Source organism: Streptomyces sp. JJ38 (assembly GCF_019303475.1).
Lineage (GTDB): Bacteria > Actinomycetota > Actinomycetes > Streptomycetales > Streptomycetaceae > Streptomyces.
Genome location: NZ_JABLSI010000033.1, coordinates 18208 through 74759, shown reverse-complemented (window position 1 = coordinate 74759; position 56552 = coordinate 18208). Strand labels below are relative to the sequence as shown.

Sequence of the window (56552 nt, the reverse complement as noted above, 5' to 3'; positions counted from 1 at the left end):
CTCGACCCCCATGTCCTCGGCGACCTCCAGCGCCTCCTTGACCGTGCCGACCAGCCGCTCCACGCCCTGCGGGGTGATGGCCCCGTCCTCGTCGAGCAGTTCGGCGAGCTTCAGCTCCGCCTTGTGCGAGTAGGCGGGCAGCGGACGGGCACCCCCGTGCGCGTCCACCACCAGGAGGTGAACGGTATTCGAACCCACATCGAGGACACCGAGTCTCATGAGGAAGAACGCTAACGCGCCGGACCCGGTGGTCGCGCGCGGTGCCCGTACGCTGGAGTCGTGAGCAAGACGAACGCGAAGAAGTCGGGCAAAAGCCGGAAGGCCGGCGGGAACATCGGCGGCGAGCAGCGTCGGGCCATGGGCGAGGAGGTCGACCTCGACCACGCGCGGGCCTGGGTGGAGTTCCCCGACCCGGCCGACGAGGAACAGGTCTTCCGCTGCGACCTGACCTGGCTCACCTCCCGCTGGAGCTGCATCTTCGGCAACGGCTGCCAGGGCATCCGGGCGGGGCGGGCCAGCGACGGCTGCTGCACGCTCGGCGCACACTTCTCCGACGAGGACGACGAGCGCCGCGTCACCGAGCACGTCGAGCGGCTGACGCCGGAGGTGTGGCAGTTCCACGACGAGGGCACACGCTCGGGCTGGATCGAGGTCGACGAGGACGGCGAGCGCAAGACCCGCCGCTACGGAGGGGCCTGCATCTTCAACAACCGCCCCGAGTTCCCCGGCGGGGGAGGCTGCGCCCTGCACCTGCTCGCGCTGCGCGAGGGGCGGGAGCCACTGGAGACCAAGCCGGACGTCTGCTGGCAGCTCCCGATCCGCCGGGGCTTCCAGTGGGTGGAGCTGCCGGACGGCGAGCAGAAGCTCCAGATCTCGATCGGCGAGTACGACCGGCGCGGCTGGGGGGCGGGCGGCCACGACCTGCACTGGTGGTGCACCGGAGCGCCGGCGGCCCACCAGGGCGCGGACCCCGTCTACATCTCCTACCGGGCCGAGCTGACCGAGCTGATGGGCAAGGACGCGTACGACCGGCTGGTGGAGCTGTGCGAGACCCGGCTCGCCGCCCAGCTCCCCCTCGCCCCCCACCCCGCGGACCCGCCCCGCCCCTGACCGCCGCCGGACCTCGCGCCACCCCGCTGCGGCGCTGCGCGAGCCCGCCCCCCGGGCCGCCGCCCGGGCACCGGCGAAGCACCGAGCGGCAGGGGGAGGCGGCGACAGGCGCCACACCCGGGGGGGCGCGCCGCGCGAAGCCGCCCGGCCGGAGCGGGCTCGCCGAACCGGCGAGCCCCCGCCGCCCTTCACGCTCCACCCCGACAGGCCATTCACCCCAAAAACCCTTAATGCCCGAATTAAGGTCGCCGCCCCGCAGAGGTGGACACGTGAATTCAAATGTCGGATTTGCCAGACTATGTGAATCGGCATGGCGAGCGTCACACAGAAAGTCGACCACCAGACGCAACCACGTGGCGACCGTCATACCCCCTTGGCAACTCCGCCGAAAAACAGCCCCCTTACGCATCGACTCCCACTTCCCCTCTCACGCACGGAAAAGGCACAGACGCGTTCTGTTGCGGAATTCCTCATGATCGTCGGTTGGGTGCCAAATGTCGGTATCCCTGCTGCTTGTCCCCGGCGAAATCCCTGTGTTTATGTGTGTCCGCTCCCGACCCACCTGGGGGGAGTCCCGACCCGGACGCCGAATCCTGCCGCCCGGGCCATGGGGTAAAGCACCACGTCACCGCGGCAGGAGCGGGGGAACCAGGTAAGCCGCCGGACACGGGTTCCGTGACCGGCTTGGGGTGAAGCCATGCCCCTCGAAGCGCCGTGCCGCATACGGCGCCAGCGGGCCCCGAGGGGCTTTCGAGGGAAATGGCCGGGCAACTCTCGCCCGAATCCGACAGCTCACCTCGCAGGCGTAGGAGAGGACACCCCTATGTCTCGTGGCCGTCACCGCCGCGCCCGTATCGCTCTCAACACCCGCAGCATTTCCCGGCTTTCCCTCGCCCTGACGATCGGCACCGCGGGCTTCGCCATGCCGCTGGTCGCCGCCGGCAGCGCACAGGCCGCCCCCACCTCCGTGGTGGAGAAGCCCGCCGCCGCGCCGCAGGCCAAGGCCGAGGCCGAGAGCCACACCGTCGTGTCCGGCGACACCCTGCACGGCATCGCCACCGACCACGAGGTCGAGGGCGGCTGGGAGGCCCTGTACGAGGAGAACGAGGAGACGGTCGGCACCGACCCGAACCTGATCCTCCCCGGCCAGGAGCTGACCATCCCGCAGGCCGACGCGCGCGGCACCGAGGACCGGGCCGACCGCTCCGCCGAGCGCGCCGTCGCCGCCAAGACCTACACGAACAACCTGGACGGCTGGATCCGCGAGGCCCTGGACATCATGGCCGAGCGCGGCATCCCGGGTACCTACGAGGGCATCCACCGCAACATCATGCGGGAGTCCAGCGGCAACCCGAACGCCATCAACAACTGGGACATCAACGCCCAGCGCGGCACGCCGTCCATCGGGCTGCTCCAGGTCATCAAGCCGACCTTCGACGCCTACCACGTCGCGGGCACCCCGCACGACCAGTACGACCCGGTCGCGAACATCGTCGCCGCCTGCAACTACGCGGCCGACCGCTACGGTTCGATCGACAACGTCAACGGCCCGTACTGAGCCGACCGACGCGCACGCACGCTGCCGGCCACCGCACCCGCGGTGGCCGGCAGCGGCCGTTTCCGGCCCCGTTGCCCGGCCACGGCACCGGGCGTAGCGTCCAGACATGGTGGACGCCGTGCGCGAGACGGAACGCAAGTACGAGGCCGCCGACGACATCGAGCCGCCCGACGTACGGGTGCGCGGGGTGGACTCCGTCGTCGACGCGGGGCGGCAGCGGCTCGACGCCGTGTACTACGACACCGCCGACGGACGACTGGCCGCCTCCGGGGTCACCCTGCGCCGCCGGACGGGCGGGTCGCACGACGGCTGGCACCTCAAGTTGCCGGTGGGGCCCGACGTCCGCGAGGAGATCCGGGCGCCGCTGGCCGCGGAGGTGCCTCGGGAGCTGATCGCGCTCGTGCGGTCCCGGGTGCGGGAAGCGCCGCTCGTGCCGGTGATGGAGCTGGTCTCCGAGCGCCGGGCCCGCGGCCTGCGCGACGCCGAGGGCAGGCCGCTCGCCGAGGTGTCGGTGGACCGCGTCCGGGCACGACGCCCAGCCGGGGCCGCCGGTCGCCCCGCGCGGTGGACCGAGGTCGAGGCGGAGCTGGCGGCGGACGGGCGGCCGAAGTTGCTGGACCGGATCGAGAAGCGGCTGCTGGCCGCCGGGCTGCGGCGGGCCCGGGCGACCTCCAAGCTGGAGCGGGCCCTCGCGGAGACGGCCCCGGAGGAAGGACCCCCCGGGAGCGCCCCCGAGCCTGCGGGACCGGCGCCGGGGACGGCCGGGGCGTGCGTGCTCGACTACGTCCGGGAGCAGGTCGAGGCCCTGATCGCGCTGGACCCGGCGGTGCGCCGCGACGTGCCCGACTCGGTACACCGGATGCGGGTGGCCACCCGGCGCCTGCGGAGCTGCTTCCGCTCGGCCTCCGCCGTCCTCGACCGCGCCGTCACCGACCCGCTGGGCGAGGAGCTGCGCCGGCTCGCCGCCGGGCTCGCCCAGGACCGTGACCGGGAGGTGCTGGCGGCGCGGCTCTCCGAGCGGCTCGCCGAGCTGCCGCCCGCGCTGCGGCTCGGCCCGGTCGCCGACCGCCTGCGGGCGGAGGACCGGGCACGACAGGGCGGCTCGCGGTCCCGGGTGATCGACGTCCTCGACGACCCGCGCCACCTCATCCTGCTGCGCGAGCTCGAGGAGCTGCTGGCCGACCCGCCGTTGCGGCCAGCCGCGGAGCGCCCCGCGCCGGAGGTCCTCGCCCGCGTCCTGCGCCGGGACGTCGGGCGGCTGGACGCCCGCGTCGGCCGGGCCCTGCGGTTCCCGCCGGGCGACGAGCGCGACCGGACGCTGCACGAGGCCCGCAAGGCCGCCAAACGGGCCCGCTACGCGGCCGAGGCGGCCCGTCCCGCGCTGGGCAAACGGGCCAAGCGCGCCACCCGGGCCCTGACGTCCGTGCAGACGCTGCTCGGCGAGCACCAGGACAGCGTCGTGGCCCGGCGGGCCCTGCGCGAGCTGGCCCTGCGGGCGCACGCGGCCGGTGAACCCTCCTTCACCTACGGCCTCCTCCACGCACGGGAGGCCGCCCTCGCCGAGGGGTACGAGCGGGAGCTGCCGCGGCTGTGGCGCTCGGTGCACGGGCGGCTGCCGGGCTGATCCCGGTCCCGCACCGCCCCGGGCTCAGCTCGGGGGCGAGGAGGGTTCCGTCGAGGGTTCGCCGCTCGGGTCGCCGGAGGGCGGGGGGTCGCTCGGCTCGGGGTCCCGCGGCGGCTCGGAGGGCCCCGGGTCGGGGGCCGCGCCCTCCCCCTCGACGGTGACGACGGCATCGACGGGGGCGATGTGGATGCGGGCCGACCAGGTGCCGGCAGGCTCGGCGTCCCGGTCGACGGTCACCCTCACCGTGGCCGACTCACCCGGTCGCAAGGTCCCCGAGGTGTGGCTGAGCCGCAGCCAGGCGGCGTCGGTGGAGGCGGACCAGGAGACGGGGGAGCCGCCCGAGTTCCGCAGCGTGATCACCGTGGCCCCGTCCGCGGTGCCGGCCTCCACGGTGAGGCGGGAGGGCGCCGGGGCCGTCGTCGCACCGCCGTCCGGCCCCTGGGACGGGGACGGCTCGGAGGACGGGCCGCTCGGGTCGCCGGGGCGGTCGGCGGCGTCCTCTCCGGGGTGGTCGCCCCGCTCGTCGGACGTCACGGTGACGGCGGGACGCCCGTCGCCGGAGCGGCCACCCGGGCCGACGTCGCCGTGGGAGTGCTCCCCGTCCGGCGGGTAGCCGCGCGCGCCGTCCTCGTCCTCGGCCTCGACCGCCGTCACGGTGGCCTCCTCGCGGGCCTCGCCGGTCAGCGGGGCACCGCGGTAGGCGGCCCACACCGCGAGCACGGGCGCGGCGATGACGGTCGCGACGACGGTGGTCGTGACGGCCCGGCTGCGCAGCTTCTCGCGGCGTGCGGTGCGGTCGCGGTCGGCGAGTGGGAAGCCGCGGCGGTCGAAGCGGGGCGCGTGCAGCAGGCGGGCCCGCTGGGCGAGCAGCAGCGCGGCGTGGACGGCGGGACGCGGGGCCACCAGCAGTGGCAGGCTGCCGGTGCCGGTGGGTGCGGTGCCGGGCCAGGGCCCGCCGGCGGCGAGGCGTTCGGCGCTGTGGCGGCAGCCGGGGCACTCGTCGACGTGCCGGACGAGCTCCCGGCACAGGGCGGTGCTCAGGCGCAGCTCGCCCTGGCGGCTGTCGGCCGCGATCGCGGCGACGGTCGGGCAGCCGCCGGTGGCGACGACGGCGAGCGCGGCCCGGGTGCGTTCGACCTCGCAGGCCCCGCTGGACAGCAGTTCCCGGGTGACGGCGGTGGGGCGGGCGAGCACGGCGGCCACCTCGTGGACCGGCAGCCGGTGCCGGACCGCCAGCTCCAGCGCCTCACGCTGCTCGGGTGCCGTGCCGGCGGCCTCCGGCCAGGCGAGCGCTCCCAGTTCGCGACGCCGGCGCTCGGCGGCCCGGGGTGAGAGCGGCTCGGCGGGCACGGCGTGGGCGTGGGCGTTGAGCCGACGCAGACAGGACCAGCGGGCGAGGGCGTAGAGCCAGGGCCGGTGCTGGGCGGGATCGGTGGGCGCGCGGTCGCGCAGCCGCTGGCGTTCGGCGACGGCGAGGGCCTCGCCGAGGGCGGCGGTGGCGGTGTCGTGCTCGCACATCACGGACAGGCAGTAGGTGAACAGCCCGTCCAGGTAGGCGTCGAAGTGCGCGGGCGGCCTGGGCCCCCGGCGCTCCCCGGATGCCCCGGGCTCCCCGCGTTTCCCGGACTTCCCGCGGTCCCTGGACGTGCCCCGCTCGCCGGGCCTTTCGGCCCCCTCGGCGGACGGGTCGGCAAAACGTTCGGCCGTACGCATCGGCATGGGCTCTCCCGTGCCCTCCCCGGCGCGTTTCCGCGCGGCCCGCTGCTCCCGCTGGGGGACGACGCGGTGGGCGCCCGTGCCGGGCCGCCCGGCGTGCCGGCCGGACGACGCGGCACGCCGGGCGCGCGGCGCGCTGCCGGTGTCGGGGTGCTGCTCGCGCCTGCTCGTCATCATCCGGCGACGGTAGGCGGCGCGCGGGGGCGCATTCCGCCCGCGCACCCGGGATTCGCCCGGACGAGTGACGATCTCACTCGAACGAGAACGGCCTCACCCACCAGGGCCCCTCGCGTGTGGGACGCCTGGCCGGTCGGGCTGTCGGAACGCGCCGCTACGGTGAGCGCATGGCTGCCCGCAAGTCCTCCGCGAAGGACCGCCCCACCTACCGCTGCTCCGACTGCGGCTGGACGACGCCCAAGTGGCTCGGCCGCTGCCACGAGTGCCACGCGTGGAACACGATCGAGGAGACGGGCGCGGGCAGCGGCGGCGTCCGGACGACGGCGCCGGGGCGGGTGACGTCGCCGGCGCTGCCCATCGGCCGGGTGGACGCCCGACAGGCGGCGGCCCGCTCCACCGGCGTGCCCGAGCTGGACCGGGTGCTGGGCGGCGGCCTGGTGCCGGGTGCGGTGGTGTTGCTCGCGGGCGAGCCCGGCGTCGGCAAGTCCACGTTGCTGCTGGACGTGGCGGCGAAGGCGGCCTCGGAGGGCCGGCCCACGCTCTACGTCACCGGCGAGGAGTCCGCGGGCCAGGTGCGCATGCGGGCGGACCGCATCGGCGCGCTCGACGACCACCTCTACCTGGCCGCCGAGACGGACCTCTCCGCCGTGCTCGGCCACCTCGACGACGTGGGGCCCGGTCTGCTCGTCCTGGACTCGGTGCAGACGGTGGCCTCGCCGGAGATCGACGGCGCGCCCGGCGGCGTCGCCCAGGTGCGGGAGGTGGCCGGGGCGCTGATCCGGGCGTCGAAGGAGCGCGGCATGGCCACGCTGCTCGTCGGCCACGTGACGAAGGACGGCGCGATCGCCGGGCCCCGGCTGCTGGAGCACCTGGTCGACGTCGTCCTGCACTTCGAGGGGGACCGGCACGCCCGGCTGCGGCTCGTGCGCGGGGTGAAGAACCGGTACGGGGCGACGGACGAGGTGGGCTGCTTCGAGCTGCACGACGAGGGGATCACCGGGCTGGCGGACCCGTCCGGCCTCTTCCTCACCCGACGCGACGAGCCCGTTCCCGGCACCTGCCTCACCGTGACGCTGGAGGGCCGCCGTCCGCTCGTCGCGGAGGTGCAGGCCCTCACCGTCGACTCGCAGATCCCCTCCCCGCGCCGTACGACGTCCGGCCTGGAGAACTCCCGGGTGTCGATGATGCTGGCCGTACTGGAGCAGCGGGGCCGCATCAACGCGCTGGGCAAGCGCGACATCTACAGCGCCACGGTCGGCGGAGTGCGGCTGTCCGAGCCCGCGGCCGACCTGGCGGTGGCCCTCGCGCTGGCCAGTGCCGCGATCGACACGCCGCTGCCGAAGAACCTGGTGGCCGTCGGGGAGGTCGGGCTCGCCGGGGAGGTGCGGCGCGTCACGGGCGTGCAGCGGCGGCTGTCCGAGGCCGCGCGGCTCGGCTTCACGCACGCCCTCGTTCCCTCGGACCCGGGCAAGGTGCCCTCCGGCATGCGGGTTCTGGAGGTCGCGGACATAGGAGAGGCACTGCGGGCACTGCCCCCACGACGCTCGGGAGCCTGACGAGCGGGGCCGCCGGTAGACTTTCCCCTGGTCTCGACCGCACGTACGCACGACCCGACGAAGGAACCGCCGGAACCAGGCACGACCGAAGGAGCGCCGTGGCACCCATCGACCGGGCCGGAGCGGCCGACAAGCTGTTGCGCGCCTCGCTGAGCGCGGTCGCGCCCGGCACCGCCCTGCGCGACGGCCTGGAGCGCGTCCTGCGCGGGAACACCGGCGGGCTCATCGTCCTCGGCATGGACAAGAAGGTCGAACCCCTGTGCAGCGGCGGCTTCGTGCTCGACGTCGAGTTCAGCGCGACCCGGCTGCGTGAGCTGTGCAAGCTCGACGGCGCGCTCGTGCTGGACAAGGACATCACCAAGATCGTGCGGGCCGGGGTGCAGCTCGTGCCGGACGCCTCGATCCCGACGGAGGAGACGGGCACCCGGCACCGCACCGCCCAGCGCGTGTCCATCCAGACGGGCTTCCCCGTGGTCTCCGTCAGCCAGTCCATGCGGCTGATCGCGCTCTATGTGGGCGGTCAGCGCCGCGTCCTGGAGGACTCCGCGGCCATCCTGTCCCGGGCCAACCAGGCGCTGGCCACCCTGGAGCGGTACAAGCTGCGGCTCGACGAGGTGGCGGGCACGCTCTCCGCTCTGGAGATCGAGGACCTGGTGACGGTCCGCGACGTCTCCGCCGTCGCCCAGCGGCTGGAGATGGTGCGCCGGATCGCCACGGAGATCGCCGAGTACGTCGTGGAGCTCGGCACGGACGGGCGGCTGTTGTCCCTCCAGCTCGACGAGCTGATCGCGGGCGTCGAGCCCGAGCGGGAGCTCGTCGCGCGGGACTACGTGCCCGAGCCCTCCGGCAAGCGCGCCCGCACCGTGGAGGGGGCGCTGACCGAACTGGACCGGCTCACCCACTCCGAGCTGCTGGAGCTGCCCACCGTGGCCCGCGCTCTGGGCTACAGCGGCGCCCCGGAGACGCTCGACTCCGCCGTCTCCCCGCGCGGCTTCCGCCTCCTGGCCAAGGTCCCGCGGCTGCCGGGCGCCGTCATCGAGCGGCTCGTCGAGCACTTCGGCGGGCTGCAGAAGCTGCTGGCCGCGAGCGTGGACGACCTCCAGACGGTCGAAGGCGTCGGCGAGGCCCGGGCCCGCTCCGTCCGCGAGGGCCTCTCGCGCCTGGCCGAGTCCTCCATCCTCGAGCGGTACGTCTGAGCGGTGGCCGAGCCGAACACCGCCGGCCCCGCCTTCCTGCTCCTGCACGGCTGGCAGCACCACCGGCCCGAGGGCCACTGGCTGCGCCGACTGGCGGACGAGCTGGCGACCCTGGGCCACGACGTCGCCTTCCCGCAGCTCCCCGACCCGGACACGCCCGACCCGGGCACGTGGCTCGCCGAGCTCGACCGGCAGCTCGCCGCGGGGAAGGGCCGCGAGCGGATCGTCGTCTGCCACAGCCTCGGCTGCCTGCTGTGGCTGCACGCCGCCGCCCGACGCCCCGGGACGGCCCTGGCCGACCGGGTCCTCCTCGTCGCCCCGCCCGCCTCCGAGGTGGCCCTCGGCCACCCGGAGATCGCGGCCTTCGCCCACCCGCCGGTGACGGCGGACGCCGTGGCCGCCGCGGCCCCGCTGGGCACCCGCCTCGTGGGCTCCGACGACGACCCGTACTGCCCCGGCGGCGCCGCCGCCGTCTTCGGCGAGCCGCTCGGCATCGACACCGACACGCTGCCCGGCCAGGCCCACCTGGACCTCGACGCCGGCTACGGCCCGTGGCCCGACGCCCTGCGGTGGTGCCTGGACCCCACGGTCCGCGTCGGGCCCCGTCCCGCCTCCTGACCGTCAGCGACGGGACGACCAGACCGACCGGACCGGACGGACCGGACGGACCGGACGGCACCAGCCGCGTCCCGCACCCGACCGGGCCGGGCACAGGATGTCGGGTCCGACACCCCGCGCCCCTTCTAGCGTGGTCGGCGCAAGGGAAGGAGATCGACGTGCTGGAGCGGCTGAACGAGGCGCTGGAATACATCGAGTCGCGCCTCGGTGAGCGGGTCGACGCGGCGGAGGCCGCCCGGATCGCGCTGACGTCGGAGTACCACTTCCGGCGGCTGTTCTCGGCGCTCGCGGGGATGCCGCTGTCGGAGTACGTGCGCCGCAGGCGGCTCACCGTCGCGGGCGCCGAGGTGCTCGCCGGCGAGCGGACGCTGCTGGAGATCGCGGTGCGCTACGGCTACGGCTCGGGCGAGGCGTTCGCGCGGGCGTTCCGGGCCGTGCACGGCGTGGGCCCCGGTGAGGCCCGGCGGACCGGGGCGGCGCTGGCCGCCCAGCCACGCATGTCCTTCCGTCTCGTCGTCGAAGGGAGTGGCAGTATGCGCTATCGGATCGTGGAGAAGGACGCGTTCCGGGTCGTGGGCAGGAGGGCGCGGGTCCCCCTCGTGCACGCGGGGCCGAATCCGGCCATCGGTGCCTTCATCCGCAGCATCGGTCCGGAGACGCTGCGCGGGCTCGCCGCACTGTCCGACCAGGAGCCGGCCGGGATCGTGGGCGTCAGCGACGGCCTGGACCCGACGCGCGCTGAGGGAACCGAACTCGACTACTACCACGGCGTGGTGACGGGGGCTTCGGCCCCCGAGGACTGCGAGACGCTCGCCGTCCCGGCCGGTGCGTGGGCCGTCTTCGAGAGCTCCGGGCCGTTCCCGCAGGCGCTGCAACACCTGTGGCGGGACGTGTTCACCCAGTGGTTCCCGTCCAACCCGTACCAGAGCCGCCCGGGGCCGGAGATCCTGCGCACGCAGCTGTCCCCGGACGCGGCACGGGCGGACGCCGAGCTGTGGATCCCCGTCGAACGGGCGGCGGAGTGAGACCGCGGGCTCAGTCCTTGGCGAGGACGAAGGAGGTCTGGGCGGTGCCCAGGCCGGGTGCCTTCACCTCGGCGAGGTAGGTGCCGGGGGCGGCGGCGTCGCGGGAGCTCTTCGGGCAGTCGGGGGCGCTCCCGCGGCGGTCCCACTCGATGGTGTGGCCGGCCTTGTCACGGGCCGGGACGCGCAGTTGGGCGGTGTCGCCGTCCTCGGCGCAGTGGTCCGAGGACCAGACCGTCTCGTCCTCGTCGCCCGCGAGCGTGATCGTGACCACGGCCTGCCCGGGGCCGACGGCGACGCGGCAGTCGGAGCCGCCGGAGTTGTCCACGGTGAGGCGCAGCCGGGGGCGCTCGCCGGGGGCGTAGGTGTTCTCGACGGCGACGAGGCTGAGCCGCACCTGGCCCGAGGTACAGGCCGGGAGACCGGCGGTGCCGCCGTTCCCGCCGCCCGAGGCGCCGCCGCCCGGCTCGTCGTCGCCGTTCTTGGCGCCGTCACCGCCGGCGTCCCCCTCGTCGGACCCCCCGCCCGAGCCGCCGCCCGCATCGCCGTCGGAGCCCGAACTCCCCTCACCGGAGCCGCCGTCGGCCTCGTCCCGGCCGCCGGGGCGGGTGTCGTCCCGGGACTCCGTACTGCTCGGGCCCGGCGTGATGGAGCTGGCGGCGCGCTCGTCGTCCCGCCCGGTGTTCGCCTGGCCCCGGGTCTCGCCGTCGCCGTCACCCAGGTTGAACATCCACACGAGCAGCAGGAGAAGGAGCGCGACCACGGACGCCGCGACGGCCCTCCGTCGCCAGTAGATGGAGGAGGGGAGCGGCCCGACCGGATTGCGCAGTGATCCCACGCCGGAAACCTTACGAGACATCAGCCGTCCGCCGGGCCGCACCCGCCGCCCAGCACGTCAACTTTTCGTATCAAAGGTGGCCGGGCGCCCGTGTGCGCGCTCCCCCGCATGCCGCAACACGTTGCGCGGGTGGCGGCAACGCCGCGCGGCGTTTCCGGCACCGGGCCCGGCATGCCAGGATCGTGGGTGCCATGACTGCTACCACCGACCACTCCGCGACCGTGTTGCACGGTCCCGTCATCGACTGGTTCGACGCCCACGCCCGGGATCTGCCCTGGCGGCGTCCGGAGGCGGGGGCCTGGGGGGTGATGGTCAGCGAGTTCATGCTCCAGCAGACCCCCGTCAACCGCGTGCTGCCCGTCTACGAGCAGTGGGTGGAGCGCTGGCCCCGCCCGGCCGACCTGGCGAGGGAGTCGCCGGGCGAGGCGGTGCGGGCCTGGGGGCGCCTGGGCTACCCGCGCCGGGCGCTGCGGCTGCACGGGGCCGCGTCGGCCATAGCGGAACGGCACGGCGGCGACGTCCCGTCCGAGCACGCGCAGCTCCTCGCGCTGCCCGGGGTGGGCGAGTACACGGCCGCCGCCGTGGCCTCCTTCGCGTACGGACGGCGGCACGCGGTGCTCGACACCAACGTGCGCCGCGTCTTCGCCCGCGCCATCAACGGCTCCCAGTACCCGCCGGGCGCGACGACGGCCGCCGAGCGGAAGCTGGCCCGGGAGGTGCTGCCGGAGCGCGAGGACGTGGCCGCGCGCTGGGCGGCGGCGACGATGGAGCTGGGCGCGCTCGTGTGCACCGCGCGCTCCCCGCGCTGCGAGCGGTGCCCGATCGCCGGGAACTGCGCGTGGCGGCTGGCCGGTTCCCCGCCCCACGAGGGGCCGCCGCGCCGCGGGCAGAGCTACGCGGGGACGGACCGCCAGGTGCGCGGCAAGCTGCTCGCCGTCCTGCGGGAGGCGCCGGGCGCGGTGCCGCAGGCGGCGCTGGACGCCGTGTGGGACGACGCCGTGCAGCGGGCCAGGGCCCTGGACGGGCTGGTGGCCGACGGCCTGGTCGAGCCCCTGCCCGGCCCGGCCTACCGGCTGCCGCGCGGGTGACCGACGGGGCCGCCGACGGGTGACCGAGGGGCGGCGCCGGGGCCCGCTCCGGCGCTGTTACACAACCGATGGGTGCCCGTGTGGCGGCCGTGCGGTCGTCAGCGGGGTGCCGCAACACCGTCTCCCTACCTTCGTGGCAGATCGGGGAATCCGATCGGCGAGTCGGCCACGAGGAGGCGACCCAGTGACGCTGCCCCCCGAGGAGACCTGCGAGTCCCCCGAGATCTCCGAGGCCCCCGAGGTCCCCGAGTCCTTCGAGGCCTACGTGCGGTCCCGGCAGGAAGCGCTGCTGCGCAGCGCCCGCCGGCTGGTGCCCGATCCGGTGGACGCCCAGGACCTCCTGCAGACGGCCCTGGTGCGGACTCTGGGAAAATGGGACGGGATCGAGGACAAGTCGCTCGCCGACGCCTATCTCCGCCGTGTGATGATCAACACCCGGACGGAGTGGTGGCGGGCCCGACGCCTGCAGGAGGTGCCCACGGACGCGCTGCCCGAGGTGGCCAGTGACGAGGACCGGTTCGGACAGCATGCCGACCGCGCGCTGCTGATGGACATCCTGTCGGTGCTGGCGCCCAAGCAGCGCAGCGTCGTGGTCCTGCGGCACTGGGAGCAGATGAGCACGGAGGAGACGGCCGAGGCGCTCGGGATGTCCACGGGGACGGTGAAGAGCACGCTGCACCGGGCACTGGCCCGGCTGCGGGCGGAGCTGGAGAGCAGGGAGCAGGAGTGGCAGCGGGTTCGGGAGCCGCGCCCCGCGGTCTGCGCGGCCTGAGGGCGCCGGCCGCGTGGGTCGTCGTCACCCTGTTGCCGCTCGCCTTCGTCCTGAGCGGCTGCGCGGCCGGTGACGGGGTGCGGATCGAGGAGTCGGCCACGGCGCGGGAGGGCACGGAGGCGAAGGCCAGCCCGCTGCCCGCGGTGACGCCCAGGCCGGACGAGGCCGAGCCCGACGAGCCCTCACCGTCCGCGCCGGACGCCACGCGGGACGGGGAGACGCCGACCGCCGGGGCACCCGTATCCCCGCCCGGGGCGCGGGGCGAGGTGGAGATCGTCTCGCTGCTGCGGGCGGACCCGAAGGTGAGCTACGACGTCAAGGCGGGGCTGGCTCCCTGCGTGGAGGACGCCTGGCCCATCCAGGTCACGTCCGCGGACCTGACCGACGGGGAGGCCGAGGACCTCGTCGTGAACGTCTCGGCCTGCGCCGACGGCAAGGGCGTGGGGGCGTACGTCTACCGGCAGGGGCGGGCAGGCGAGTGGGTCAACGTGTTCGCCGACGAGGAGCCGACCGTCTTCGCGGAGCCGGCGAAGAGGGCACTGCTCGTCCACACCCAGGTCTATCTGGACGTCGATCCGATGTGCTGCCCCTCCGGGGAGGACATCGCCACCTACGAGTGGCGCAAGGACGGCTTCGCCGAGCGGGACCGCACCTACAAGGAGTACCCGAGGGCCACCGAGAGCGGCGGCGACACGGGCGGAGAGGGCTGAGCGAGACGGTGGCCGAGACACACGTGCTGTTCGTCGAGGACGACGACGTCATCCGCGAGGCGCTGCAACTGACGCTGGAGCGGGACGGCTTCGCGGTGACGGCGGTGCCCGACGGGCTGGCCGGGCTGGAGGCGTTCCGCACCAGGCGGCCGGACATCGCCCTGCTCGACGTCATGGTGCCGGGGCTGGACGGGGTGAGCCTGTGCCGCCGCATCCGCGACGAGTCCACCGTGCCGGTGATCATGCTGTCGGCCCGGGCCGACTCCATCGACGTCGTGCTCGGTCTGGAGGCGGGCGCCGACGACTACGTCACCAAGCCGTTCGACGGCGCCGTGCTGGTCGCCCGCATCCGCGCGGTGCTGCGCCGCTTCCAGCACTCCCGGGCCGGCGTCGGCGCCGCCGAGCCGCCCGCCGAGCCCGCGGACGCGGCCGGGCCGGCGGACGGGATACTGCGCTTCGGCGACCTGGAGGTCGACACCGACGGCATGGAGGTCCGCCGGGACGGCGCGCCCGTGCCGCTGACCCCCACCGAGATGCGGCTGCTGCTGGAGTTCTCCACCGCGCCGGGCACCGTGCTGTCCCGGGACCGGCTGCTGGAGCGGGTGTGGGACTACGGCTGGGGCGGTGACACCCGCGTCGTCGACGTCCACGTGCAGCGACTGCGGGCGAAGATCGGCCAGGCCCGCATCGAGACCGTGCGCGGCTTCGGCTACAAGCTGAGGAGCTGACGGGCGGCCGTGCGTGCGTTCCGGGCCGGACTGCGATGGAAGCTGAGCGGCGCCATCGCCGCCGTCAGCGCGCTCGTGGCCCTGCTGCTCAGCCTCATCGTCCACAACGCCGCCCGGGTCACGATGATCAGCAACAGCCGGGACGTGCAGGACGAACGGCTGCGCTCGGCGGAACGGATCTACGAGCTCAACGAGCGGCTGGCGCTCGGCGCCCAGCTCAACGACCCGGAACTGCCCGAACCGCTGCGGCTCGCCGTCGAGGAGGGCGAGCGGGCCACGTACGTGAGCGACAACGGCGACGACGCCCCCGACGTGTGGGCGGCCACCGAGCTGCCCGGCGGCGGCGTCCTCTCGCTGCACTCCCGCTTCACCGACCGCTACTCGGTCCTGGCCGACCTCGACCGCACGCTGGTCGTGGGCGCCGGGACCGTCGTCGTCGGCAGCACGGCGCTGGGCGTGCTCGTCGGGGGTCAGCTCTCACGGCGGCTGCGGAAGGCGGCCACCGCGGCGGGACGGGTCGCGGCCGGAGACGCGGAGGTGCGGGTGCGGGACGCCATCGGCGGCCGGGGCCAGGACGAGGCCGACGACCTGGCCCGGGCCATCGACGCCATGGCCGACGCCCTCCAGGCCCGGCTCGACGCCGAACGCCGCGTCACCGCCGACATCGCCCACGAGCTCCGCACCCCCGTGACCGGCCTGGTCACCGCGGCCGAGCTGCTGCCGCCCGGACGGCCCTCCGAGCTGGTGCGCGACCGGGCCCAGGTCCTGCGCACGCTGGTGGAGGACATCCTGGAGGTGGCCCGGCTGGACGGCGCGGCGGAACGCGCCGAGCTCCAGGAGATCGCGCTCGGGGAGTTCGTCGGCCGCCGGGTGCGGGCGCTCGACCCCCAGGCCGTGGTCGAGGTCCTCGGGGACGCGGTCGTCACCACGGACCCGCGACGGCTCGAACGCATCCTGGGCAACCTGCTGGCCAACGCCGGGCGCCACGGCGCGCCGCCCATCGAGGTCACCGTCGACGGGCGCCGGGTGCGGGTCCGCGACCACGGCCCCGGCTTCCCCGCCGAGCTGCTGGTGGAGGGGCCGAGCCGGTTCCGCACCGGCTCCACCGACCGGGCCGGGCAGGGGCACGGCCTCGGGCTCACCATCGCCGTCGGCCAGGCCCGGGTGCTGGGCGCCCGGTTGACGTTCCGCAACGCCGAACCCGGCGCCGCCGCCACCCTGCACCTGCCCGCCAACGCCCCCGTGGGCGGCGGCTGATGCGGCTACCCTGAGTTGGACTGGCCTAAGGCTCAAGGGGGTTGGGTGGAACCGACGACACTCGGCATGCGGGTCGCCGCCGGTGCCGTCACACCGCTCGTGCGGAAGCTGCTGGTGCGGCGCGGCCCGGGCGCGGGGCTCGTGGACAAGCCCGTCCGCGTCGGCGGCTGGCTCTCCTTCCGCGGCGAGAAGCGCACCCTCGAACCCGGGGACCTGGCCCGGCTGGCCGAGGAGGTCGTCGCCCGGTACGCGAAGGCCGCGGGCCCGCACGACGCGCCCCCGGCCGAAGTGCGGCGAGAGGTCGCCGACGCCCTCGCCCGCGCCCTGGGCCGCCTCGGCGAGCTGGACATGGACGACGTCCAGGCCGTCCGGCTCGGTCCCGGGGCGCTGGCCACCCGCGTCGGCCGCCCGGAGGACCTCTCCGCCGAGGCCGACGCCCTGTTCGCGCCGCTCCTGCACACCGTGTGCCTGCACGTGCTGAACTTCTTCACCCAGAACTCCACCTTCGTCGCCCGCACCGCCGTCGAGCAGTCCGCCCAGCTCGAACGGATCGCCTCGACGCTGGAGCTGCTCGCCGAACGCGTCCCCGACCGCACCGCCGGCGACGCGCGCTTCGAGGAGGAGTACGCCGCCCACGTCGCCCGCCGGCACAGCGAGCTGACGATCTACGGCCTCGACCTCCACCACACCCGTGAATGGCCCCTGGACACCGCCTACATCTCCCTGGAGGCCGAGGCGGGCGGCGCCCCGCTCCCGGCCGAGCGCGCCCTGCACGGCACGGACCGGGTGCTGCTGCGCGGCGCCGCCGGGTCGGGCAAGACCACGCTCCTGCAGTGGCTCGCCGTCACCACGGCCCGGCAGGACGGCGAACGGCTCGCCCGCCTCCCCCACCTCGTCGGCCGGGTGCCCTTCGTCCTGCCCCTGCGCCGCGTCCTGCGGGACGGCCAGCCGCCCACCCCGGACCGCTTCCTGCACGCGGCCGGCAGCGGCCTCGCCGGGGAACAGCCCGACGGCTGGGCGATCCGGGTGCTGCGGGCAGGCCGGGGCCTGCTCCTCGTCGACGGCATCGACGAGATCCCCGAGACCGAGCGCGGCGCCACCCGGCGCTGGCTGCGCGAGCTGATGGCCGACTTCCCGGGCAACCTGTGGCTCGTCACCTCCCGCCCGTCGGCCGTGGAGAGCGACTGGCTGGCCCGCGAGGGCTTCGCCGAGCTGGCCCTCTCCCCCATGGGCCGCGCCGATGTCGCGGCCTTCGTCCAGCGCTGGCACGAGGCCGTCGAGGCTCCGCCCGAGCTGGCCGACGCCCTGCTGGGCCTCGTCCGCACCACCTCCGACCTCGCCCGGCTCGCCTCCAATCCGCTGATGTGCGGCCTGCTGTGCGCCCTGCACCGGGAGCGCCACGGCTTCCTGCCGCACAGCCGCAAGGACCTCTACGAAGCCGCGCTGTCCATGCTGCTGGAGCGACGCGACGTCGAACGAGCCATCCGGGACGACGCGCTCAGGCTGTCCAAGGACTCCTCCGTCGTCCTGCTCCAGAAGCTGGCCCACTGGATGCTGCGCAACGGCCGCGCCGAGATGGACCGCGCCGACGTCGTCGCCCAGCTGGAGCGCACCCTCCCGCAGATGGCTCACATCACGGCCGCCCCTGAGCAGGTCTACCGCCACCTGCGGGACCGCTCCGGGCTGCTGCGCGAGCCCGCCGCCGACCGCGTCGACTTCGTCCACCGCACCTTCCAGGACTACCTGGCGGCCAAGGCGGCCGTGGAGGAGGGCGACTTCCCGCTGCTGCTCGACAACGCGGACAAGACGCAGTGGGAGGACGTCCTGCGCATGGCTGTCGCCCACGCCCGCCCCGCCGAACGCGCCCGGCTGCTGCGGGGGCTGCTCAGCGGGCGCCTGCGGACCGCGCCAGAGGTTTCCCTGTACCGGGTTATGGTCGCGGCCACCTGCCTCCAGGAGGCGACCGAGCTGGACCCGACCGTGCGTCAGAAGGTGGAGCGACACCTGCGGGGGCTCGTCCCCCCGTCCAACCGCAGCATCGCCACGGGGATGGCCCACATCGGCGGCAGGCTCCTGCTCGGCCTGCTACCGGGGCCGGAGGGCCTGGACGACGAGACCGCGCTCAACGTCGTCGTCACGGCGTCGAGCATCCACGAGGACGCGGCGCTCCCCGTGCTCGCCCGCTACCGCCATCACCCTTCCCTTGGCGTGCGGCGGCAGCTCGCCTGGGCGTGGCACCGGTACGCCACCGAGCAATACGCCGAGGAGATCATCAGACACCTCGCCGAGGAGGACCTCTACTTCACCGCGCCGAGCGCCGAACATCTACGGGCCCTGCGGGATTTGGGCGGACGTTCACGCATCCACATCCCCGGGGGCTGCGAGCCCGACGAGCTGGCCGCCCTCGTCCCTCCCGAGCGCCTGACGCACCTGTGGCTGGCCGGGGGCCTGCCCTCGGGGCCACTCACCTGGTTGGAGGGCTTCCCGCGGGTACGCACGCTCGTCCTGCCGGAGCGGCCGCCCGAGGCGGTCCAGCGAGCCCTTCCATCCGGCCTCAAGGTCAAGGTCGCGTACGACGGGACGACGCCGTAGGAGTGTTCCCCGGCGCCGCCCCGCTCACCCGGCGCCGGGGGCTGCGCTTGCCAGCCCTGCGCCTTCGCGCAGACCTCCCAAGCGCGGGCCGCCCCGAAGGGGCGCGGGGAACTGTGCGACCGGCCACGACGCCGGGGACAGCCTGGGACGCACCGACGCCGGGGTCCGGGGCGCAGCCCCGGGAACGCCGCGGCCCCGGCACGGGGAACCGTGCCGGGGCCGGGCTGAGGAGCGTTGAGGCGGAGCCTCAGGTGTCCTTGGAGAGGTTGGGGCCGGCCTCGACCGGAGGCGCGTCCGGCAGCGGGGCCTTCTCCTCACCGCGGAAGGTGAACGTGGCGGTCTCGCCCTCGCCCTCCGTCTCCACGACCACGATGTGACCGGGGCGCAGCTCGCCGAAGAGGATCTTCTCCGAGAGCGCGTCCTCGATCTCCCGCTGGATCGTGCGACGCAGCGGACGGGCGCCCATGACCGGGTCGTAGCCGCGCTTGGCCAGCAGCTGCTTGGCCTCGCCGCTCAGCTCGATGCCCATGTCGCGGTCCTTCAGCCGCTCGTCCACCTGGGCGATCATCAGGTCGACGATCTCGATGATGTTCTCCTGCGTGAGCTGGTGGAACACCACGGTGTCGTCGACACGGTTGAGGAACTCGGGCCGGAAGTGCTGCTTGAGCTCCTCGTTGACCTTGGCCTTCATCCGCTCGTAGCCGGTCTTGACGTCGCCCCCGGCGGCGAAGCCGAGGTTGAAGCCCTTGGAGATGTCCCGGGTGCCGAGGTTCGTCGTCATGATGATGACGGTGTTCTTGAAGTCCACGACCCGGCCCTGGGAGTCGGTCAGGCGACCGTCCTCCAGGATCTGCAGGAGCGAGTTGAAGATGTCCGGGTGGGCCTTCTCCACCTCGTCGAACAGGACGACCGAGAACGGCTTGCGGCGCACCTTCTCGGTGAGCTGGCCGCCCTCCTCGTAGCCGACGTAGCCGGGAGGCGAGCCGAACAGCCGCGAGACGGTGTGCTTCTCGCTGAACTCCGACATGTCGAGGGAGATCAGCGCGTCCTCGTCGCCGAAGAGGAACTCGGCGAGCGTCTTGGACAGCTCCGTCTTACCGACGCCGGAGGGGCCGGCGAAGATGAACGAGCCGCCCGGACGCTTCGGGTCCTTCAGGCCCGCACGCGTGCGCCGGATGGCCTGCGAGAGCGCCTTGATGGCGTCCTCCTGGCCGATGACGCGCTTGTGCAGCTCGTCTTCCATGCGCAGCAGCCGCGAGGACTCCTCCTCGGTCAGCTTGAAGACCGGGATGCCGGTGGACGCGGCGAGGACCTCGGCGATCAGCTCCTCGTCGACCTCGGCGACGACGTCCATGTCGCCGGCCTTCCACTCCTTCTCCCGCTTGGCCTTCTGGGCCAGCAGCTGCTTCTCGCTGTCCCGCAGGTTGGCGGCCTTCTCGAAGTCCTGCGAGTCGATCGCGGACTCCTTCTCCCGGCGGACGTTCGCGATCTTCTCGTCGAACTCGCGCAGGTCCGGCGGGGCGGTCATGCGGCGGATGCGCATGCGGGAACCGGCCTCGTCGATGAGGTCGATGGCCTTGTCCGGCAGGAAGCGGTCGGAGATGTAGCGGTCGGCCAGGGTGGCCGCGCCGACCAGGGCGGCGTCGGTGATGGAGACGCGGTGGTGCGCCTCGTAGCGGTCCCGCAGGCCCTTGAGGATCTCGATCGTGTGCGAGAGCGAGGGCTCGGCGACCTGGATCGGCTGGAAGCGGCGCTCCAGCGCGGCGTCCTTCTCCAGGTGCTTGCGGTATTCGTCCAGGGTGGTCGCGCCGATCGTCTGCAGCTCGCCACGGGCCAGCATCGGCTTCAGGATGCTGGCGGCGTCGATGGCGCCCTCGGCGGCGCCCGCGCCGACCAGGGTGTGCAGCTCGTCGATGAACAGGATGATGTCGCCGCGCGTGCGGATCTCCTTGAGCACCTTCTTCAGGCGCTCCTCGAAGTCACCGCGGTAGCGGGAGCCGGCGACCAGTGCGCCGAGGTCCAGGGTGTAGAGGTGCTTGTCCTTGAGGGTCTCGGGCACCTCGCCCTTGACGATGGCCTGGGCCAGGCCCTCGACGACGGCGGTCTTGCCGACACCGGGCTCGCCGATGAGCACCGGGTTGTTCTTCGTCCGGCGGGACAGCACCTGCATGACCCGCTCGATCTCCTTCTCGCGCCCGATGACCGGGTCGAGCTTGGATTCGCGGGCGGCCTGGGTCAGGTTGCGGCCGAACTGGTCGAGAACGAGCGAGGTCGAGGGGGTGCCCTCGGCCGGACCGCCCGCCGTGGCCGTCTCCTTGCCACCCGAGTAGCCGGAGAGCAGCTGGATGACCTGCTGCCGCACCCGGTTCAGGTCGGCGCCGAGCTTCACCAGGACCTGGGCGGCGACGCCCTCGCCCTCGCGAATCAGGCCGAGCAGGATGTGCTCCGTGCCGATGTAGTTGTGGCCGAGCTGGAGGGCCTCGCGCAGCGAGAGCTCCAGCACCTTCTTGGCCCGGGGGGTGAAGGGGATGTGGCCGGACGGGGCCTGCTGGCCCTGGCCGATGATCTCCTCCACCTGCTGGCGGACCGCCTCGAGCGAAATCCCGAGGCTCTCCAGTGCCTTAGCGGCGACACCCTCACCCTCATGGATCAGGCCCAGGAGAATGTGCTCGGTGCCGATGTAGTTGTGGTTGAGCATCCGGGCTTCTTCCTGAGCCAGGACGACAACCCGCCGCGCGCGGTCGGTGAACCTCTCGAACATCGTTAATCGCTCCTCAGAGCGGTCAGTCAGTTAGGGGTAGGTCCCCTCCCTGTCCTTCCGCAGCTTAGTCCCGCAACGGGGGACCGCTCATTCCAACTGCCGACACCCGCTCGCCGTCCCGTGCCACGGTGCGGGCGACACCAGTTCCAACCCGATGGTGCGAGACGATGTTCCCGCAGGCCAAGCCGATGCACCTGCATTCGCTACGCCGATGGCGAACGCCTCGTCCACGACACGTCCGGCCCCCCGGCGCCATCGCCCTTGCCACACCCCCGTCACCACTGGTGATGTCCTACCCCCTGCCGCCACTGATCCATACCCCCGGGAGGGGGGTCATCCGCTACGGGCGAACACGGTTGCACCCCAGGTGGCCGACAGGGCGGTCACCCATTGTCGTACGTTCATCACTTTGCGTACCCGCATGCGCCGAGGGCAGTTGCCCACGGCAGGCGCGGGCGCGCCCCCGAGTACCCACCGGGCGATCGGGGGCACGGGCCCCGGACGAGGGACACCCCGTACGACGGACGCCGCCCCCACCGTCGCGACACGCACGGAAGAGGCGGCTCGTGTGGGGGTTGGCGCCGTCCGGGCCGAAGGCCGGGGACAGGGTCGAGGGGCTGCCCCCGCGGCCCTCGGGGGAAGCACCCGGCGCGGAGCCGGGACGAACGGCGGCCCGGTACGGCGCCGGCGGGTACCTCGCCCCGCCGTGCCGGCCCGGACCCGGCCGTCCTCAGCCGTTGGCCTTCTCGTACGCCTCACGGATCTCGGCCGGCACGCGGCCGCGGTCGTTGACGTTGTAACCGTTCTCCTTGGCCCACGCGCGGATCTTGGCGGTGTCCTGCGAGCCACCGGACGAGCCCGCGCGGGCCTTTCCGCGACCGCCGGACCGGCCGCCGGTGCGGCGTCCCGCCTTGACGAATTCCGCCAGGGATTCCCGAAGCTTCTGCGCGTTGGCCTCGGTGAGGTCGATCTCGTAGGACTTGCCGTCCAGCGCGAACGTCACCGTCTCGTCGGCCTCGCCACCCTCGAGGTCGTCAACAAGAAGGACCTGAACCTTCTGTGCCACCGGCTACTCCCATTCGTACTGCCTCCCCGTTCCCGAACAGGGGGCGATAAGCGAATACTGATATCGACAACCACAGCAAACCGCTTTTCTCCGGAAAACACAAACCCCGATCGAGGTTTGCGCACGAACACACGAGACGGGGTCAGGATCTTTCGGACAAAGCAGCCCATGGTTGTGATGTCACCGTGACAACGGTCAGAGATGCAAGAGCATGCGGCTGTTGCCCAGGGTGTTCGGCTTCACCCGCTCAAGGCCGAGGAACTCGGCGACGCCTTCGTCATACGAGCGCAGCAGCTCGCTGTACACATCACCGTCGACGGGGGCATCCCCGATCTCCGTGAATCCGTGCTTGCCGAAGAACTCCACCTCGAACGTGAGGCAGAAAATGCGGCGAACCCCCAGTCGACGTGCGGTTTCCAGCAGCTTCTCCAGCAGCAGGTGCCCGACACCCGTACCGCGGGCCACCGGGTCCACGGCCAGCGTGCGCACCTCGGCGAGGTCCTCCCACATCACGTGCAGGGCCCCGCAGCCGACGACCCGCCCGTCCGGGACGCGCTCGGCCACCCAGAACTCCTGGATGTCCTCGTAAAGCGTCACCGTCGCCTTGTCGAGCAGGATACGGTCACGCGAGTAGGTGTCGATGAGGCGTCGCACGGTACGCACGTCCGACGTCCTCGCCCGACGGACCGTCACGGCGTTCCCGCTTATCTCTTCTGCCATGCCCGCACGCTATCGCTCGTCCGGGGCGGTCAGCCGCACCCCATTGAGTTGCACCACCCGCAGGGCGTCCCGCAGCGCCTCGACCTGTTCCTGCGACATCATCCCGAAGAACGCGACGAGCGCGGCCGCGGCGTTGTCGCTGGCCGACCACGCTTCGTTCATCAGTGCGGCGGAGTACGCGGCCCGGGTGGAGACGGCCTCATATCGATAGGCCCGGCCCTCCTGCGTGCGGCGGAGCCAGCCCTTCTGATGCAGGTTGTCCATTACGGTCATGACCGTCGTGTAGGCGATCCGCCGTTCTTCCCTGAGGTCCTCGAGAACTTCCCGCACGGTGACCGGGCGGTTCCACCGCCATACCCGCGTCATCACCGCGTCTTCGAGCTCTCCCAAAGGTCGTGGCACAGGAAGAATGATAGGTCGCCGCGCCCCGGCCGCGCGGGCACCGGGAGCCGGGCCCGGCGGGAGCCCGGGCGGCCCGGGAACGGCAAAGGGTCTGCGGGAGAACCCGGTGGTTCTCCCGCAGACCCTGGTGGTGCGCGTTTGCCGACCCGTCAGACGCGGGCCTCGCCTTCCGCGGTCGCCGCCTCGGCCTGGGCGTACGCCGCGTCGACGGCGGCGTCCTCCTTGGCCTTGTTGGCGCCGCCCTGACTCCGGACGATCGTCACGATGAGCGCGGTGAAGGCAACGGCCATCACCGCAGAAGGGGTGAGTGCGGCAATGTAGTCCATGGGCACGAGAGTAGGGCAGGCCCCCGGCCCGGCGCGGACCGACCCGGGCATGGCCTTCGCCACACTCGCCCGGCCGGGGAGCCGCGCCCGGCGGCCCCCGGCACGGGGTCAGGCCGTGAGCAGCTCGGCCTCCGGCGGGCGGCTCTTGCGGCGCGGCGGGAAGACCTCACCGGGCGTGGGGATGGGCCGGGAGGGCCGCTTCGGCTCCCCGGGACGCTCACGCTCCGGCTCGGGCTGCTGGGCGGGCTTCGGCTTCTCCTTGCCGGGCTGCTCCTCGCCGGGCTTGCCCGGCTCCCGCTTGCCCGGCTCCTGCTTGCCCGGCTCCTGCTTCGCGGGTTGCTCCTTCGGCGCCCGGCGCTCCTCCTCGCCCTCGGCGGCGCGTCCCCCCGGGAGGGCCAGCAGGCGGGTGCGGGCGAGGGGCAGGGCGGCCCGGACGAGCAGCTCCGTGCGGCGGGCGGCCTCCCGGGGACTGGCGGGCGCGGAGCAGAGCCGGCGGAGCGCGACGACGTCCTCGTCCGTCGCGGTGTAGCCCGCGTCGAGCGCGTCGCGCAGGCGGCCGAGGTAGCCGGTGGCCGAGCCGGGGAGGGCGGCCCGGTAGCGGTCCACCTCGGCGAAGAGGAACCGCCGGAGCCGTGCGGCTTCACGCGTCGCGTCATCCACGGCCAGTGCGAGGTGGAGGCACTCCCTGATCTCCTGGGCCGGGAGCGCGGCGGACTGGAGGGCGGTGGCGAGGGCACGACGGAGCACGCTCAGCTCCTCCGTGCTGAAGGCCATACCGCCTCGGGAACCATGTGGCGTGGGCATAGTGTGACTTTAAGTGCTAAACGGACGAAATGCCCTCGTGACGCGCCCGCCGCCGCCCACCGGTCCCGGGCGTCACATCCGGGCGACGTTGCGCTCGTAGACCAGACGCAGGCCGATCAGGGTGAGCCATGGCTCGTGCTCGTCGATCACCGAGGACTCCCCCAGCACCATCGGCGCCAGCCCGCCCGTGGCGATGACGGTGACGTCGTCCGGATCGCCGTCCGGGCCCGCCAGCTCCCGGGCCATCCGGTCCACCACGCCGTCCACCTGGCCGGCGAAGCCGTAGAGGATGCCCGACTGCATGGCCTCGACCGTGTTCTTGCCGATCACCGAGCGGGGCCGGGCCAGCTCGATCTTGCGGAGCTGGGCCCCGCGCACGCCGAGCGCCTCGACGCTGATCTCGATGCCGGGCGCGATCACGCCGCCGACGTACTCCCCCCGCGCGGAGATGGCGTCGAACGTGGTCGCCGTCCCGAAGTCGACGACGACGCAGGGGCCGCCGTACAGCTCGACCGCGCCGACCGCGTTGATGATCCGGTCGGCGCCGACCTCCTTCGGGTGGTCCATGAGGACGGGCACGCCCGTCTTCACTCCCGGCTCCACCAGCACGGCGGGGATGTCGCCGTAGTAGCGGCGGGTGACCTCGCGCAGTTCGTGCAGCACCGAGGGCACCGTCGAGCAGATCGCGATGCCGTCGATGCCCTCGCCCAGCTCCACGCCGAGCAGCGGGTGCATGCCCATCAGGCCCTGCAGCAGCACGGCCAGCTCGTCGGCGGTACGGCGGGCGTCGGTGGAGATCCGCCAGTGCTCGACGATCTCCTCGCCGTCGAAGAGGCCGAGGACGGTGTGGGTGTTTCCGACGTCGATGGTCAGCAGCATGGCTCAGGCCTCGTCCCTCAGGTCCAGGCCGATGTCCAGGATCGGTGCGGAGTGGGTGAGCGCGCCGACGGCCAGGTAGTCGACGCCCGTCGCCGCGTACTCGGCCGCGTTCGCCAGGGTGAGCCGCCCGGAGGACTCCAGGGCCGCCCGCCCGGCGACGAGGGCGACCGCCTCGGCCGTCTCGGCCGGGGTGAAGTTGTCCAGCAGCAGCAGGTCGGCGCCCTCGGCCAGGACGGGCTCGATCTGGTCCACGTCGTCCACCTCGACCTCGATCGGCAGCTCCGGGAACTCGTCCCGCACGGCCTTGAAGGCCGCGGCCACGCCGCCCGCCGCGATCACGTGGTTGTCCTTGATCAGCGCGGCGTCGGAGAGGGAGAAGCGGTGGTTGACGCCCCCGCCACAGCGCACCGCGTACTTCTCCAGCGCCCGCAGGCCCGGTGTCGTCTTGCGGGTGTCGCGGACCCGGGCCCTCGTGCCCGCCAGCGCGTCCGCCCAGGCGGCGGTCGCCGTGGCGATCCCGGACAGGTGGCACAGCAGGTTGAGGGCGCTGCGCTCGCCGGTCAGCAGATCGCGGGTGCGGGTGCGCACGCTCAGCAGGACGGTGCCGGGCGTCACCCGGTCGCCGTCCTCGACGTGCCGCTCGACCTCGAACTCGTCCGTGCACACCACCGAGAGGACCGCCTCGGCCACGCGCAGGCCCGCGATCGTCCCCGCCTCGCGGGCGGTGAAGTCGGCGGTGGCCACCGCGTCCTCCGAAACGGTGGCCACGGTCGTGACGTCCACGCCGTGGTCCAGGTCCTCCTCGATGGCCAGGTGGGCGATGTCCTCCACCTGGACGGGGTCGAGCCCGGCCTCGGCGAGGAGCTGGGCCAGCTCGGGGTCGAGACCGCACTCCAGCGGGTCGAGGTCCAGCTCCTCGTCCAGCTCGCCGCAGCCGCACGCGTCCCCGCAGCCGCCGGAGGCGGCGGTCGCGCCGGGGCCGCCGATCTGGAGCAACGGCAGGTCCACCGGCTCGGTTCGGGTGCGGTCGTCAGGGGTCGTCACGGCTTCTCCTCGGATGCGGCGGGGATGACCGGCGGGAAGCCGGTGGTGTCGGTCGTGCGCAGGGTGAGCCGCGCCGCGGCGGCCGGTTCGTCGCGGCGCGGCTGGCCCGGGCGCGGCTCATCGGACGCCGGGGAGGCGCCCAGGGTCACGACGAGGTGGCGGGCCCACCGGGCGTCGTCCCGGTCCGGGTGGTCCTCCCGCCAGTGGCAGCCGCGGGTCTCCGCCCGCCGCGCCGCGGCGGCGACGAGGACGGAGGCCACCAGGTGGAGGTTGGTGACCTCCCAGCTCTCGGTGCCCGGCTCGGCGGGCTTGCCCGCCGAGCCCGCGGGCTCCTCGGCGGACCCGGCGTGGCGCAGGGCCGCCAGGGCGGCGGCCGTCGCCGCCAGGCCCTCGGCCGAGCGGAGCACCCCGGCGCCGCGCGTCATGATCCGCTGGATCTCGATCCTGGCCTCCGGCGGCAGCAGGGGCAGCTCGGGCGGCGGCTCGGCCGGGACCCGGGCCGGCCGGGCCGCGGCGGCGACGTCGGCGGCGATGCGCTCGGCGAAGACCAGCCCCTCCAGCAGGGAGTTCGAGGCGAGGCGGTTGGCGCCGTGGACACCCGTGCAGGCCGTCTCGCCGCAGGCGTAGAGCCCGGGCACGGTGGTGCGGCCGTGCAGGTCGGTGCGCACACCGCCGGAGGCGTAGTGGGCGGCCGGGGCCACCGGGATCGGCTCCCGCACGGGGTCGATGCCGTGCGAGCGGCAGGCGGCCAGGATCGTCGGGAAGCGCTCGGCCCACATCCGGGCGCCGAAGTGCCGGGTGTCCAGATACATGTGGTCGGTGCCCCGCTCCCGGCAGCGCCGCATGATGCCCTTGGCCACGATGTCGCGCGGGGCCAGCTCGGCCAGCTCGTGGGCACCGACCATGAACCGCACTCCGTCGGCGTCCACGAGGTGGGCGCCCTCGCCGCGCACCGCCTCGGAGATCAGCGGCTGCTGCCCCTCCGCCCCCGGGCCCAGGTAGAGCACCGTCGGGTGGAACTGGACGAACTCCAGGTCGCTGACCTCCGCCCCGGCGCGCAGCGCGAGGGCGACGCCGTCCCCGGTGGACACGGCCGGGTTCGTCGTCGCGGAGAAGACCTGGCCCATGCCGCCGGTGGCGAGCACGACCGCGGGCGCGTGGACGGCGCCGACGCCGTCGTGCTGGCCCTCGCCCATGACGTGCAGGGAGACGCCGGCGGTGTGCCCCTCGGCATCGCGCAGGAGGTCCAGCACGAGCGCGTGCTCGATGGTGCGGATGCCCGCGCCGCGCACGGCCTCCACCAGGGCGCGGGAGATCTCCGCGCCGGTCGCGTCACCGCCCGCGTGGGCGATGCGGCGCCGGTGGTGGCCGCCCTCGCGGGTCAGCTCGATCTCGCCGGTCGCCGCGGCCGTGTCGAAGACGGCGCCGGTGGCGATCAGCCGCCGGACGGCGTCGGGCCCCTCGGTGACGAGCGTGCGCACGGCGGCCGCGTCGCACAGCCCGGCGCCCGCGACCAGGGTGTCGGCGAGGTGCTGGTCCGGGGTGTCGCCCTCGCCGAGCGCGGCGGCGATGCCGCCCTGCGCCCAGCGGGTCGAGCCGTCGTTGAGGTCGGCCTTGGTGACGATGACGGTGGCCAGGCCCGCCGCGACGCAGCGCAGGGCGGCCGTCAGCCCGGCCACGCCGGAGCCGACGACGACCACGTCGGCCTCGATGGCCCAGCTCGGGGCGGGCGCGGCGAGGCGTATGCCGGTGGGCGCGGCGCCCCGGGCGCTCCCCGGGGTGGAGCCGGTCGCGGTACTCATGCTGCGGCTCCGAACGGCAGGCGGATGTTGTCGATGAGGCGGGTGCCGCCGACGCGGGCGGCCACGGCCAGGACGGCCTCCCCCTCGAAGTCGTCGTCGACGTCGGTGAAGTCGGCCGGGTCGACGAGGGCGAGGTAGTCGACGTCCAGGCCGCGCGCCTCGTCCAGCACCAGCTGGGCGGCCGCCAGCGCGGCCGACGGGCCGCGGGTGGCGTGGGCCAGCGCGTGCGCGTCGGCCGAGGCGCGGGACTCGCCCACCTTGGCGAGCGCCGCCGCCCGCCCCTCGCGGGCGGGGGCGGCGGCGGCCCGGGCGCGCAGCGCGGCCTCGGCCGTGAGCCGGTCCCGGGCGGCGAACAGCGCGCGGGAGAGGGCCAGCGCGACCTTCCGCTCGTGCCGCGAGAGATAGCGGTTACGGCTGGAGAGGGCGAGGCCGTCCGGCTCCCGGACCGTGGGCACGCCGACGATCTCCACCGGGAAGTTCAGATCCCGCACCATGCGGGTGATCAGGGCGAGCTGCTGGGCGTCCTTCTCCCCGTAGAAGGCCACGTCGGGGGCCGTGAGGTGCAGCAGCTTCGCGACGACGGTGAGCATGCCGTCGAAGTGTCCGGGCCGGTGCTCGCCCTCCAGCCGCTCCCCCATGGGCCCGGCCGAGACGCGCACCTCGGGCTCCCCGCCCGGGTAGACCTCCTCGGTGCCCGGCGCGAACACGACGTCCGCTCCCGCCTCGGCGGCCACCACGCGGTCGGCGTCCAGGGTGCGCGGATAGCGGTCGAGGTCCTCCTCCGCGCCGAACTGGAGCGGGTTGACGAAGACCGTGACCACGACCTGCCCGCCCGGGCCCACCGCGGCCCGCGCCGTGCGGATCAGCTCCGCGTGCCCGTCGTGCAGGGCGCCCATGGTCATCACCACGCCCCGACGCCCCTCGGCCGTGCGCAGCCGCCGCAGCTCGGCGGCCGTGTGCAGGAGGGTCATGGGCGTGCTCCGTCCGAGAGGACCTCCAGCAGGTCCTCCGCCAGCTCGGGCTTGAGGAGACCGGCGGCCAGCGCCCGGTCGGCCGTGGTGCGGGCCATGGCCACGTAGCCGGACACCGCGCCCGGCGCGTGCCGCCGCAGCTCGGCGAGGTGCGCGGAGACGGTACCGGCGTCGCCCCGCGCCACCGGGCCGGTCAGCGCCGCGTCGCCCGAGCGCAGGGCGTTGTCCAGGGCCGCCCCGAGCAGCGGGCCCAGCATCCGGTCCGGCGCGGCCACCCCCGCCGAGCGCAGCAGGTCCTGCGCCTGCGCGACGAGGGTGACGAGGTAGTTGGCGCCCAGGGCCAGGGCCGCGTGGTAGAGCGGGCGGGCCTCCTCGGCGATCCACTCGGGCTCGCCGCCCATCTCGATCACCAGGGCCTCGGCCGCCAGCCGCAGCTCCTCGGGCGCGGTGACGCCGAAGGCGCAGCCCGCGAGCCGATGGACGTCGACCGGGGTGCCGGTGAACGTCATCACCGGGTGCAGGGCGAGCGGCAGCGCGCCCGCCCGGAGCGCGGGCTCCAGCACGGCCGTGCCGTACCGGCCGGAGGTGTGGACGAGGAGCTGGCCGGGGCGGACGGCACCCGTCTCGACCAGGCCCCCCACCAGGTCCGGCAGCGCGTCGTCCGGCACGGTGAGCAGCACCAGCTCGGAGCGGGCCAGGACCTCGCGGGGCTCGACCAGCGGCACGCCGGGCAGCAGCTCGGCCGCGCGGCGGCGGGAGGCGTCGGAGACCCCGGAGGCGGCCACCGTGCGGTGACCGGCGAGCCCGAGGGCCGCGGCGAGCACGGGGCCCACGCGCCCGGCACCGACCACGCCGACGCCCAGCCGGGCGGGCCGCTCGTGGGCGTGCCGGGCCGGCTGCGCGGGCTGCGGGGAGGAGACCGGCCGAGGGGGCCGGGCGGGATCGTGTTCGTTCACGGGTTCGTTCACGCGGTTCGGGCCTTCCGTTCCAGTCCGCTGTATCCCGGTACCGGACGTCGGACCCATGCTACGCGCCGGGGCGCGGCACCGGGTTAATCGGTCGCGTCACACCCGGTGAGCGGTCGAGGATGCGCACATGGCAGACGACGAGCACCGGTCCGCGGAGCCGCCCGCGCAGGAGGCCACACCGCGGGGCGGCCTGGGAAGCGGCCGGGACGAGGCACCCGGCCGCGGGCCGGACGACAGCCCCGACGACGGCCCGGACGACGAGCCGGACGACGGGTCCGGGGGTGTCGGCCGGTGGCGGCGCCTGGTGGCCGCCGAGCGGGCCCGGCGGAAGCTGTCGACGGGGCCGGTGCGGCCGCTCGCCGAGCGCCTCGCCGAGGTCGGCGAGGCCGTGGCCCGGTCCGGGGCCGAGTGGCCGGACTTCTACGGCGACGGCGTCGTCACCGAGCTGGAGGAACGCACCGCCGAACTGCTCGGCACGGCCGCCGCCGTCTGGTTCCCCACCGGCACGATGGCCCAGCAGGCGGCCCTGCGCTGCTGGGCGGCCCGCACCGGGAACCCCCGCGTCGCGCTGCACCCCGGGGCGCACCCGGTGCAGCACGAGCGGGACGCGCTGGAGCGGCTGAGCGGGCTCCAGCCGGTGCGGATCGGCAGCGCGCGCGCCCCGGTCACGGCGGAGGACGTGCACGGCCTCGACGAGCCCGTCGGGACGGTGATGCTGGAGCTGCCGCTGGTCGCGGCCGGGTACGCGCTGCCCACCTGGGACGAGCTGAACCGGACCGTGGAGGCGGCCCGCGAGCGGGAGGCCGTCGTCCACTTCGACGGGGCGCGGCTGTGGGAGTCCACCACCTGGTTCGGCCGTTCGCTGGCCGAGATCGCCACCCTCGCGGACTCCGTCTACGTCTCGTTCTACAAGTCGCTGCGCGGACTGTCCGGCGCCGCGCTCGCCGGTCCCGCGGACGTCGTCGGGGAAGCGCGGGCCTGGCGGCACCGTTACGGGGGCAACCTCGTCCAGCAGTGGCCGGCCGTGCTGACGGCCCTCGCCGGGCTCGACCGCGAGCTGCCCCGGCTGCCCTCCTACGTCGCGCGGGCCCGGCTCGTCGCGGCGGAGCTGCGGGCCGCGTTCGACGCCGCGGAGCTGCCCTTCGCGGCGGTCCACCCGGAGGAGCCGCACACGCACCAGTTCGAGGTCTGGCTCGCGGGCGATCCGGACGCGCTGACGCTGGCCGCCGTGCGGCAGGCCGAGGAGACCGGCACCGCGCTGTTCGGGCTCTGGTGGGCGGCGGGGCCGCCGGGCCTCGCGGCGACCGACGTCACCGTCGAGGCGCCCGGGCTCGACTGGACGGCCGAGGACGTGCGCGAGGCGGCCCGGACGTTCCTCGCCTACGCGGACCGGGCTCGGGCGTAGGGCCGGGCGTCAGCCGTGGCCCCCGGCGCGGACCAGGCCGTTCTCGTAGGCGTAGACGACGGCCTGGACGCGGTCGCGCAGCTCCAGCTTGGTGAGGATGCGGCCCACGTGCGTCTTCACGGTGGCCTCCGAGAGCACCAGGTGCGCGGCGATCTCCCCGTTGGACATGCCCTGGGCCACGAGCAGCAGCACCTCGCGCTCCCGCTCCGTCAGCCGGCCCGCCTCCGGTGGCTCCTGCCCGCCCGCGGCCACTGCGGGCAGCAGCGGCGAGAAGCGGTCGATGAGCCGCTTGGTCGTGGACGGCGCCACCACCGCGTCCCCGCTGTGCACCGCCCGGATCGCGCTCAGCAGCTCGGCCGGCGGGACGTCCTTGAGCAGGAAGCCGCCCGCCCCGGCCTTGAGGGCGGCGAAGGCGTACTCGTCCAGGTCGAAGGTGGTGAGGATGAGCACCTTCGGGTCGCCCGGCCCGCCCTGGCCCTCCTGGCAGATGCGCCGGGTGGCCTCGACGCCGTCCATCACCGGCATGCGGATGTCCATGAGGACCACGTCCACGGTGGTGGTGCGCAGGGCCTCCAGCGCCTCGGCGCCGTTCGCCGCCTCGGCGACGATCTCCATGTCCGGCTGGGCGGCCAGCACCATGCGGAAGCCGGTGCGCAGGAGCACCTGGTCGTCGACGAGCATCACGCGGACGGTCATGGGGGGGTTCCTCTTCTCGGTCTTCCGGGGTGGGGGCGGGGTCGGGACGTGGCGGTCGCTGCCGGCCCGCCGGGGCCGGGTTCGCCGCGGTCGGTTCAGTGCTGGCCGGCCAGGGGGAGGCTGGCGCGGATGCGGAAGCCGCCGCCGGGGCGGGGGCCCGTCTCCAGCAGTCCTCCCACCATGCCCACGCGCTCGCGCATGCCGATCAGGCCGTGGCCCAGACCGTCGGCCCCGCCCTCCTCGTACAGCTCCGCCTGGGCACCGCGGCCGTCGTCCTCGGCGAGCAGGCTCAGCTCGTCGTTGCCGTAGGTGATCCGCACCGTCGCGCCCGCGTCGGGGCCACCGTGCTTGCGGGTGTTGGTGAGGGCCTCCTGCACGATCCGGTACGCCGTCAGCTCCACCCCGCTCGGCAGCGGCCGGGGGGTGCCGTCGACCCGGAAGTCGACCGTCAGCCCGGTGCCGCGGACCTGCTCGACCAGCTCCGTGAGCTGCTCCACGCCTGGTTGCGGCACGTACTCGCCCGCCTCGCCGCGCTCGTCGTCCCGCAGGACGCCCAGCAGGCGGCGCATCTCGGCCAGCGCCTGCCGCCCGGTGCCGGAGATCGTCTCCAGCGCCTGCCGCGTCTGCTCGGGCGCGCTGTCCAGGACGTACGCGGCGCCGTCCGCCTGGACGACCATGACGGACACGTTGTGCGCGACGACGTCGTGCAGCTCGCGGGCGATCCGCGCGCGCTCGGCCGCCACGGCGACCTTGGCCTGCGCCTCCCGCTCGCGCTCCAGCCGGGCCGCCCGCTCCTCCAGCTCGATGTAGTACGCCCGCCGGGTGCGCAGGGAGTCCCCCATGACCCAGGCGAGCAGGAAGCAGACGAGGAAGAAGACGAGCGCGGCGATGTCGCCGAACGTGCCGCCGTCCTCCTCGGCGAACCGCAGGACGGCCAGCGGCGGCCCGACGAAGGCTCCCACCAGCGCGAGCCGGGACGCCCAGCGCACCTCCCGGGAGGCGACGGTGAAGACGATCACCAGCATCGCGAAGTCCGGCGGGACCGCGAAGACGTCCGTGGCGAGCTGGGCCAGGCCCGCGGCGACGGCGAGGAGCAGCATGGCCTCGGGCCAGCGGCGGCGCAGCCACACCACGACGGACAGCGCGAACGAGATGGGGACGGCGGCGAGGAGCTGCCAGTCCGAGAGCCGGCGGAACTCACCGGCCTCGGCCTCGGCCACCAGCCACACCGCAGAGATCAGCAGCAGACAGACGGCCCAGAAGCCGTCCACCCACATGGGATGTCTGCGGAGGAACTCGTAGAGCCGATGCACGTAACCCAGCGTAAACACCGTGACAGCGGAACGAGTCAGCCGGAGGGCCGATCCCTGGGGCGCCCGACTACTCCCCAGGGTGGACACGCCCTGCGACCGCCACGCCAGGGCGCGGTGCCGCCGCCTGCCCGGGCGCCCTAGCGTGGTGGCGTGACCGAGCATCCCGAGCCCGAGCAGGCCGAGCCGACCGAGGACCACACCGGCTGGCTGGCCGCCGCCGAGCACGCGCTCTACGGACCCGGGGGCTTCTTCCTCCGCGAGGCGCCCAGCGCCCACTTCCGCACCTCGGTGCACGCCTCCCCGCTGTACGCCGGGGCCGTGGCGGAGCTGCTGGGCCGGGTGGACGAGGAGCTGGGCCGCCCGGCCGAGCTGGCGCTCGTCGACGTCGGGGCCGGGCGGGGTGAGCTGCTCACCGGGGTGCTGGACGCGCTGCCCGGTGAGCGCGCGCGGCGGCTGCGCCCGGTGGCGGTGGAGCGGGCCGCCCGCCCCGAGGGTCTCGACCCGCGCGTCGAGTGGCGGCCCGAGCTGCCGGAGAGCGGGCTGACGGGGCTGGTCTTCGCCAACGAGTGGCTGGACAACGTGCCGTGCGAGGTCGCCGAGACCGACGCGGCGGGGCGGTGGCGTCGGGTCCTGGTCCGGCCGGACGGGGCGGAGCGCCTCGGCCCGCCGGTGACGGGGGCGGACGCGGAGTGGCTGGCCCGCTGGTGGCCGTGCCCGTCGGGGCCGGACGGGCGCCCGGAGCCGGGCGGCCGCGCGGAGGTGGGCCGCCCCCGGGACGTCGCGTGGCGGGCCGCGGTGGGCATGCTGGACCGCGGGCTGGCCGTCGCCGTCGACTACGGGCACGAGCGGGCCGCCCGGCCCCCGTTCGGCACGCTGACCGGCTACCGGGACGGGCGTGCGGTGCCGCCGGTGCCGGACGGGTCCTGCGATCTGACGGCCCACGTGGCCCTGGACGCCTGCGCTGGCCCGGGTGCCGTGCTGCTGCCGCAGCGGGAGGCGCTGACCCGGCTCGGGGTGCGCGCCGACCGGCCGCCCCTGGACCTGGCGTCCACCGACCCGGCGGGCTATGTGCGGGCGCTCGTCCGGGCCGGGGAGGCCGCCGAGCTGCTCGGTCCGGCGGGACTGGGCGGGCACCTGTGGCTGGTGGAACCGGTGGGGGTGGGCTGGGGCACCCCCCTTGGGGGCACCCCCCATGGGGGCACCCCCCATGGGGGCACCCCCCTTGGAGGCACCTCCCATGGGGGCACCTCCCAGCGGTAGCTGGGGGAGGTAGCTGGGGGAGGTAGCTGGGGGAGGTAGCTGGGGGAGTGCTGGGCTGACCGCGGGATCAGGTGAGCCAGCGCTCGGGGCGGGCGATGCGCCGTCCGGTGCGGGATCGTTCCGCCTGCGCGGCGAGGATGTCGGTCGCCTCGCCGGCGTCCCGCAGCCTCGCCACGACGGCGGCGTTCGCGCCGTGGTCCACGTGGACGTCCGCGAGCCCGAGTCGGCGCATCCACGGCCCCTGCGTCCGGCGCACGCTCTGCACCTTCGCGTGCGGCACCAGCTCCAGCACGCGCCGCAGCCGCCCGTGCCGGGTGACGAACACGGCGTCGGTGACCCCGTGTCCGTAGCCGCGCCACCACACCGGCACCGCGAACCGGGACCGGGGCGGCGCGGGGCGGGCCGCGGCGACCGCCTCCGCCACGTCCACGCCGGGCAGCACCGTGGCCAGCACCCCGGCGGCCACCGCGCGCTCCGCCACGGGCAGCAGCACCGTGGGCGCCTCGCCCGCGCCGCCGCCCGCGACGGCCAGCTCGACCCGCACCCAGCCGCGACGCCGCCACAGCAGCGGCTCGAGGACGCGCACGGCCTGGACGCGGCCGGGCGGCACGGTCGCGTGCTCGCGGTTGAGCAGCCCGTGGTCCAGCCGGAGGCCGTCCGGGGACTCGGCGACCTTCCAGTCGTACTCGGTCAGATACCGGCCGACGGTGGACACCCAGGCGCCGCCCAGCATCGGCAGCCCCGCCGCGATCGCCGCGGTGACACTGCCGCTGAGCCACCACAGCGTCCCGGGGACGACGACGAGCGCGGCCAGCAGCCCCCAGCCGGTGCCCATGAGCAGCAGCGCGACGGTGAGCATGCCCGGCGGCACCCGCACCAGCTCGCGCTCCGGCGCCTCCCCGGCCTCCGGCGCCGCCTCCGGGACGATCCCGGCGGCCCGGGCGAGCAGTTCGGCACGCAGGGCGACGGCCTCGGACTCGCCGAGGTAGGCCAGCTCGTCCTTCTCGTTCGTGCCGACGACGTCCAGCTTCAGCTTGGCCACTCCGGCGACACGGGCCAGCAGCGGCCGGGAGACGTCGACGGCCTGGATGCGGTCGAGCCGGATGTGCGCGACCCGGCGGAAGACGAGCCCGGTGCGGATGCGCAGCTCCGTGTCCGTCACCGTGTAGTGGGTGGCCCACCAGGACAGGAAGCCGTAGACAGCGGCCATCGGCACGACGACGGCGAAGGCCAGCACCAACCAGCCCACCGTCAGCTCCTCGGTCCACGCCCGGGTGCGCTCGTAGTCCTGGACGGCGAAGACGACGAGCGCCGCGATCGGCGCCCACGCCCGCCGCCAGGGCGTGACGGGGTGCAGCCGCCGCCCCTTCCCGTCCGGCGCCGCGTCCGGTGCCGCCCCGTCCCCGTCCGGAGCCTCCGCGCCCGGCGCCGTCTCGCCCCCGCCCGCCGCGTCCGGCGCGGCGTCCGCCGCGTCCTCGCCCGGGTGCCGCCCGCCCGTCACAGCCCCGCCGATCGGGCCTCGCCCAGCTCGGTGAGCCGGTCGCGCAGCCGCTCCGCCTCGGCCGGGGCCAGCCCGGGGATCGCGGCGTCGGTGGTGGCGGCGGCCGTGTGGAGCTGCACGCGGGCGAGCCCGTAGCGGCGCTCCAGCGGCCCGGAGGTGACCTCGACGAGCTGCATCCGGCCGTAGGGCACCACCGTCGTCTCACGCCACAGCACGCCCCGGCTGATGAGCAGGTCGTCGGCGCGTTCCCGGTAGCGCCAGGACCGCCAGTTGCGGCCGAGCGCGTACCAGCCCCACAGGGCGAGCGCGGGCCACAGCAGCGCGGGCAGCGCCCACAGCGGGCCCAGCAGGAGGAGGGGCAGGGCCGTGGCGGGGGTCAGCACGGCGGCGGCCGTCAGCAGCACCGCGCGGCGCATGCGCAGCAGCCCCCGTTCCACGCCACGCCATCGCTCCGGACGGTCCCCCGACGCGTCCCGTTGCCCCTGTTGCGCCCGCTGCTGCATGGCTCAAGCCTAGGCTCCGGCGCACGCGGCGCGCCGGAGCTGTCAGACTTGGCCGCATGACGGAGACGACGGTCGGAATCGGAGGCGCGGCCGAGAGCACGGACATGGTGCTCAACATCGGCCCCCAGCACCCGTCCACCCACGGCGTGCTGCGGCTGCGCCTGGTGCTGGACGGCGAGCGCATCAGCGCGGCCGAGCCCGTCGTCGGCTACATGCACCGCGGGGCCGAGAAGCTGTTCGAGGCGCGCGACTACCGGCAGATCATCGTGCTGGCCAACCGGCACGACTGGCTGTCGGCGTTCTCCAACGAGCTGGGCGTCGTGCTCGCCGTCGAGCGCATGCTCGGCATGGAGGTCCCCGAGCGGGCCGTGTGGCTGCGCACGCTGCTGGCCGAGCTGAACCGGGTGCTGAACCACCTGATGTTCCTCGGCTCCTACCCGCTGGAGCTGGGCGGCATCACGCCGATCTTCTACGCCTTCCGGGAGCGGGAGGACCTCCAGCACGTGATGGAGGAGCTGTCCGGCGGGCGGATGCACTACATGTTCAACCGCGTCGGCGGCCTCAAGGAGGACCTGCCGGCCGGCTGGCTGGACCGCGCCCGGGCCGCCGTGGCGAGCCTGCGCTCGCGGATGGACGTCTACGACGACCTGGTGGTGGGTAACGAGATCTTCCGCGTCCGCACGAAGGGCGTCGGGGTGCTGCGCCCCGAGACGGTCCACGCGTACGGCGTCAGCGGGCCGATCGCCCGGGCCTCCGGGGTCGACTTCGACCTGCGCCGTGACGAGCCCTACCTCGCCTACGGCGAGCTCCAGGACACCCTGCGCGTCGTGACCCGCGACGGCGGTGACTGCCTGTCCCGCTTCGAGGTGCTGCTGGACCAGACGCACAACGCGCTGGAGCTGGCCGAGGCCTGCCTGGACCGGCTGGCCGAGCTGCCGCCGGGCCCCGTCAACCAGCGTCTGCCGAAGGTGCTGAAGGCGCCCGAGGGCGCGACGTACGCGTGGACGGAGAACCCGCTCGGCCTCAACGGCTACTACCTCGTCTCCAAGGGCGAGAAGACGCCGTACCGGCTGAAGCTGCGCTCGGCGTCCTACAACAACATCCAGGCGCTCACCGAGCTCCTGCCCGGCACGCTCGTCGCCGACATGGTGGCGATCCTGGGCTCGTTCTTCTTCGTCGTCGGCGACATCGACAAGTGAGCAACAACCGGACGGCCGCCTGACGTCGCGTCAGCGCCCGCTGGTTACGATCTTCCCTCCGCGATGTCGAACGGGAGGGGACGCCGCGATGCGGGTTCGGAAGGGACTGGCCTGCACGGCCGTGGCAGTGGCCATGGCCGTGCTCGGGGGGTGCGGCTCCGGCGGAGACGCCGAGAAGGAGCCGACGCGCGGGGACAGCGCGCCCAAGGGTGAGGACGAGAGCAAGGCCGAGGACGTCCCCGAGGCGTTCGACGCGCCGCTGAAGTTCGAGCCGGCCCCGGAGGTCACGGTGCCGAAGGCGGCGACGTCCGGGAACGTCGCCATGAGCGGCCGCACCGACGCGAACGGACTGCCCGTCACCATCGAGAAGGGCGTCCTCTACATCGGCCGGACCGACGGGCTGGAGATCGCCAGTGGCTATCGGCCCAGCGACGCGGTGCTGATCACCACGGCCGAGTCGCAGCCCGTGGATCCGGAGAAGGACGGGCCCTTCGTCGGCGACTCGACGGACGCCCCGCACCTGACCACCGTGGACGGCAAGCGGCTGGCCGTCATGGCCGTCGTCGGCGAGCTACCGGGCTCGGGCACGACGCCGAAGAAGACCGTCGTCGAACTCCTGGCGGCCGACGCCCGCGAGGCCACGCTCGCGTGGTCGGCGACCGTGGAGTTCGAGGGCCTCCAGGACTACAGCAAACACAGCGACGGCCCGCCCCAGATCCTCGGCCAGGTGGGCGACACCCTGGTCCTGGAGGTCGGCGACCACACCCTCGGCGTGGACCTCACCACCCGCGAGAGGGTGTGGTCCACCGAGGCCGACGGCGTCCTGGCCGGGGACACCCTCGTCGTGGAGCGGGCGGAGTCGGCGCGCGAGGACCGGCTCGTCGGGCTGGACGCGGCCACCGGCGAAGAGAAGTGGTCCGTGGACGCCGAAGGGTACGGCGACTTCGTCGGAGCGACGTCGAACCTGGTCGCGCTGGAGTCGTACTCCGGTGGCGAGGGGCGGCTCACGTTCGTGGAGACCGCCGAGGGCAAGGAGGTCGTCACCCATCGCGATCGCGACCAGTCCGCCTGCTCCTACGACGGCGCGTCCGTGCTGGTGTGCGGAGACGGCAAACGGCTCGACGCCTACGCGGCCGACTCGGGCAAGCCGCTGTGGTCGCTCCCCGACGAGTCCGCGAACCGGGTGGCCCCGAGGATGACGCTCCTCCGGGAGGGGCTGCTCTACGGAACGACGGAGAACGGCCCCGTCGTCCTGGACGCCCTCACGGGGGCGGACAAGGAGACCGAGCCGGGAGCGGCCCCGTTCGTGACAGACGGCATCGCGGCCCTCGCCTTCGCGCCGGAGTCGAAGCGGGCCATCGCCTTCCGCGTCACCGGCTGACGCGCACAGCCGCCGCACAGCCGCCGGGCCGCACCACGCCGGGCCGCGGAGCCGCCGGACGCACGCTACGAGATGCGCCGGCGGCGCAGGCCCGACTCGACGGGCCGGGGCTCCTCGGCCCCGCGGTCGGCCAGGTCGATGACGTTGGCCGCGGAGCGCGACGGAGCCGGCTCGCGGCGGCCCGCGGCGAAGTAGTCGAAGCCGCCCTCGGCGTCCGGGAGCCGGGCGCCCAGGGCGGCCCGGGCCTCCATCCGTTCCAGCACGGCGAAGGCCCGCTGGAAGGCCGCAGGGTCGAGCCGGGCGGCCGAGCGGCCCGGGGGCAGGGCCTTCGCCGGCTCGGCCGCGGTGATGGCCAGTTGACGGCGGCCCTCCAGCGCCGTGGCGCGGTCCGACTCGGCGTGGGCGTACCGGCGCAGGAGCGCGGCGTGCTCGGTGCGGAGCCGTTCGAACTCCGCCCGCTTGGCCCGCAGTTCCCGCGCCGACTCGGCGCGTAGCCGACGGGACTCCTCCAGATCCTCTTCGAGTTCGGCGCAGCGCTCCTCGACCTGCCACTCCATGCTGCGCCGCGCCGCCTGGGCCTCGGCAAGGCGGCGACCCGCCGTGCGGTCCCAGCGGCGCAGCAGCCCGACGCCGACGAGGGCGGTGGCGGCCGCCCCCGTGGCGAGGGCGCGCGGCAGCAGCCCGTCACCGGCGACCCAGGCACCGCCCGCGCAGGTCAGCGCGGTAGCGGCGAGGGCGGCCGGGGCGAGCATCCGGTGCAGGGGTGGGGCGTGCCGGTGACGTCCTCGTGGCATGGCCCGGAATTTACCCTGAGTGGCCTTCGTCCGGGAGGGCGCGTGGCGAATCGTTCCCAGGGGGTTATCCGACCGCGCACGCCCCCTTTGTCGCTTTGGCGCGGCCGGAACCGGGGTTCCGGCCGCGCCCGCCTCGCGCTCCTTACAGCAGGCCCTTGGACTCGAGATAGTCGCGGGCGACGTCGGCGGGCTTGCGGCGCTCGGCGTCGACCTGGCGGTTGAGCTCCGTGAGGTCCTCGGTGGTGAGCACCGCGGTCAGGGTGTTGAGGACGTCGGCGATGTCCTGGGCACCGGCGTCCTCCGCGTTGACGACGGGCACGATGTTGTCGGCGTTCTGCAACCCCTTGTCGTCCTCCAGCAGGACGAGGCCGAACTGCTCCAGCGTGGCGTCGGTGGTCGTGGTGAGCACCATGTCGTTGGTGCCGTCGGCGACGGACTGTTTGGCCTGCACCGTCCCGACGCCCTTGGGGTCGAGCGCGGCGATGTCGATGCCGTACGTCTTCTCCAGCCCCGGCTGGCAGAAGGGGCGTTCGGGGCACTCGTCGCCGGCGGCGAGCTTGACCGCGAGGCCCTTCTCGCCGAGGTCGGTGAGCGTCGTCAGACCGTGTGCGTCGGCGAGGTCCGCGCTCACCGCGAAGGCGTTCTGGTCGACCGCGTCGCCGGCTTCGAGGACGGCGAGACCGCGCTCCTCGGCGAGCTTCTCCAGCGCCGCCATGGTGGCGTCGACGTCGTTGCTCGCGACGGGCTTCGCGGTGGCCTTCTCGGCGCCGTTGACCTTGGCGTTCAGGAACTCCGCCAGGGTGGCCGCGTACTCGGGGACGACGTCGATCTCCCCCTTCTCCAGGGAGGGTTCGTACAGCTCGCGGTTGGCGACCCGCTGGACCCGGGTGTCGTAGCCGGCCTCCGCGAGGAGCTGGGCGTACATCCGGGCCATGATCTCGGACTCGGTGAAGCCCGCGGAGCCGACGACCAGGCTGCCCTTGTCCTGCTCGCCTGCCGTTCCGCCCTCCTCCTCCAGGCTCTCGCCGCCACAGGCCGTCAGCCCGGCGGCGAGCACGGCCGCCACGAGGACGGCGGTGCCGCGCGCGGCTCCTCGTCCGGTGCGGGTGAATCTCACGGTACTGCTCCTTCGGTCGGTTCGGTGGCTGACTGCGTCGGAGGCGCCGCGGGGGCCGCCCGGAGGGCCCGGCGACGGCGGCGCATCGGGTCGAGGAGCCGGTCGGCGAGAACGAGCACGCCCTCGACGGCCAGCGCGAGGGCCGCGACGAGGAGCGCCCCGGCGACGACCTGCGGGGTGTCGTAGGTGCGGAAGCCCGCGGTGATGACGCGGCCGAGACCGCCGCCACCGGGCAGGGCGGCCAGCGTCACCGTCGCCACGACCTGGACGGCGGCCGAGCGGACGCCCGTCATGATGAGCGGGTAGGCGAGCGGGAGTTCGGTGCGCCACAGGAGCTGCGGCCCCGACATGCCCATGCCCCGGGCGGCCTCGACCACGCCCCGGTCGGCTTCCCGCATGCCGACGTAGGCGTTCGTGAGGAGCGGCGGGACGGCGAACAGCACCAGGGCGATGACGGTGGGCCAGTCCCCGTGCCGCCCCAGCGGGGTGAGGCCGAGCAGGACCAGCACCGCGAAGGTGGGCACGGCCCGGCCGATGTTGGAGAGGTTGACGGCCAGGGCGCCGCCGCGCCCGATGTGGCCGAGCCACAGCGCGAGCGGCAGCGCGATGGCGCAGGCGAGCGCGAGACAGGCCACGGTGAGGAAGACGTGCTCGCCGAGCCGCTCCCACACCCCGCCGGGGCCGCTCCAGTTGGCGCCGTCGGCCAGCCACTCCCAGGTGTCGGTCACGATGTTCCCCGCGGCCATCTCACACCACCCGCTCGGCTCGCCGGGCCCAGCGGACCGGCCGACGGCTCGGTCGCTCGCGGCCCGCTCGCTGCCAGGGCGTCAGCAGCCGCTGGACGCCGAGGAGGAGGATGTCGAGGAGGACGGCCAGGGCCACGCACAGCACGGAGGCCGTCGCGACCTCCGCTTTGAAGAACCCCTGCATGCCGCTGTAGACGAGGTTGCCCAGGCCGCCGTAGCCGACGATCGCGCCGACCGTCGTCAGGGACACGGTGGAGACGGTGGCGATCCGCACTCCGGCGAGCACCCCGGGCAGGGCCAGGGGCAGTTCGACGGAGAAGAGCAGCCGGACCGGCCCGTATCCCATGCCGCGCGCCGCCTCGCGGGTCTCCTCGGGCACGGAGGCCAGCCCGGTGAGGATGTTCCGGACGAGGAGGGTGAGCGCGTACAGCACCAGACCGGTGACGACGACGGCGGCGGAGAGTCCGAGCAACGGGAGCAGCAGGGCGAACATGGCCAGGGAGGGGATGGTGTAGAGGACCGTCGTCAGGCCGAGGACGGGCCCGGCGGCGGCGCGCCAGCGACGCGCGACGAGCGCGAGCGGGAACGCGACGAGCAGCGCGATGCCGACGGCGGCGAGGGTGATCCAGACGTGCTGCACCGTCGCGTCGGTCAGCTCCTGGCTCCGGGTGCGTACATACTCCGCACAGATCCAGTCGTTGGCGGCCAGGCAGCTCTCCGTCCCCGTCGTCATCACCCCGAGACCCTAACCCGCACGAGTGACAGAAGGGTCGGAAGCGGTGACAGTAACGGGTGGCACAATGGCCGCCCGACGGAAGGGTGGCCATGATCCGATTCGAACGGGTGACCAAGCGGTATCCGGGCGGCACGGTCGCCGTGGACGAGCTGTCGTTCGAGGTGGCCGAGGGGGAACTGGTCACCCTCGTCGGCCCGTCGGGGTGCGGCAAGACGACGACGATGAAGATGGTCAACCGCCTCATCGAGCCCACCGACGGCCGCATCCTGCTCGACGGCGAGGACGTCGCCGCGACCGACCCCGTGAAGCTGCGGCGGCGCATCGGCTACGTCATCCAGCAGGTCGGCCTCTTCCCGCACAAGACCGTGCTGGACAACACCGCGACCGTGCCCGTGCTTCTCGGAGCCTCCCGGTCTGCCGCCCGGCGCCGCGCGGCGGAGCTGCTCGACCTCGTGGGGCTCGACCCGGCCGTCCACGGCGGCCGATACCCCGAGCAGCTCTCCGGGGGCCAGCGGCAGCGCGTCGGCGTCGCCCGCGCCCTGGCCGCCGACCCGCCGGTGCTGCTGATGGACGAGCCCTTCGGCGCCGTGGACCCGGTGGTCCGCGAGCACCTCCAGACCGAGTTCCTGCGCCTCCAGTCCGAGGTGCGCAAGACGGTCCTCTTCGTCACCCACGACATCGAGGAGGCCGTCCGCCTGGGCGACCGCATCGCCGTCTACGGGCACGGCCGGATCGAGCAGCTCGACAGCCCCGCCCGCCTGCTGGGCGCCCCCGCGACGCCGTACGTGGCCGAGTTCGTCGGGGCGGACCGCGGGCTGAAGCGGCTCTCGGTGACCCCCATCGAGCCCGGTGACCTGGAGCAGCCGCCCGTCGTCCGCCTCGGCGACCGGCTCGACCGGGCCACCGCGCGGCTGCGGGCCGAGGGCGCCCGCTGGGCCGTCGTCCTGGACGACGCCGGCGCCCTGCACGGCTGGGTCGCGGCCGGGGCACTCGCCGAACCCGGCGCGACGGCGGACGACGGGGCGGTACGGTCCCGGGCGCGCCGCATGGACGCCTGGCTGCCGCTGGGGGCCTCGCTCAAGCAGGCCTTCGCCACGATGCTGCAGTACGACGCGGGCTGGGTCGCCGTCCTGGACGGGGACCGGTTCGCCGGGGTGCTCACCCCGGCCCGACTGCACGAGGCGCTGCGGCGGTCCGTCGCCGCGGACTCCCCCGAGAACGCCGACGTGCCCCGCGACGCCGTCACACTGGACGGCGTCCACCGCTGAGGCCGACCGCCCACGACGGCGTCCGAAATCCGCCGGTCCGGGGCCGCCGGCCGACGCAGACTGGTGGTGTGAACACCTACGCGAACCGCACCCACACCGTCCTGGACTCTCCCCTCGGGCCCCTCACCCTCGTGGCCGAGGACGGCGTGCTGCGCGGCCTCTACATGACGGACCAGCGCCACCGGCCGCCCGAGGCGAGCTTCGGCGTGCCGGACCCGGAGGGCTTCGCGGACGTCACCGCCCAGCTCGGCGAGTACTTCGCGGGCGAGCGGACGGCCTTCTCCCTGCCGCTGGCCCTGGAGGGCACCCCGTTCCAGCGCACGGTGTGGGCGGCGCTGTGCGAGATCCCGTACGGCGAGACCGTCTCCTACGGCGAGCTGGCCGAACACATCGGCCGCCCCACCGCCTCCCGGGCCGTGGGCATGGCCAACGGCCGCAACCCCGTCGGCATCATCGTGCCCTGCCACCGCGTCGTCGGCGCGTCGGGCAGTCTCACCGGCTACGGCGGCGGCCTGGACCGCAAGCGCCAACTACTCGACTTCGAACGCCGCACCGCCAACGCCTGACCGCCGACCCCACCCGACCGGGGCCCGGGGTTCAGGTCGTGGGGGCGGGGGAGGCCGGGTCCTCGTCCTCGGGGAGGCGGCACACGTGTTGCAGCCACAGGGCGACGGCGACGATCGCGGCGGCCGCCACAACGGAGAGCCCCGCGTAGAGGGCCTGTTCGCGGCGGGCGCCGACCTGGAACAGGTCCGAGGTCAGCAGGTGGACGCCCATCCCGCCGTAGACCCCCGCGACGAAGGCGCCGACGAGCGCGCTCGCCTGACCGAACAGCACGGCGCGGGCGGCCATCATCGGCTCCACCGCCCTGACGTCGGCCCGGCGCTCCCGCTGGCCCTTCAGCCGGCCGCGCAGCGACAGCGTCGTGGCCAGGAGGATCGCCGCGATACCGGCCAGCACGATGGGGGCCGGGGCCGGGACGGCGGGCAGGGTGCCGAGGTTGTCCCACAGGCCCGAACCGGCCCAGGAGAGGACGCCGGTCAGGACGAAGACCCCGACCAGGGTGCGCAGGCGGAGCTGTTTGACCATGACTACTCGGGCAGGGCCAGCGTGAGGTCGGAGCGCAGCGTGACGCCCTCCCGCGGGACTCCGCGCAGCAGGTCCGCCACGGTGCCCACGCCGGGGACCTCCGCCTCCGGGTCCACGTCGTGCCACGGCACGAGGACGAAGGCCCGCTCGTGCGCGCGCGGATGCGGCAGCGTCAGCCCCGGGTCGCCGGAGACGACGTCCTGATAGGACACGATGTCCACGTCGATCGTGCGCGGGCCCCAACGCTCGGAGCGTTCCCGCTGGAACGCCTCCTCGATCGCCTGGCCGCGCTCCAGCAGGGAGGACGGCGGCAGCGTCGTCTTCACCAGGACGACGGCGTTGAAGTACGGCGGCTGGGACTGCGGGTCCACGCCCCAGGGCTGGGTCTCGTAGACCGGGGAGACGGCCTTGACCCGCAGGCCCGGGGTCTCCTCCAGCGCGTCGACGGCACCCTGCAGGGTCTCGAGCCGGTTGCCGAGGTTGCTCCCGAGGGCGAGGACGGCGCGTTTCGGGTTGTGCAGCGTGGAGTCGGCGGCGTCCACCTGGCGCACCACGGAAGCCGGTACCGGCTGCACGGTCGGGTCACTGTTCGGCGTCATGATCGGCTCCGCTTGATGGTGATGGTCACGTCGTCAAAGGGCACGGTGATCGGGGCCTCCGGCTTGTGGACGACCACCTCCACCTCGTGCACCGCCTCGTGAGTGAGGCATTGATCGGCGATCCGCTGGGCCAGTGTCTCGATGAGGTCCACCGGCTCCCCCGTGACGATGGCGTGAACCTGCTCGGCGACCACGCCGTAGTGCACCGTCTTTCCCAGCTCGTCCCCCGCGGCGGCGGCCCGGGTGTCCACCCCCATGTCCACGTCGACGACGAAGAGCTGGCCCTCGGTACGTTCGTGCTCGAAGACCCCGTGATACCCCCGTGCTCTCAGCCCGCGTACGGCTACTCGATCCACGAGTGCATCACCCCATTCGTCATCCGTGTCACGCCACCGTTCTGTGTCGCTTCATCCGGTTCTGTCCTTGTGGCACAGCCGTCTCGGCCGTACCGGCGCCGCATCGAATCTACCCGCGCACACCGACAGCGGGTGCGCGCGGGGCCCGACCGCGCCGCGCGGGGTGACGGATGACACGGACGGCGGCGGAGCGGCCCGAGGCGCGCCTACCCACAAGGCGCGGACCCGACGCCGGTATTCCCCCCGGTGACACTCCTGTGGGTGACGGGCGGACGCACCCCCCGCGGCCCTCAGCCCTCCGGGCCCGTCGAATCCCCGCCGGCCTCGTCGTCCGGGGCCTCGTCCGCCGCGTCGTCCGACTCGTCGGAATCCTCGGCGATGACGGGCGAGCCGTGGTGGGACCAGAGCCGCCAGACGCCGTCGACGTCGCGACGGAAGACGTTGGTGGCCACCACCAGCCCGCCGATCAGCTCCCCCGCCGAGCCGTCGGCCTCGGCCGGGCCTCCGCTGAGGATGTTCTCCGTACACGTCACCAGCGCCGCGTCCCCGACGACCGAGACCTCCACGTCGGTCAGGAAGAACTGGATGTACTCCGTGTTGGCCATGATCAGCGCATACGACCGCAGCACCTCGCCGCGACCGCGCAGAACCGGCCAGCCCGGATGGACGACGCTCACGTCGCCGTCCAGCCAGAGCACGGCCAGGGCCTCGTAGTCCCCCTGCTCCAGCGCGTCGTACAGCGCCCGGTTCGCCGCCTCGACCGCCGCGGCGGCGGCCTCGGTGTCGTGGCCGGAGTCGCGCGAGGTCATCGAGCGGCCTCCGCGACAGCCCGGGCGACCCGGACGGCGTCGGCGCTGGCCCGCACCTCGTGCACCCGCACGGCCCAGGCGCCGTCCCGCGCCGCCAGCGCGGAGACGGCCGCCGTGGCCGCGTCCCGCTCCCGGGCGGGCGGCGGGGCCGAGCCGGGCTCGCCCGCCAGCACGCGGCCCAGGAAACGCTTGCGGGAGGCCGCCACCAGCAGCGGGCGCCCCAGCGCGGCGTCGAGCTCTCGCAGCGCGGCGACCAGCGCGAGGTCGTGCTCGGCGTTCTTCGCGAAGCCCAGCCCCGGGTCGACCACGACGCGCTCGATCGCGATACCGCCCGCGACCGCCTGGTCCAGCGCGGACCGCAGCTCGTCGGTCACCTCGCGGACGACGTCCCCGTAGACGGCGCGGTCGTTCATGTCGACGGACTGCCCCCGCCAGTGCATGACGACAAACGGAACCCCGGCCTCCGCGACCACCGGCACCATGTCCGGGTCCGCCCGCCCGCCGCTGACGTCGTTCACGAGCCGCGCCCCGGCGGCGACGGCCCGCTCGGCCACGGACGCGCGCATGGTGTCGACGCTGACGAGGACGCCCTCGCCGACCAGCCCGCGCACGACCGGGAGGACGCGCCGCAGCTCCTCCTCCTCGTCCACCCGCAGGGCGCCGGGGCGCGTCGACTCACCGCCGACGTCCACCAGGTCGGCGCCCTCGGCCACCAGATCGAGGCCGTGCTTGACCGCCGCGGTGGTGTCGAACCAGCGGCCCCCGTCCGAGAAGGAGTCGGGCGTGACGTTGATCACGCCCATCACCCCGCACCGCCCCCACTCCGGAAGGCCGTGGGCGGTTCGCAGAGGACGGTGCATGGCGCTCATGCGTCCAGAGTAGGCCCCACCCCGGCCTCACCCCTCCCGGCCCGCTCGGGCACGCCCGCCTCCGGCCCGGGTACGCCCGCCTCCGGCTCTGGGGGCACCTCCCAGCGACAGCTGGGGGAGTTAGCCGGGGGAGAGTGAGCCAAAGGGCGCGCCGGTGTCGAAAGGGAGGAGAGCAAGGGAGCGACGAAGGAGCGAGCGCAGTCTCGACGACTGTCGACACCGGGCAAAAGCGCCCGGCGGCGAACCGAGCCCAGGAGAATCAGCGCGCCATGATGAGGCTCATGGCTTCGGAGCGGGTGGCGGCGTCGCGGAGCTGGCCTCGGACGGCGGAGGTCAGCGTCTTGGCACCCGGCTTCCGTACGCCCCGCATCGTCATGCACATGTGCTCGCACTCGATGACGACGATGACCCCGCGCGGCTCCAGGATGCGCATGAGGGAGTCGGCGATCTGCGTCGTGAGCCGCTCCTGCACCTGCGGGCGGCGGGCGAAGACGTCCACCAGCCGGGCGAGCTTGGACAGGCCGGTGATCTTGCCACTGGTCGACGGGATGTACCCGACGTGGGCGAAGCCGACGAAGGGCACCAGGTGGTGCTCGCAGGAACTGAGCACCTCGATGTCCTTGACCAGCACCATCTCGTCGTGGCCGAGATCGAACGTCGTGGTCAGGACGTCCTCCGGGCGCTGCCGCAGCCCGGCGAATATCTCCTGGTAGGCCCGTGCGACCCGGGCGGGGGTCTCCCGCAGGCCCTCGCGGTCCGGGTCCTCTCCGACCGCGATGAGCAACTCGCGGATGGCGTTCTCGGCGCGCTTCTCGTCGAACTCGCCGATCGCGTCGAACTCGCCGACCGCGCCCTCGCCTGCCAGACTCACCGGGTCGATCATGGGTTGCCTCGTTCCTTGCCCGTGCGCGTGCCTGCGGCCCGCGCCCACATCGTCGCGGACCTCGCGTTCGAATAGCGTACGAAAGCGTCCGCGCCCCACAGGGTAGAACCCAGGGGGCGCGGACGGCATTCCGGGGCGTGACGCCCCTCACAGGTCAGCTCTCGCCGCGCCGCTCGACGTCGACGGAGGCGTCGGCCGGGGAGTCCACGGGGGCGTCCACCGGGCCGATCTCCTTGCCCTTCTCCAGCGACGGGGTGCCGGAGCCCGCGCCGGCGAGCTCCTTCGGCGTGGAGACCGGCGGGCGGCTCGACGGCGTCCTGCGCGTCGACCCCGTCCACGCCGGGCGGGCCGGGCGCCGGACGACGTGCTTGAAGATCTCGGCGATCTCCTCCTTGCCCAGCGTCTCCTTCTCCAGCAGCTCCAGGACGAGGTTGTCGAGGATGTCGCGGTTCTCGACAAGGATCTCCCACGCCTCGTTGTGCGCGGTCTCGATCAGCTTCTTGACCTCTTCGTCCACCAGCCCGGCGACTTCCTCGGAGTAGTCCCGCTGGTGGGCCATCTCCTTGCCGAGGAAGGGTTCGGACTGGTCGGAGCCGAACTTGATCGCGCCGAGACGTTCCGTCATCCCGTACTTGGTGACCATCGCCCGGGCCGTCGCCGTCGCCTTCTCGATGTCGTTGGCGGCGCCGGTCGTCGGGTCGTGGAAGACCAGCTCCTCGGCCGCCCGGCCGCCGAGCATGTAGGCGAGCTGGTCGAGCATCTCGTTGCGCGTGGTGGAGTACTTGTCCTCGTCGGGCAGCACCATGGTGTAGCCGAGCGCGCGGCCCCGGGACAGGATCGTGATCTTGTGCACCGGGTCGGAGTTGGGCGAGGCCGCCGCGACCAGGGCGTGTCCGCCCTCGTGGTACGCGGTGATCTTCTTCTCCTTGTCGCTCATGATCCGGGTGCGCTTCTGCGGCCCGGCCACGACGCGGTCGATCGCCTCGTCCAGGAACTTGTTGTCGATCAGCTTGGCGTTCGAGCGGGCCGCGAGCAGCGCGGCCTCGTTCAGCACGTTGTTCAGGTCCGCGCCGGTGAAGCCCGGCGTACGGCGGGCGACGGCCCCCAGGTCGACGTCCTGGGTGACCGGCTTGCCCTTCTGGTGGACCTTGAGGATCTCCAGGCGGCCCTGCATGTCCGGGCGGTCGACCGCGATCTGCCGGTCGAAGCGGCCGGGGCGCAGCAGCGCCGGGTCCAGGATGTCGGGGCGGTTGGTGGCCGCGATGAGAATGACGCCGCCCTTGACGTCGAAGCCGTCCATCTCGACGAGGAGCTGGTTCAGTGTCTGCTCGCGCTCGTCGTGGCCGCCGCCCATGCCGGCGCCGCGGTGGCGGCCGACGGCGTCGATCTCGTCGACGAAGACGATGGCCGGGGCGTTGGCCTTGGCCTGCTCGAACAGGTCACGGACGCGGCTCGCGCCGACACCGACGAACATCTCGACGAAGTCCGAGCCGGAGATCGAGTAGAACGGCACGCCCGCCTCGCCCGCGACGGCACGGGCCAGCAGCGTCTTACCGGTACCGGGCGGGCCGTAGAGCAGCACGCCCTTGGGGATCTTGGCACCGACGGCCTGGAACTTGGCCGGCTCCTGGAGGAACTCCTTGATCTCCTGGAGTTCCTCGACGGCCTCGTCCGAACCGGCGACGTCCGAGAACGTGGTCTTCGGCGTGTCCTTGGTGATCAGCTTGGCCTTCGACTTCCCGAAGTTCATGACCCGGGAGCCGCCGCCCTGCATCTGGTTCATCAGGAACAGGAAGATCACGATGATCAGCAGGAACGGCAGGAAGGAGAAGAGCATGCCGACGAACGGGCTCTGCTCCTTCGGGGTGACGGTGTACCCCTCCGGAAGCTGGTCGTCCTGGAGCTTGGCCTGCAGCACCTGAGCGAGCTCATAGCCCTGCTCGTCGATGTAGCTGGCCTTGATCTTGTTGCTGTCCTCGATCTCGACCCCGTCCTTGAGGTCGAGCTCGACAGTCTGCTCGTCGCCCGTCGAGAGCTTGGCAGAGTCCACCTGGTTCTCGCGGATCGCATTGACGACCTGGCCGGTGTCGACAGTCTTGTAGCCCTCGGACGAGCCGACGAACTGCATAAACACGACCACAGCGAGGACGGCCAGCACGATCCACATGACCGGCCCACGGAAGTATCGCTTCACGTCCATCCATACGAGGCGGTGACGCCCCGTCCCTCCTGCCATCGTGAGTTGAAAAGACCGACCTTCGGACGGTACCCCAGCATTGTCCCCCGCCGCTCGCGGGCGTGGTAAAGAGAGCCGCCCTCGCCCTTTCCAACGGAGAGGGCGGCCTGCGTGTTCCCGGGGCCCGGAGGCTCAGCCGCCGTAGACGTGCGGAGCCAGCGTGCCGACGAACGGCAGGTTGCGGTACTTCTCGGCGTAGTCGAGCCCGTAGCCGACGACGAACTCGTTCGGGATGTCGAAGCCGACCCACTTGACGTCGATCGACACCTTGGCCGCGTCCGGCTTGCGCAGCAGCGTGCACACGTTGAGCGAGGCGGGCCCGCGCGAGCCGAGGTTCGACAGCAGCCAGGACAGCGTCAGCCCGGAGTCGATGATGTCCTCGACGATGAGCACGTGCTTGTCCTGGATGTCGGTGTCCAGGTCCTTGAGGATGCGCACCACACCGGAGGACTGGGTGCCGGCCCCGTAGGACGACACCGCCATCCAGTCCATCGTGACGGGGCTCGACAGCGCCCGCGCCAGGTCCGCCATGACCATGACGGCGCCCTTGAGCACCCCGACGATCAGCAGATCCTTGCCCGCGTACTCCGCGTCGATCTTCTCGGCCAGCTCCGCCAGCTTCGCGTCGATCTCTTCCTTGGTGATGAGCACCGACTTGAGGTCGGCGCCCATGTCCTTGTCGTCCACCCTGCTGCTCTCGCCTCGTCGTTCGCCAGTCACTCGGCCACCGTCGGGAATCTCCCGGCCCGGCCGGGGGAAACCGCTCGGCTCAGCTCTCGCTCCGCCGAATGACCAGTGTGCCACCCTGCCGCAGCGCCTCGACCCGGCCGGGCAGATTGAGGGCCCGCTGACCGCGCCAGCCGGTGATGAGCCGGTCCGTCTCCTCGACGTGCCGGGCGAACAGGGAACCGGCGGGAGCGCCGGCCTCGATGGCGGCCCGGCGCAGGACCCTGCGGCGCACCGCCGGCGGCAGCGCGGCCAGGGGGGTGACGTCCAGCACCACGGTTTCCCGCTGTCGCGTCCTGCCCGGCGGGCTGATCCTCGCCCGGCTCTCCGCCTCGGCGGCCCAGGCGTCCAGCGCGTCGGCGTCGTCGCGGGAGAGCTGGGCGGTGCGCGCCAGCGCCTCGGTGACGCCCTTGCCGAGCGCCTTCTCCAGGGTGGGCATGGCCTCGTGCCGCACCCGGGAGCGCGTGAAGGCCGGGTCGGCGTTGTGCGGGTCGTCCCACACGGGCAGGGACTGGACGAGGCACGCCTTGCGGGCCGTCTGCCGGTCGACCGCGAGGAACGGGCGGCGGTAGCGGCGCTCGGCCCCGGGCTCCCCGGTCAGCGAGCCGGAGACGGCGGCCATCCCGGACAGGGAGCGGGTGCCGGAGCCGCGGGCGAGGCCGAGCAGAACCGTCTCGGCCTGGTCGTCCCGGGTGTGGCCGAGCAGGATCGCGGCGGCCCCGGTACGCACGGCGGCGGCGTCCAGGGCGGCGTAGCGGGCGTCACGGGCGGCGGCCTCCGGGCCCGGGCCGCGGCCGACGGTGACCGCCACCGACTCGATGGGCGCGAGCCCGAGAGCGGCCAGGCGGTCGGCCACCTCGCGGGCGCGGGCGGCGGAGCCGTCCTGCAGCCCGTGGTCGACGGTCACGGCCCCGGCGCGCAGGCCGAGCCGGGGCGCCTCGAAGGCGAGGGCGGAGGCGAGGGCCATGGAGTCGGCCCCGCCGGAGCAGGCCACCAGGACGAGGGGGGCGGGCCCGTCGGCCCGGAGGGACGGGGAACCGGGAACGGCGGCGGCGCCGTCCTGGTCGGGGGTGGGGCGTGCGGCCGAGTCGGCGAGCACGTCCTTCAGGGCGCGGCGGACCGCCAGGCGTATCGCGGCGACCGCGGGATGAGGACCCATGTCCGTTCACTTCCTCAAGGCTCGTGGAGCGGCGGAACAGCGAGGTGCTGTCGAGCGTCGGAGACGTCCGCTTGTCACGCTGGGTGCGTCGATGGTGACAGAGGCGGGCCGAGGCTCCGAGCATCGCACGCGGCCACACTCGGTCACGGTCCCTCGGACGGGTGATTTCCCGGCCGACCCGGCCTACGGGCACCGCCCGGAGGCCGCCCGTCCGCCGCCCCCGGCGGCGTTCCCGCTGTTCAGGCGTCGGCCGAGCGGTGCACCCGTGCGACCCAGTCCGCCGGCTCGGCGATCTCGGCCCTCGTCGGCAGTGTGTTCGGCGACGTCCACACCTTGTTGAGGCCGTCCATGCCCACCTGGTTCACCACCGTCCGCACGAAGCGGGCGCCGTCCCGGTACTGCCGCAGCTTCGCGTCCAGACCCAGCAGCCGCCGGAGCACGAGGTCGAGCCGCCCGGCCCCGGCCTGGCGGCGCTTTTGGAACTTCTCCCGGATCTCCCCGACGGCCGGCACGACGGCGGGCCCGACCCCGTCCATGACGTAGTCGGCGTGGCCCTCCAGCAGGGACATGACGGCCGTCAGCCGGTCCAGGACCTCCCGCTGGGCCGGGGTCTGCACCAGGTCGACGATGCTGCGCCCGCCCGCGCCCTCCTCCTCGTCCCGGCTCCCGGCGAACGCCTGGCCCACCTCGCGCAGCCGCTCCAGCAGCGTCGAGGGGTCGACGTCGGTCTCGGCCAGGAAGGTGTGGATCTCGCCCTCCAGATGCTCGCGCAGCCACGGCACAGCGGTGAACTGGGTGCGGTGCGTCTCCTCGTGCAGGCTGACCCACAGCCGGAAATCGTGCGGCGGGACGTCCAGTTCGCGCTCGACGTGGACGATGTTCGGAGCCACCAGCAGCAGCCGTCCGCCGCCCCCGCCGGGCGCGCCCGGCAGCTCGGCCGTCGGCGGCGCGAACGTCTCGTACTGGCCGAGCACCTTGGAGGCCATGAAGGACAGCAGCATGCCGACCTCGACACCGGCGACCTTCCCGCCCACCGCGCCCAGGACCATGCCGCCGGGCGCCTTGGCCCGCCGCTCGTGCATCTTCTTCAGCAGCGGGACGAGCAGCTCGCGGAAGCCCGCGACGTTGGCCCGGATCCAGCCGGGGCGGTCCACGACGAGGACCGGGGTGTCGGCCTGCGGCCCCCGCGGCTCCAGGCCGGTGAAGGACCGCACGTGCTCCTCGGAGGCCTTCGCGTGCCGACGCAGTTCGGCGACGACGGCGCGCGCCTCGTCCCGGCTCACCTCCGGCCCCTGGCGGACCAGGCGCGTGGCGGTCGCGGTCGCGAGGTTCCAGTCGACCATGCTGTCGGGGCTCAGCGGGTTCACAGGCTCTCCACCGTCCGGGGGCCGGGGCTCGTCATGGTTTCACCGTACGGCGTCGGCGGTGACCGGCACAGTCCGATCGGGGACGCCGCCGCTCACCGGCAGCCGCACTCCGCGAGGGCGGTGGCCAGGCGGTCGAGGGCGGCGTGCGCGGCGCCGCGGCTCTCGGTGCCGTTGGCGAGGAAGGCGAACGCCAGCAGCCGTCCGTCGGCGTCCACCACGGTCCCGGCCAGGGCGTTCACCCCGGTGAGCGTGCCCGTCTTCGCGCGCACGACGCCGGCGGCGTCCTCCGTCGCCTCGGTCCCGTACCGGCCGCCCAGGGTGCCGGTGAAGCCCGCCACGGGCATCCCGGTGAGGACGGGGCGCAGCTCCGGGTGGTCGGCGTGGGCGGCGGTGGCCAGGAGGGAGGCCAGAAGCGTCGCCGAGACCCGGCTGTCCCGGCTCAGGCCGCTGCCGTCCGCGAAGCGGGCGTGCCCGACCGGCAGGCCGAGGCCGCGCAGGACCTTCCGAGCCGCCGCCCGGGCCCCGTCGAAGTCGGCGGGCTCTCCGGTGGCGAGGGCGGTGTGCCGGGCCAGCGCCTCGGCGAGGTCGTTGTCGCTGTCGGTGAGCATGCGCTCCACCAGCCCGGCGAGCGGGGCCGAGCGGGTGGCGGCGAGCCGCCGCGCGTCCTTCGGCGCGCGGGCCCGCTCCGTCCGTCCGGCAAAGACCCCGTGCTCGTCGAGCAGCTCGGCGAAGCGGTCGGCCACCGCGGCGGCCGGGTCGGCCTCGCGCGGCGCCGGGCCCCGGCGCGAACCGTCCGTCCGGGCCGCGTTCAGCATGAGCGGGCTGAGCGGGGCGAGGTTGGGGTTGACGCCGATGGGGTGCCGCGGCTCGCCGGTGAACCGCGAGATGTCGTACCCGAGCGTCTTCGGGTGCAGCTCCTGCTCCCGCAGCGCCTCGGCCGTGTCCTCGGCCAGGGCGGCGAGGCGGTCCTCGGTCAGTGTCGGGTCGCCGCCGCCGACGAGGAGGACCCGTCGCGAGCCGGGGTCCCAGACGGTACGGGTCTCCAGCCGGTGCTCGGGGCCGAGGGCGGTCAGCGCGGCGGTCGCGGTGGCCAGCTTGATGGTGGAGGCGGGAACGAGCGGCTTGTCCCCGCCCGACTCGTAGAGCACCCGCCCGGTGGCCACGTCCACGACGGCGGCCCCGACCGTCCGGCCCAGGGCCTCGTCCTTCAGCCCGGCCCGCAGGGCCTCCGCGAGCCCACCCCGGGTGGGGGCCTCGCCGGAGGCGTCGGCCGGGCGCAGCACGGGCGGGGCGCTCGGGGCGGGCTTCGGCGCTTCCGCGGGCTCCCGCCCGGCGACGGGGCCGGGGCGGGCGTCGTCGGTGTGGCTCCCGCCACTGTCCGCCTCCAGCGCGGCCGCCCGGGAGCGTTCGGCCGTACGCTGACCGTGGTCCCAGGGGCCCGCCGCGGCCACCACACCGAGGGACACCGCGAGGCCGACGGCGGCCGAACCCGCCGTCAGCCCGAGTGTCCGTCGCTGTGGGGGAAGCGTCCGCCAGCGCTGTCGGACGTGTCCGCTCCAGCGCGCTCCGGCCCGCCGGACCGTGTCACGGAACGTGTTGGTCGACCCGTCCCCGGCCGCACCGCGCACCTTGGACCAGCCCCTTTCGCGAGCACACATCTGCGTGGGGGACACTTAATCACCAGAGAATGTGTTGATCACGGAGGAGCCTCCCAGTGGAGTTCGACGTCACCATCGAGATCCCGAAGGGTTCGCGGAACAAGTACGAGGTGGACCACGAGACCGGGCGCATCCGCCTGGACCGCCACCTGTTCACTTCGACCGTCTACCCGGCCGACTACGGGTTCGTCGACGGCACCCTCGGCGAGGACGGTGACCCGCTGGACGCCCTCGTGCTGCTGGACGAGCCGACGTTTCCGGGCTGCATCATCAAGTGCCGCGCGATCGGCATGTTCCGGATGACGGACGAGGCCGGCGGCGACGACAAGCTGCTGTGCGTCCCCGCCTCCGACCCGCGGATGGAGCACCTGCGCGACATCCACCACGTCTCGGAGTTCGACCGGCTGGAGATCCAGCACTTCTTCGAGGTCTACAAGGACCTGGAGCCCGGCAAGTCCGTCGAGGGCGCCAACTGGGTCGGTCGCACCGAGGCCGAGGCCGAGGTCGAGGCCTCCATCAAGCGGCTGGAGGCCAGCGGCGGCGCCCACTGAGGCCGCCCACGGCGCGTACGACGACG

Annotated in this window: 53 protein-coding genes and 1 riboswitch (1 of these 54 running past the window's edge); of the genes, 20 read left to right on the top strand and 33 right to left on the bottom strand. The window is 73.9% G+C overall.

Features of this window, described 5'->3' with window-relative positions:
- On the bottom strand, window positions 1-219 hold the beginning of the coding sequence (locus HPT28_RS18380; RefSeq protein ID WP_219092216.1) for a Ppx/GppA phosphatase family protein. It extends 714 nt beyond the left edge of the window; 219 of the gene's 933 nt are visible here — the first part of the coding sequence; it begins with the start codon at window positions 217-219; the stop codon falls past the left edge of the window.
- A gap of 138 nt (window positions 220-357) precedes the next feature.
- Here HPT28_RS18380 and HPT28_RS18375 point away from each other — a divergent pair, with 138 nt between their 5' ends.
- The 3 genes from HPT28_RS18375 to HPT28_RS18365 all read left to right on the top strand — a co-directional run bounded on the left by HPT28_RS18375 (window position 358) and on the right by HPT28_RS18365 (window position 4292).
- Complete coding sequence (locus HPT28_RS18375) at window positions 358-1110, top strand: hypothetical protein (protein ID WP_257578877.1); 753 nt, start codon at window positions 358-360, stop codon at window positions 1108-1110.
- 608 nt (window positions 1111-1718) lie between these two features.
- A riboswitch (cyclic di-AMP (ydaO/yuaA leader) is annotated at window positions 1719-1929 on the top strand.
- A 4-nt stretch (window positions 1930-1933) separates the two neighbouring features.
- Entirely contained in the window at window positions 1934-2668 is a 735-nt protein-coding gene (locus HPT28_RS18370) for a LysM peptidoglycan-binding domain-containing protein (protein WP_219092214.1), read from the top strand.
- 106 nt (window positions 2669-2774) lie between these two features.
- Window positions 2775-4292 carry a CYTH and CHAD domain-containing protein gene (locus tag HPT28_RS18365; protein WP_219092213.1) on the top strand — a complete coding sequence of 506 codons (1518 nt, stop codon included), beginning with the start codon at window positions 2775-2777 and terminating at the stop codon, window positions 4290-4292.
- Between the two features lie 24 nt (window positions 4293-4316).
- On the opposite strand, the gene HPT28_RS18360 is transcribed toward HPT28_RS18365, so the two are convergent.
- Window positions 4317-6185 carry a sigma-70 family RNA polymerase sigma factor gene (locus tag HPT28_RS18360; protein WP_257578858.1) on the bottom strand — a complete coding sequence of 623 codons (1869 nt, stop codon included), beginning with the start codon at window positions 6183-6185 and terminating at the stop codon, window positions 4317-4319.
- A gap of 167 nt (window positions 6186-6352) precedes the next feature.
- Between HPT28_RS18360 and radA the strand changes: the two genes are divergently transcribed.
- The 4 genes from radA (at window position 6353) to HPT28_RS18340 (ending at window position 10580) form a co-directional block, all read left to right on the top strand.
- Window positions 6353-7741, top strand: coding sequence for a DNA repair protein RadA (radA, locus tag HPT28_RS18355; protein WP_219092212.1), 1389 nt, complete (start codon window positions 6353-6355; stop codon window positions 7739-7741).
- Between the two features lie 137 nt (window positions 7742-7878).
- The gene (gene disA / locus HPT28_RS18350; RefSeq protein ID WP_257578876.1) at window positions 7879-8937 is read left to right on the top strand and encodes a DNA integrity scanning diadenylate cyclase DisA; all 1059 of its coding nucleotides are present in this window, start codon (window positions 7879-7881) and stop codon (window positions 8935-8937) included.
- Between the two features lie 3 nt (window positions 8938-8940).
- Window positions 8941-9555: an alpha/beta hydrolase gene (locus HPT28_RS18345; RefSeq protein ID WP_219092210.1), complete on the top strand. Its 615-nt coding sequence runs from the start codon at window positions 8941-8943 to the stop codon at window positions 9553-9555.
- 158 nt (window positions 9556-9713) lie between these two features.
- Window positions 9714-10580 carry an AraC family transcriptional regulator gene (locus tag HPT28_RS18340; protein WP_219092209.1) on the top strand — a complete coding sequence of 289 codons (867 nt, stop codon included), beginning with the start codon at window positions 9714-9716 and terminating at the stop codon, window positions 10578-10580.
- A 10-nt stretch (window positions 10581-10590) separates the two neighbouring features.
- Here HPT28_RS18340 and HPT28_RS18335 read toward each other — a convergent pair whose 3' ends face one another.
- The gene (locus HPT28_RS18335; protein WP_219092208.1) at window positions 10591-11415 is read right to left on the bottom strand and encodes a hypothetical protein; all 825 of its coding nucleotides are present in this window, start codon (window positions 11413-11415) and stop codon (window positions 10591-10593) included.
- Between the two features lie 191 nt (window positions 11416-11606).
- On the opposite strand from HPT28_RS18335, the gene HPT28_RS18330 reads away from it, so the two are divergent.
- From HPT28_RS18330 to HPT28_RS18305, 6 genes are all read left to right on the top strand, one after another.
- Window positions 11607-12503: an A/G-specific adenine glycosylase gene (locus tag HPT28_RS18330; protein ID WP_219092207.1), complete on the top strand. Its 897-nt coding sequence runs from the start codon at window positions 11607-11609 to the stop codon at window positions 12501-12503.
- 223 nt (window positions 12504-12726) lie between these two features.
- Window positions 12727-13275, top strand: coding sequence for a SigE family RNA polymerase sigma factor (locus HPT28_RS18325; RefSeq protein ID WP_219092222.1), 549 nt, complete (start codon window positions 12727-12729; stop codon window positions 13273-13275).
- A complete protein-coding gene (locus tag HPT28_RS18320) occupies window positions 13230-13985 on the top strand; it encodes a hypothetical protein (RefSeq protein WP_219092206.1) in 756 nt (251 codons plus the stop codon). Before HPT28_RS18325 ends, HPT28_RS18320 begins: the two co-directional genes overlap by 46 nt.
- A gap of 8 nt (window positions 13986-13993) precedes the next feature.
- Window positions 13994-14713, top strand: coding sequence for a two-component system response regulator CseB (gene cseB, locus HPT28_RS18315; RefSeq protein WP_219092205.1), 720 nt, complete (start codon window positions 13994-13996; stop codon window positions 14711-14713).
- A gap of 9 nt (window positions 14714-14722) precedes the next feature.
- Window positions 14723-15970, top strand: a complete 1248-nt coding sequence (locus tag HPT28_RS18310) for a HAMP domain-containing sensor histidine kinase (RefSeq protein ID WP_219092204.1) — start codon at window positions 14723-14725, stop codon at window positions 15968-15970.
- Window positions 15971-16015: 45 nt separating this feature from the next.
- Window positions 16016-18562: an NACHT domain-containing protein gene (locus HPT28_RS18305; protein WP_308119349.1), complete on the top strand. Its 2547-nt coding sequence runs from the start codon at window positions 16016-16018 to the stop codon at window positions 18560-18562.
- A 247-nt stretch (window positions 18563-18809) separates the two neighbouring features.
- Here HPT28_RS18305 and HPT28_RS18300 read toward each other — a convergent pair whose 3' ends face one another.
- The 11 genes from HPT28_RS18300 to HPT28_RS18250 form a co-directional block, all read right to left on the bottom strand.
- Complete coding sequence (locus HPT28_RS18300; protein ID WP_219092203.1) at window positions 18810-21323, bottom strand: ATP-dependent Clp protease ATP-binding subunit; 2514 nt, start codon at window positions 21321-21323, stop codon at window positions 18810-18812.
- 730 nt (window positions 21324-22053) lie between these two features.
- On the bottom strand, window positions 22054-22389 hold the full coding sequence (locus tag HPT28_RS18295) for an Lsr2 family protein (protein ID WP_219092202.1): 336 nt from the start codon (window positions 22387-22389) through the stop codon (window positions 22054-22056).
- 195 nt (window positions 22390-22584) lie between these two features.
- Window positions 22585-23109 carry an amino-acid N-acetyltransferase gene (locus HPT28_RS18290; RefSeq protein ID WP_219092201.1) on the bottom strand — a complete coding sequence of 175 codons (525 nt, stop codon included), beginning with the start codon at window positions 23107-23109 and terminating at the stop codon, window positions 22585-22587.
- 9 nt (window positions 23110-23118) lie between these two features.
- Window positions 23119-23511, bottom strand: a complete 393-nt coding sequence (locus tag HPT28_RS18285) for a BlaI/MecI/CopY family transcriptional regulator (protein WP_219092200.1) — start codon at window positions 23509-23511, stop codon at window positions 23119-23121.
- A 149-nt stretch (window positions 23512-23660) separates the two neighbouring features.
- The gene (locus HPT28_RS18280) at window positions 23661-23837 is read right to left on the bottom strand and encodes a hypothetical protein (protein ID WP_219092199.1); all 177 of its coding nucleotides are present in this window, start codon (window positions 23835-23837) and stop codon (window positions 23661-23663) included.
- 108 nt (window positions 23838-23945) lie between these two features.
- Window positions 23946-24611: a hypothetical protein gene (locus tag HPT28_RS18275; RefSeq protein ID WP_257578855.1), complete on the bottom strand. Its 666-nt coding sequence runs from the start codon at window positions 24609-24611 to the stop codon at window positions 23946-23948.
- A 102-nt stretch (window positions 24612-24713) separates the two neighbouring features.
- The gene (locus tag HPT28_RS18270; RefSeq protein ID WP_219092197.1) at window positions 24714-25520 is read right to left on the bottom strand and encodes a type III pantothenate kinase; all 807 of its coding nucleotides are present in this window, start codon (window positions 25518-25520) and stop codon (window positions 24714-24716) included.
- A 3-nt stretch (window positions 25521-25523) separates the two neighbouring features.
- A complete protein-coding gene (gene nadC / locus HPT28_RS18265) occupies window positions 25524-26564 on the bottom strand; it encodes a carboxylating nicotinate-nucleotide diphosphorylase (RefSeq protein ID WP_219092196.1) in 1041 nt (346 codons plus the stop codon).
- Window positions 26561-28366, bottom strand: coding sequence for an L-aspartate oxidase (locus HPT28_RS18260; protein ID WP_219092195.1), 1806 nt, complete (start codon window positions 28364-28366; stop codon window positions 26561-26563). Before HPT28_RS18260 ends, nadC begins: the two co-directional genes overlap by 4 nt.
- Window positions 28363-29337, bottom strand: a complete 975-nt coding sequence (gene panC / locus HPT28_RS18255) for a pantoate--beta-alanine ligase (protein WP_219092194.1) — start codon at window positions 29335-29337, stop codon at window positions 28363-28365. The genes HPT28_RS18260 and panC overlap by 4 nt, the downstream gene beginning before the upstream one ends.
- The gene (locus HPT28_RS18250) at window positions 29334-30305 is read right to left on the bottom strand and encodes a Rossmann-like and DUF2520 domain-containing protein (protein ID WP_374226982.1); all 972 of its coding nucleotides are present in this window, start codon (window positions 30303-30305) and stop codon (window positions 29334-29336) included. The genes panC and HPT28_RS18250 overlap by 4 nt, the downstream gene beginning before the upstream one ends.
- Before the next feature lie 127 nt (window positions 30306-30432).
- Between HPT28_RS18250 and HPT28_RS18245 the strand changes: the two genes are divergently transcribed.
- Complete coding sequence (locus HPT28_RS18245) at window positions 30433-31710, top strand: low specificity L-threonine aldolase (RefSeq protein ID WP_219092192.1); 1278 nt, start codon at window positions 30433-30435, stop codon at window positions 31708-31710.
- Between the two features lie 9 nt (window positions 31711-31719).
- Here the strand turns inward: HPT28_RS18245 and HPT28_RS18240 are convergent, their stop codons facing one another.
- Together HPT28_RS18240 and HPT28_RS18235 are read right to left on the bottom strand one after the other, a co-directional pair.
- On the bottom strand, window positions 31720-32406 hold the full coding sequence (locus HPT28_RS18240; protein WP_219092191.1) for a response regulator transcription factor: 687 nt from the start codon (window positions 32404-32406) through the stop codon (window positions 31720-31722).
- Between the two features lie 95 nt (window positions 32407-32501).
- Complete coding sequence (locus HPT28_RS18235) at window positions 32502-33719, bottom strand: sensor histidine kinase (protein WP_219092190.1); 1218 nt, start codon at window positions 33717-33719, stop codon at window positions 32502-32504.
- Window positions 33720-33869: 150 nt separating this feature from the next.
- On the opposite strand from HPT28_RS18235, the gene HPT28_RS18230 reads away from it, so the two are divergent.
- A complete protein-coding gene (locus tag HPT28_RS18230) occupies window positions 33870-34979 on the top strand; it encodes an SAM-dependent methyltransferase (RefSeq protein ID WP_219092189.1) in 1110 nt (369 codons plus the stop codon).
- A 67-nt stretch (window positions 34980-35046) separates the two neighbouring features.
- On the opposite strand, the gene HPT28_RS18225 is transcribed toward HPT28_RS18230, so the two are convergent.
- On the bottom strand, window positions 35047-36480 hold the full coding sequence (locus tag HPT28_RS18225; protein ID WP_308119347.1) for a PH domain-containing protein: 1434 nt from the start codon (window positions 36478-36480) through the stop codon (window positions 35047-35049).
- On the bottom strand, window positions 36477-36983 hold the full coding sequence (locus tag HPT28_RS18220) for a PH domain-containing protein (RefSeq protein WP_219092188.1): 507 nt from the start codon (window positions 36981-36983) through the stop codon (window positions 36477-36479). The genes HPT28_RS18225 and HPT28_RS18220 overlap by 4 nt, the downstream gene beginning before the upstream one ends.
- 56 nt (window positions 36984-37039) lie before the next feature.
- Here HPT28_RS18220 and HPT28_RS18215 point away from each other — a divergent pair, with 56 nt between their 5' ends.
- Window positions 37040-38182 carry an NADH-quinone oxidoreductase subunit D gene (locus tag HPT28_RS18215; RefSeq protein WP_219092187.1) on the top strand — a complete coding sequence of 381 codons (1143 nt, stop codon included), beginning with the start codon at window positions 37040-37042 and terminating at the stop codon, window positions 38180-38182.
- Between the two features lie 88 nt (window positions 38183-38270).
- Complete coding sequence (locus HPT28_RS18210) at window positions 38271-39563, top strand: PQQ-binding-like beta-propeller repeat protein (protein WP_219092186.1); 1293 nt, start codon at window positions 38271-38273, stop codon at window positions 39561-39563.
- 65 nt (window positions 39564-39628) lie between these two features.
- Here HPT28_RS18210 and HPT28_RS18205 read toward each other — a convergent pair whose 3' ends face one another.
- From HPT28_RS18205 to HPT28_RS18190, 4 genes are all read right to left on the bottom strand, one after another.
- On the bottom strand, window positions 39629-40357 hold the full coding sequence (locus HPT28_RS18205; protein ID WP_219092185.1) for a hypothetical protein: 729 nt from the start codon (window positions 40355-40357) through the stop codon (window positions 39629-39631).
- Window positions 40358-40499: 142 nt separating this feature from the next.
- Window positions 40500-41474, bottom strand: coding sequence for an ABC transporter substrate-binding protein (locus HPT28_RS18200; protein ID WP_219092184.1), 975 nt, complete (start codon window positions 41472-41474; stop codon window positions 40500-40502).
- Complete coding sequence (locus tag HPT28_RS18195; RefSeq protein ID WP_219092183.1) at window positions 41471-42220, bottom strand: ABC transporter permease; 750 nt, start codon at window positions 42218-42220, stop codon at window positions 41471-41473. Before HPT28_RS18195 ends, HPT28_RS18200 begins: the two co-directional genes overlap by 4 nt.
- Before the next feature lies 1 nt (window position 42221).
- On the bottom strand, window positions 42222-42953 hold the full coding sequence (locus tag HPT28_RS18190; protein ID WP_219092182.1) for an ABC transporter permease: 732 nt from the start codon (window positions 42951-42953) through the stop codon (window positions 42222-42224).
- Window positions 42954-43045: 92 nt separating this feature from the next.
- Between HPT28_RS18190 and HPT28_RS18185 the strand changes: the two genes are divergently transcribed.
- A complete protein-coding gene (locus tag HPT28_RS18185; protein ID WP_219092181.1) occupies window positions 43046-44224 on the top strand; it encodes an ABC transporter ATP-binding protein in 1179 nt (392 codons plus the stop codon).
- A 68-nt stretch (window positions 44225-44292) separates the two neighbouring features.
- Complete coding sequence (locus tag HPT28_RS18180; RefSeq protein WP_308119344.1) at window positions 44293-44790, top strand: methylated-DNA--[protein]-cysteine S-methyltransferase; 498 nt, start codon at window positions 44293-44295, stop codon at window positions 44788-44790.
- A 31-nt stretch (window positions 44791-44821) separates the two neighbouring features.
- Here HPT28_RS18180 and HPT28_RS18175 read toward each other — a convergent pair whose 3' ends face one another.
- From HPT28_RS18175 to dacB, 11 genes are all read right to left on the bottom strand, one after another.
- Window positions 44822-45313 carry a DUF3180 domain-containing protein gene (locus HPT28_RS18175; RefSeq protein ID WP_219092180.1) on the bottom strand — a complete coding sequence of 164 codons (492 nt, stop codon included), beginning with the start codon at window positions 45311-45313 and terminating at the stop codon, window positions 44822-44824.
- 2 nt (window positions 45314-45315) lie between these two features.
- Window positions 45316-45912 carry a 2-amino-4-hydroxy-6-hydroxymethyldihydropteridine diphosphokinase gene (gene folK / locus HPT28_RS18170; protein ID WP_219092179.1) on the bottom strand — a complete coding sequence of 199 codons (597 nt, stop codon included), beginning with the start codon at window positions 45910-45912 and terminating at the stop codon, window positions 45316-45318.
- Window positions 45909-46268, bottom strand: a complete 360-nt coding sequence (gene folB, locus HPT28_RS18165) for a dihydroneopterin aldolase (RefSeq protein WP_219092178.1) — start codon at window positions 46266-46268, stop codon at window positions 45909-45911. Before folB ends, folK begins: the two co-directional genes overlap by 4 nt.
- A gap of 290 nt (window positions 46269-46558) precedes the next feature.
- Complete coding sequence (locus tag HPT28_RS18160) at window positions 46559-47077, bottom strand: nuclear transport factor 2 family protein (RefSeq protein ID WP_219092177.1); 519 nt, start codon at window positions 47075-47077, stop codon at window positions 46559-46561.
- Window positions 47074-47937, bottom strand: coding sequence for a dihydropteroate synthase (folP, locus tag HPT28_RS18155; protein ID WP_374226983.1), 864 nt, complete (start codon window positions 47935-47937; stop codon window positions 47074-47076). The genes HPT28_RS18160 and folP overlap by 4 nt, the downstream gene beginning before the upstream one ends.
- Before the next feature lie 268 nt (window positions 47938-48205).
- Window positions 48206-48829, bottom strand: a complete 624-nt coding sequence (folE, locus tag HPT28_RS18150; RefSeq protein ID WP_219092175.1) for a GTP cyclohydrolase I FolE — start codon at window positions 48827-48829, stop codon at window positions 48206-48208.
- 154 nt (window positions 48830-48983) lie between these two features.
- Window positions 48984-51029 (bottom strand): ATP-dependent zinc metalloprotease FtsH, encoded by a 2046-nt coding sequence (ftsH, locus tag HPT28_RS18145; RefSeq protein ID WP_219092174.1) that lies wholly within the window; start codon window positions 51027-51029, stop codon window positions 48984-48986.
- A 168-nt stretch (window positions 51030-51197) separates the two neighbouring features.
- On the bottom strand, window positions 51198-51737 hold the full coding sequence (hpt, locus tag HPT28_RS18140; protein WP_219092219.1) for a hypoxanthine phosphoribosyltransferase: 540 nt from the start codon (window positions 51735-51737) through the stop codon (window positions 51198-51200).
- 97 nt (window positions 51738-51834) lie between these two features.
- Window positions 51835-52950, bottom strand: a complete 1116-nt coding sequence (gene tilS, locus HPT28_RS18135) for a tRNA lysidine(34) synthetase TilS (RefSeq protein WP_219092173.1) — start codon at window positions 52948-52950, stop codon at window positions 51835-51837.
- Window positions 52951-53189: 239 nt separating this feature from the next.
- Window positions 53190-54293, bottom strand: a complete 1104-nt coding sequence (locus HPT28_RS18130; RefSeq protein ID WP_219092218.1) for a zinc-dependent metalloprotease — start codon at window positions 54291-54293, stop codon at window positions 53190-53192.
- Between the two features lie 116 nt (window positions 54294-54409).
- The gene (gene dacB / locus HPT28_RS18125; protein WP_219092172.1) at window positions 54410-55975 is read right to left on the bottom strand and encodes a D-alanyl-D-alanine carboxypeptidase/D-alanyl-D-alanine-endopeptidase; all 1566 of its coding nucleotides are present in this window, start codon (window positions 55973-55975) and stop codon (window positions 54410-54412) included.
- A 56-nt stretch (window positions 55976-56031) separates the two neighbouring features.
- On the opposite strand from dacB, the gene HPT28_RS18120 reads away from it, so the two are divergent.
- The gene (locus HPT28_RS18120; RefSeq protein ID WP_219092171.1) at window positions 56032-56526 is read left to right on the top strand and encodes an inorganic diphosphatase; all 495 of its coding nucleotides are present in this window, start codon (window positions 56032-56034) and stop codon (window positions 56524-56526) included.
- Window positions 56527-56552 lie beyond the last annotated feature (26 nt).

What these genes read in the sequence shown, in the direction of transcription:
- HPT28_RS18365 (WP_219092213.1), top strand. Translation starts at nt 2,775, where the DNA reads ATGGTGGACGCCGTGCGCGAGACGGAACGCAAGTACGAGGCCGCCGAC.
- HPT28_RS18280 (WP_219092199.1), bottom strand. Translation starts at nt 23,837, where the DNA reads ATGGACTACATTGCCGCACTCACCCCTTCTGCGGTGATGGCCGTTGCC.
- dacB (WP_219092172.1), bottom strand. Translation starts at nt 55,975, where the DNA reads ATGTGTGCTCGCGAAAGGGGCTGGTCCAAGGTGCGCGGTGCGGCCGGG.
- HPT28_RS18130 (WP_219092218.1), bottom strand. Translation starts at nt 54,293, where the DNA reads ATGGTCGACTGGAACCTCGCGACCGCGACCGCCACGCGCCTGGTCCGC.
- folE (WP_219092175.1), bottom strand. Translation starts at nt 48,829, where the DNA reads ATGATCGACCCGGTGAGTCTGGCAGGCGAGGGCGCGGTCGGCGAGTTC.
- HPT28_RS18220 (WP_219092188.1), bottom strand. Translation starts at nt 36,983, where the DNA reads ATGCAGCAGCGGGCGCAACAGGGGCAACGGGACGCGTCGGGGGACCGT.
- radA (WP_219092212.1), top strand. Translation starts at nt 6,353, where the DNA reads ATGGCTGCCCGCAAGTCCTCCGCGAAGGACCGCCCCACCTACCGCTGC.
- HPT28_RS18245 (WP_219092192.1), top strand. Translation starts at nt 30,433, where the DNA reads ATGGCAGACGACGAGCACCGGTCCGCGGAGCCGCCCGCGCAGGAGGCC.
- HPT28_RS18205 (WP_219092185.1), bottom strand. Translation starts at nt 40,357, where the DNA reads ATGCCACGAGGACGTCACCGGCACGCCCCACCCCTGCACCGGATGCTC.
- folK (WP_219092179.1), bottom strand. Translation starts at nt 45,912, where the DNA reads ATGACGCCGAACAGTGACCCGACCGTGCAGCCGGTACCGGCTTCCGTG.
- HPT28_RS18185 (WP_219092181.1), top strand. Translation starts at nt 43,046, where the DNA reads ATGATCCGATTCGAACGGGTGACCAAGCGGTATCCGGGCGGCACGGTC.
- HPT28_RS18290 (WP_219092201.1), bottom strand. Translation starts at nt 23,109, where the DNA reads ATGGCAGAAGAGATAAGCGGGAACGCCGTGACGGTCCGTCGGGCGAGG.
- HPT28_RS18370 (WP_219092214.1), top strand. Translation starts at nt 1,934, where the DNA reads ATGTCTCGTGGCCGTCACCGCCGCGCCCGTATCGCTCTCAACACCCGC.
- HPT28_RS18190 (WP_219092182.1), bottom strand. Translation starts at nt 42,953, where the DNA reads ATGACGACGGGGACGGAGAGCTGCCTGGCCGCCAACGACTGGATCTGT.
- ftsH (WP_219092174.1), bottom strand. Translation starts at nt 51,029, where the DNA reads ATGGACGTGAAGCGATACTTCCGTGGGCCGGTCATGTGGATCGTGCTG.
- HPT28_RS18240 (WP_219092191.1), bottom strand. Translation starts at nt 32,406, where the DNA reads ATGACCGTCCGCGTGATGCTCGTCGACGACCAGGTGCTCCTGCGCACC.
- HPT28_RS18375 (WP_257578877.1), top strand. Translation starts at nt 358, where the DNA reads ATGGGCGAGGAGGTCGACCTCGACCACGCGCGGGCCTGGGTGGAGTTC.
- HPT28_RS18275 (WP_257578855.1), bottom strand. Translation starts at nt 24,611, where the DNA reads ATGGCCTTCAGCACGGAGGAGCTGAGCGTGCTCCGTCGTGCCCTCGCC.
- hpt (WP_219092219.1), bottom strand. Translation starts at nt 51,737, where the DNA reads ATGGGCGCCGACCTCAAGTCGGTGCTCATCACCAAGGAAGAGATCGAC.
- tilS (WP_219092173.1), bottom strand. Translation starts at nt 52,950, where the DNA reads ATGGGTCCTCATCCCGCGGTCGCCGCGATACGCCTGGCGGTCCGCCGC.
- HPT28_RS18215 (WP_219092187.1), top strand. Translation starts at nt 37,040, where the DNA reads ATGACGGAGACGACGGTCGGAATCGGAGGCGCGGCCGAGAGCACGGAC.
- HPT28_RS18175 (WP_219092180.1), bottom strand. Translation starts at nt 45,313, where the DNA reads ATGGTCAAACAGCTCCGCCTGCGCACCCTGGTCGGGGTCTTCGTCCTG.
- HPT28_RS18210 (WP_219092186.1), top strand. Translation starts at nt 38,271, where the DNA reads ATGCGGGTTCGGAAGGGACTGGCCTGCACGGCCGTGGCAGTGGCCATG.
- HPT28_RS18360 (WP_257578858.1), bottom strand. Translation starts at nt 6,185, where the DNA reads ATGATGACGAGCAGGCGCGAGCAGCACCCCGACACCGGCAGCGCGCCG.
- HPT28_RS18160 (WP_219092177.1), bottom strand. Translation starts at nt 47,077, where the DNA reads ATGACCTCGCGCGACTCCGGCCACGACACCGAGGCCGCCGCCGCGGCG.
- panC (WP_219092194.1), bottom strand. Translation starts at nt 29,337, where the DNA reads ATGACCCTCCTGCACACGGCCGCCGAGCTGCGGCGGCTGCGCACGGCC.
- folP (WP_374226983.1), bottom strand. Translation starts at nt 47,937, where the DNA reads ATGCACCGTCCTCTGCGAACCGCCCACGGCCTTCCGGAGTGGGGGCGG.
- HPT28_RS18300 (WP_219092203.1), bottom strand. Translation starts at nt 21,323, where the DNA reads ATGTTCGAGAGGTTCACCGACCGCGCGCGGCGGGTTGTCGTCCTGGCT.
- HPT28_RS18270 (WP_219092197.1), bottom strand. Translation starts at nt 25,520, where the DNA reads ATGCTGCTGACCATCGACGTCGGAAACACCCACACCGTCCTCGGCCTC.
- HPT28_RS18195 (WP_219092183.1), bottom strand. Translation starts at nt 42,220, where the DNA reads ATGGCCGCGGGGAACATCGTGACCGACACCTGGGAGTGGCTGGCCGAC.
- HPT28_RS18260 (WP_219092195.1), bottom strand. Translation starts at nt 28,366, where the DNA reads ATGAGTACCGCGACCGGCTCCACCCCGGGGAGCGCCCGGGGCGCCGCG.
- HPT28_RS18330 (WP_219092207.1), top strand. Translation starts at nt 11,607, where the DNA reads ATGACTGCTACCACCGACCACTCCGCGACCGTGTTGCACGGTCCCGTC.